This window comes from Corynebacterium meridianum, from assembly GCF_016342265.1.
Classification (GTDB): domain Bacteria; phylum Actinomycetota; class Actinomycetes; order Mycobacteriales; family Mycobacteriaceae; genus Corynebacterium; species Corynebacterium meridianum.
Genome location: NZ_JAEIOS010000011.1, coordinates 461371 through 519041, shown reverse-complemented (window position 1 = coordinate 519041; position 57671 = coordinate 461371). Strand labels below are relative to the sequence as shown.

The window sequence follows — 57671 nt, the reverse complement described above, 5'->3', positions numbered from 1 at the left end:
TGACGTGGCCCTGCCCTGCGCCACCCAGAACGAGCTGGACGGCGAGCACGCCGCGAAGCTCGCCGACAACGGCTGCAAGTTCGTCGCCGAGGGTGCCAACATGCCCTCCACCGCGGACGCCGTCGAGGTCTACCGCGAGCGCGGTGTCCACTTCGGTCCCGGCAAGGCCGCCAACGCCGGTGGCGTCGCCACCTCCGCGCTGGAGATGCAGCAGAACGCGTGCCGCGACTCCTGGACCTTCGAGTACACCGACAAGCGTCTGCACGAGATCATGAGCAACATCTTCCGTCTCTGCGACGAGACCGCCCGCGAGTACGGCCACGAGGGCGACTACGTCATCGGCGCCAACATCGCCGGCTTCAAGAAGGTCGCTGACGCGATGATCGCCCAGGGCGTCATCTAGTCCGGACCCCGTCGGGATCACGCCCGTGATCACCGCGACGACCCCGTTCACCGGCCCGCCAGTCATGGCGGGGATCCGGGGACGGGGTCGTTTCACGTCCGTGGGTGGACGGGCTGCAGGACCCGTACTGTGTCCTCACGCCGCAGAACCGATTGTTGGGTACCGTATGTGGCATGTACCGCGTATTTGAATCCCTTGACGAGCTCAACGCCACCGTCGAGCAGGCCTACGGCGTGCCGATGTCCTCGAACTGCCTCGTGCCCCGGACGGAGATGCTCCGGCTCCTCGATGATCTCCGCGAGGCCCTGCCGCAGGAGGTCGACGACGCCCAGGACGTCCTGGACAAGCGGGATGACCTCATCCGCGGTGCGGAGGAGCAGGCGGAGTACCTGGTCACCGAGGCGGAGAACGAGGCCTCAGCACTCGTCTCCACGGCCCGTACCGACGCCGACGCCATGGTGGCCGACGCGGAGAACCACGCCAACCTTCTCGTCGCCCGCGCCGAGGAGGAGGCCGAGCGCCTCGTCCATGACGCACGACGCGAGGCGGAGGCGACGGTAGACCGCGCCAACGCCGAGGCGGAGAGGCTCGTGGCCAAGGGCAACGAGACCTACCAGCGCAGCGTGGACGAGGGCCTCGCGGAACAGCACCGCCTCGTCAGCGACTCCGAGGTCGTCCGCCGGGCGAACGAGGAGGCCCACCGGATCGTCGACTCCGCCCACGCCGACTCCAACCGGCTGCGCAGCGAATGCGACGCCTTCGTCGACACGAAGCTCGCCGAGTTCGAGGAATCGCTCTCCGCTACGCTGCGGAGCGTATCCAAGGACCGCGCCGCGCTGCGCCGCGGTGCCGGCGCGGCAGGACGAGGCGACCGCGCCGAGCGTCCCGAACGCGGAACCCGCTACTCCGCACGCGGCTACGAGGAGTAGTTCCGGGAGGTGACCTCCCGATTCCGGTGATCTGGGCGGTTGTCCGCCCAGAGGGTAGGCTGTGGGACGTCATGAACTCACCATTTGTATTTGATGTCGCAGCCCTGCTGCGCTCCTCGGCCACGCCGACCCAGCGCACCCAAACCGGCCCGAGTCCGTTACGGATCGGTCTACCCCTGGTCGCCATCGAGGAGGGGAGCGACGTCACCGTCGACGCCTTCCTCTCACCCCTCGGTGACGCCGTTCTCGTCGACGCCACTGTCACCGCACCGCTCTCCGGCGAATGCGCCCGGTGCCTCCGCCCCCTGGAGGTGGAGCACTCCTTCCACGTGAATGAGGTGTTCGCTGCCTCCGACGACTTCGTCAGCGGTGATTCCGTGGATGATGACGCGGAGGAGAATCCGCCGCGCATCGAGGGAACGGAACTCGACATCCAGCAGGCACTGACCGATGTCGTCGGTCTGAACCTGCCGTTCTCACCCACCTGCGACTACTTCGGGATCGGCGAGTGTGACTCCGAGCGCACCCCGGAACCGGACGGTGTCTCGGGGGAGGACGAGAAGAACCTTCCGGATCCCCGCTGGGCGGGGCTGGAGAAGTTCCTGTGAGCGCCAGGAAACGCTCCACCGGCACGGAGGCGCTCCAGAAGTCCTTCGACGCCGTCGACCACGCGCCCCTGCTGGCCAGCTTCGGGGTCGAGCTTCCGGAGGAGCTGCTGCGGCTCGCGTTGACGCACAGGTCCTTCGCCAACGAGAACGGGCACCTGCCCAACAACGAGCGGCTTGAGTTCCTCGGCGACTCCGTGCTGGGGCTCTCAGTCGCGGCCAGGCTCTACCAGCTGCACCCGACGAGGTCGGAGAGCGACATCTCCAAGATGCGTGCCTCCGTCGTGAGCCGGTACGGGCTCGCCGAGGTCGCCCGCGACATCGGCCTTGGCCGATTCATCCTCCTGGGCAAGGGCGAACGCGCCAGTGGAGGAGACGACAAGGACTCGATCCTCGCCGACACGACCGAGGCACTGCTGGGCGCGATCTATCTCGAGCACGGCTTCGAGGTCGCCCGCTCTGTGGTCCTCCGGCTGTTCTCCCACCTCATCGAGACGGCAGCTGCCACCGGTGTGCACAACGACTGGAAGACGTCCCTGCAGGAACGCCTCGCGGAGCGGAAGCTGCCGATGGCGGAGTACTCGGTCACCTCCGAAGGTCCGGATCACGACCGCCAGTTCACCGCCCGGATCACGGTCGCGGGCCGGGACCTCGGTGCCGGGCACGGGACGAGCAAGAAGACCGCCGAGCAGGACGCAGCGGCGATCGCGTACGCGCGACTGCGCGACGAGCTCGACTTCGGTCCCGATTCCCCTGAGACGATCGCCCGGGAGGCCGCCTCCGGCCGGAAGCGGCCCTGAGAACCGTTCATGCCTGAACTACCCGAGGTGGAGACCGTCCGATCGGGTCTCGCGAACCTGGTCACCGACTGCCGGGTCAGTCGGACCGAGGTGTGCCACCCGCGCGCGGCGCGGAACAATCCCGGCGGCGCGGCGGAGGTGTCCGCGGCGCTCACCGGACGCACCGTCTCCTCCGTCGAGCGGCGGGGCAAGTTCCTCTGGCTGGTCCTCGAACCTGGAGAGACCGCGCTTCTGGTGCACCTCGGAATGAGCGGTCAGATGCTGGTCAAGGATCCCGGCGCAGGTGCGGAGGACCCGAACCGGAGGCACCTGCGGGCCCACGTCGTCCTCGATGACGGGCGGGAGGTCTGGTTCGTGGACCAGCGGACCTTCGGCTACTGGTGCACCGGACCCCTGGTGTGCGGTCGACCGACCACGCCCGGTACGACACCGCGGAAGGTGCCGCTCCGGGTCGCCCACATCGCCCCCGACCTGCTCGAACCTGATCTCGACCTCGGTACCGTCGCACGTACCCTGAAAACACGCGGAACCGAGATCAAACGACTGCTGCTCGCGCAGGATGTCGTCTCCGGAATCGGCAACATCTACGCCGACGAGATGTTGTGGCGGGCCCGGGTCCATCCCCGGCAGCGTGCCTCACGCATGGCGGTGGCGCGGATCGGGGACCTGTTGTGTGCCGGAATCGACGTGATGCGAGACGCGCTGGCACAGGGAGGCACCTCCTTCGACGCGTTGTACGTGAACGTGAACGGTGATTCAGGTTATTTTGACCGTTCCCTCAACGTCTACGGGCAAGCGGGAAGGGCGTGTGTGCGCTGCGGTTTCACGATCCAGCGTGAGCATTTCATGAACCGCTCCAGCCACTTCTGTGGAAACTGCCAACGCAGATACTGACTTTTTCCCCAGTTTTGGGTTAACGTTTCTCCGCATGGAACAACTTCAGAACTTCGTCGGTGAGTTCAACGACTTCTACTGGCAATTCGTGCTCGTCCTGCTCATCGGAGCGGGGCTCTACTTCTGTTGGACCACCCTCGTGGTCCAGCTCCGGTTCATCCCGGACATGTTCCGCTCGATCGTGGAGCGGACACCCTCCGAGAAGGGGGAGAAGAACATCTCCGCCTTCAAGGCGTTCACCGTCTCGGCTGCCTCCCGCGTCGGTACCGGCAACGTCGCAGGCGTCGCCATCGCCATAGCGATGGGCGGGCCCGGCGCGGTGTTCTGGATGTGGATGCTCGCCGTAGTCGGCGGCGCGACCTCCTTCGTCGAGTCGACGCTCGCCCAGGTTTACAAGGTGCGGGACAAGGACTCCTTCCGGGGTGGCCCCGCCTACTACATCACGAGGGCCCTCGGCTGGCGCTGGCTGGCGGTCATCTTCGCCGTGCTCATCACCCTGACCTACGGGTTCGTGTTCAACGCCGTGCAGTCCAACTCCATCGCCGACTCGATGACCACTTCCTTCGAGGCGTCGAACCCGGTGCTCGTCAAGATCATCGTCGGTGCCGTTCTCGCGCTGGTCACCGCGGCCGTCATCTTCGGCGGGATCCAGCGCATCGGCGCGGTCACCCAGGTCATTGTCCCCGTCATGGCGGTCGCCTACATCATCGTCGGCATCATCGTCGTAGTCATCCACATCGGGCAGGTTCCCGGAATGGTCGCCAACATCTGGGCGGAGGCCTTCGGATTCCGGTCGGTGACCGGTGCCGCGATCGGTACCGTCATCATGAACGGCGTCCGCCGGGGCCTGTTCTCCAACGAAGCCGGTATGGGTTCGGTGCCGAACGCAGCTGCCACAGCGACGGTCTCGCACCCGGCGAAGCAGGGCCTGATCCAGACCCTGGGTGTCTACTTCGACACCATCGTCGTCTGCTCCGTCACCGCGTTCATCATCCTGCTGTCCAAGCCCGACTACGACGACACCCGCGGTGGCATGGAGCTCACGCAGAACGCTCTCGCCGACAGCGTCGGCACCTGGGGCATCCACTTCCTCACCGTGATCATCATCTTCCTGGCGTTCTCCTCCGTGATCGGCAACTACTACTACGGGGAGACGAACATCGAGTTCCTGACCGGGTCGAAGACCGTGCTCAACGGCTTCCGCGCCCTCGTGGTCCTCTGCGTGTTCGGCGGCGCACTCGGCTCCGTCCCGCTCGTCTGGTCGCTCGCGGACACCTTCTCCGGGCTGATGGCCACCGCCAACCTCATCGCCATCATCCCGCTCGGTGGCGTCGCCGTCGCGCTGCTCAGGCACTTCTCCGAGCAGCGTGCCAAGGGCCTCAACCCCGTGTTCCACCGCGACGATCTTCCCCGTCTCCGTGGCTGGGAGAACATGGAGTGCTGGGACGGAACCGACGCGGTTCTCGAGCGCGACGAGCGCTACGACGAGGTTTCCCGCCGCGTGAAGTAGGCGCAGCGATCTCCGTCAGAGGGGCACCGTCCGGCACAGCGGGCGGTGCCCCTCTCCGTGTGTCCGCGCCCCGGTACAGTGACTCGCAGGACAGATATTCACCACGATGATGACCACGGAGGGCGGAAACGATGGGTGCAGGGAATCGGACGAGGCTGACGGCGTGGGTGCACGGGCATGTCCAGGGGGTGGGCTTCCGCTGGTGGACCCGCTGTCAGGCGAAGGAACTGGGGTTGGCCGGATCCGCGAGCAACTATCCGGACGGGCGCGTCCTCGTCGTCGCGGAGGGGGAGGAGCAGGCGTGTGTCGCTCTCCTCGGGCGGCTCGCCGAACAGCCCAGCACCACCCGTCGTCCCGGGCGGGTGGAGAAGGTGATCGACCAGTGGTCCGAACCCCGAGGGGACTCGGGATTCACCGAAAGATGAGGGGGCCGACCAGCGCACTGATTCTTGTCGCGGTAGCGGCATCCGCAGCCGCGCTCTGCGGATGCTCACCGCGCGCCGAGGACACCGCTCCTTCCGGCCCCGCACCCGCGACCGGTCCGGTGACGGAGATCCCGGCCGAAAGCGATGACGCGGGAACCGGTGTGGTGCCCCTCGCAGAGTATCCGGTGGACAGGGCGTCCGACAGGATGCGCGACGAACACATCGCCCGCATCGAGGACCATGCGGTCATCGATCAGCGGACCATCCGGATCGCCGGGATGACGGGCACCGCGCGGTGTTTCGGAGTCCGACCCGTCGTGGACGAGACCGACAACGAGGTTCGGCTCGCGCTCGTCGCCGGAACCCTTCCGGGCACGGACGGCCCCTGTACCGAGGAGGCGCGCTTCGCCGCCGTCGACGTCCCGCTCTCCCGTGATCTGGGGGACCGGAAGATCGTGCTCCTCGACGAACTGGAACCGGGGGAACTCACCCGAAACCGCTGACCGGGGCCGGTGTTACTATTTTCCGGTGCATCTGAAATCGCTGACGCTCAAGGGATTCAAGTCCTTCGCGTCTGCGACGACCCTGAAATTCGGACCCGGCATCTGTGCCGTCGTCGGTCCGAACGGCTCCGGTAAATCCAACGTCGTCGACGCGCTGGCCTGGGTGATGGGGGAACAGGGGGCGAAGACCCTGCGCGGCGGGAAGATGGAGGACGTCATCTTCGCCGGTGCGGGCGACCGCAAACCGCTGGGCCGCGCCGAGGTGACCCTCACCATCGACAATGCCGACGGTGCCCTCGACATCGATTACTCCGAGGTATCCGTCACCCGCCGGATGTTCCGCGACGGTGCGAGCGAGTACGAGATCAACGGGACGAGAGCCCGCCTGATGGACATCCAGGAGCTGCTGTCCGACTCCGGAATCGGCCGCGAGATGCACGTCATCGTCGGGCAGGGGCGCCTCGCCCAGATCCTCGAGGCGAAGCCCGAGGACCGGCGCGCCTTCATCGAGGAGGCGGCCGGCGTGCTCAAGCACCGGCGACGCAAGGAGAAGGCCCACCGCAAGCTCGTCGGCATGCAGGCCAACCTCGACCGACTCACCGACCTCACCGGCGAACTCAAACGTCAGCTGAAGCCACTTGCCAGACAGGCCGAGGCCGCGAAGCGCGCTGCTACGGTGCAGGCCGAACTACGTGACGCCCGGCTCCGGCTCGCCGGTGATCAGCTGGTGCGGCTGCGCGCCGACGCCGAGGACGCCGAGGCGAAGGCGGAGCTGCTCGCCGCCCGGGTCCGCGAAGTCACCGAACAACTGGAGGAGGCCACCGGCGGGCAACTCGAACTCGAGGAGGAACTCGCCCGGATCACTCCCGAGGTCGAGGCCGCCCAGAATCTCTGGTTCACCCTGTCGGCGCTGGCCGAACGTGTCTCCGCGACGGTGCGCATCGCCGCCGATCGCGCCGCGAACCAGGTCTCCGACATCAGCTACTCCGGCCCCGACCCCGATGACCTCGCCCGCCGCGCGGAGCGCGCCGACGAGGAACTCGCCGGCCTCGAGGAGGCCGTGGAGATGGCCGCCGAGCGCCTCGAGTCCATCCGCGGTGAGGTCGAGGACCGCGAACAGACCGCCCGCGAACTCGAACGCGAACACCTCGCCCAGATGCGGGCCATCGCCGACCGGCGGGAGGGGGTGGTCAGGCTCCTCGCCGCCGAGGAATCCCAGCGCAGCCAGATCGAGGCCGCCGACGCCGACATCGAACGGCTCACCGAACAACTCGAGGAGACCCTCGGACGTGCGGACGCAGCCCGTGCGGAGGCCGAGGCCATCGCCTCCCGGATCGAGAGTTCCTCCACCAACCGCCAACCACTGGAACAGGCACACACCCGGGCGTCAGCGGAGGCGCAGGCCGCCGAGGCGCGACTCGACCAGCTGCGCGACGCCGAACGCGCCCTGGAACGCCGGGTGTCGTCCCTGACCTCGCGGATCGACACCCTCGAGTCCACCGTGCCCACCGTCGACGCAGCCGAGGTCCTCGGGGAGGGCTTCGCACCCCTCGCCACCCTCATCCGCCCGGAACCGGGAACGGAGAAGGCCGTCGCCGCGGCCCTCGGCCCCGTGGCGGAAGCCGTCGCCGGCGACATCGACGACACCGTTCTCGGGGAACTCGACGGCGCGGACATCCCCCGCACCACACTCATCGACACGACCGGCACCGGAAGCGGGGACTGGCGCCTCGACAGCGATCTGCCGACCGGATGCACCTGGCTTCTCGACCACCTGGACCTCGACCCGGGCGTGCGTACCGCCGTCGTGAGGCTCCTGGTCGACGTCGTCCTCGCCGACGACGACACCGCCGCGCTGCAGGCCATCGACGACGACCCCAGGCTGAAGGCCGTCACCCGCGACGGCACGCTGCGCGGCCACGGTTGGCTGACCCTCGGGCAGGGTGCCGGAACCGCCGTGGAGATCACCGCGCAGATCGACTCCGCCCGCGGGGAACTCACCACCGTGGAGGCGGAACTCTCCGAACTCGCAGGCACCCTCTCCGGTGCAACGACCGCAGCGGAGGAGGCGCGGGTCGATGCCGCGGCGGCGAAGGCCGCACTCCGCGAGCACGACCGCGATCTCGAGACCCTCAACCGGGACGCGAAGCGCTTGGTAAAGAGCCACGATGCGGCCCGTGCCGAACACCAGCGCATGGCCTCGCGCGTCACCGCCGCCGAACTCCGCCGCAATGAACTCGCCGGACAGCTCGAGGAGACCCTCGACCGACTGACCCGCGTCGAGGACACCGATGAACCCGACGAGCCCTCCACCGCCGCCCGGGACGAGGCCACCTCCGCGCTCGCGCAGGTCAAGGCCATGGAAGTCGAGGCCCGCCTCGCGCTGCGGACCGCCGAGGAACGCGCCGGGCAGCTGCGCGGAAAAGGCGATGCGCTGCGCCGCCAGGCCGAGCACGAACGGCAGGCCAAGGCCCGGCACGAGAGGGCGATGGCCGCCCGCCGGGCGGCGGCCGAACTCGCCGCAGCCGTGGCACGCGGTGCCCGCGAGGTCGCGGACCGCACCGCGGACGCCACCGCACGGGCCGCGGCCCGGCGGGACGAACTCAACACGGCCCGGGCCGACGTCACGACACGGCTCGCCCGTGCCAAGGATGCGGTGAACGCCGCCCGGATGGAACTCAACCGACTCACCGACACGGCACACGCCTCCGACATCGCCCGCAGCCAGGCACAGGTGCGCATCGAACAGGCCGAGGAACAGATCACCGGGCAGCTGGGTCTGACGGTGGAGGTCATCCTCGCGGACTACACCCCGGGCGAGGACTTCGACCGCGCCGCGGAGAAGAAACGCCTCAAGCGCGCGGAGAAGGACCTCGCCTCCCTGGGCAAGGTCAACCCGCTCGCCCTCGAGGAATTCAAGGCACTGGAGGAACGTTACGAGTACCTCGCCACCCAGCTCTCCGATGTCGAGCAGGCCCGCCGTGACCTCACCAGTGTCATCGAGGAGGTCGACGCGAAGATCCTCCAGTTGTTCACCGACGCCTGGCGCGACGTCGAGGACGAGTTCCCCCGCGTGTTCTCAACCCTGTTCCCGGGCGGGGAAGGGCGGCTCGTGCTCACCGACCCGGACGAAATGCTCACCACCGGCATCGAGGTCGAGGCCCGGCCGCCCGGAAAGCGCGTCAAGCGACTGTCGCTGCTCTCCGGCGGGGAGAAGTCGCTCACCGCACTCGCCATGCTCGTGGCGATCTTCCGCGCGCGGCCCAGTCCGTTCTACGTCATGGACGAGGTCGAGGCCGCCCTCGACGACGTGAATCTGCGTCGCCTGATCAACCTTTTCGAGGAACTCCGCGAGTCCAGCCAGCTCATCGTGATCACCCACCAGAAACCGACGATGGACGTCGCCAACGTGCTCTACGGCGTGACCATGCGCGGCGACGGCGTCACCCGTGTCATCAGCCAACGGATGTCCCCCGCCACGCGCGCGCAGGCTGACACCGGCGAACCCGGATCAACCGCCAGCTAGGCAACAAACCTGCTGTTCAGGACCGTGGACCATGGGTTTCAATGGTGCCCGCACGCGTCCAGCACGGGGGCGCTAGAATCGAACAGTCTGCTCGGCAGGCCAACCATCCACCGGCACACTCCAAGGGGCACACACGACGTCATGAGCGGCAGCGCCAATCCGATCGCGGACCTGAACGACTCCCTCCTCGGCTGGGCCTCCCAGACCGAGCTGAAACTTGCACAGGTCCTCGCCGACCGGGACCGGGTCACAGGAACGGGGCTCAAGTCCGATGACATCGAGTGCATCGAACGCTTCTACGGGACCTTCCTCTCCCGCCAGATGTCCGCAGGCGCGACCATCGCCGGTCTCGTCGACGTCACCCCGACCGTCGCCGTGGTCACCCTCGTCGCACGCGCCGCGAGGATGACCGACCGCTCCAGCTTCTTCGACGAGTACCTGCACGGCCTCGGGCTCGCGCCCTCGGACGGTCTCACCGGAGACCTCGCAGACGTCACCGTCAATCTCGTTCGCCGGGTCGGGCTGCAGGTCCCGGACGCCCTCGAAGACCCGGTGCTGTTGCTCGCGACCCACGCCGGCGTCACCGGCAACGAGGTACCCGGGCTGCTGGAACTCCTCGACATCCTCGATGGTGCCGACCGGGAACTCACCGGCCCCGGCATCGTCGACATGCTCGCGGACGGAAGCTACGCGGAGCATCTCCCCACCGACGACGATGATGAGGATCGACCGGTCACGCTCCTGCCGGTCACCGCCGATGTCGCGGCCGCCGCCCCGGAGATCCTCGGCGATGTTCTCGCCGGCGTCATCGAGCTCCGCGAACTCACCCGTACCGATCCACGCGGTTGGCGCGCACTCCTCGCCGGACAGGACGACCGGGGCAGAGGGATCCTGCCCGTGCTGCTGCGCGGTGCGGTCGCCGCTGAACTGAGGGAACGGCCCGTCGGAACCCCTGACCGTGGCTCCGCCGTCGGCGTCGCGACCCGGGAACACACACCACGCGTCATCTTCGACGCACACCGCGGCAAGGTGTGCCTCAGGTTGTCCGAACAGGTGCTGCCCGAGGGGCAGGACGCCGAGGTCCAGTGGCGTGTGTCCGTCGAAGGCACCACCCGGATCTACCGGACAGGACGCAGCTGGGGCGAGACCGGTGGATTCTCGGAGCTGCTCGACCTGCACGTCGAACGCCAGCTCCGTGAGATCACCGTCGCCGACATCACGAATGACACCACCTGGGTCGTCCCGGTCGTCGACTCCGACGACCCGGTGCTGGTGTTCTCCATCAAGGGACAGAACCTCACCGACCTCGCCTCCCTGCACCATCCCGAGCTGATCGTCGTCACCCCGGACGATTCCCGCCTCGTCGACGTGGTCACCGGCGCGGACATCCCCGTCATCTCCTCCGGTGCCGTCGACGGCTGGGCCGGGTGGACCGCCCGCCGGGTCGACACCTCGCAGGTCGCGTCCCTCCAGGTCCTGCGCCCCGGGCAGACCCCCTCACCGATGCACAACGTGCGCTGCGTCGACCCCCGGCAGCGCGTCATGTTCCGCGACCCGGGCGCCCCCGTCGCGGACCTCCGCAGCCTCGGCGGACTGCCCATCCACTCCGCCTCGCTTCTGGCCGAATTCCCGCCGACGGTATCCGGCGCCGAGGAGACCTGGTGGCTGTCCATCTCCGCGTACGCGGGGACGGGACACGCCGGCGATGAGGTCGCCCCCGCCGAACCGCTCATCATCCCCGCCGAGGGCGGCGTCTTCGACATCTTCGACCCCGAGCTCTACGACGCACCGTGGGTGGGGGAGTACCTCGTGCGGCTGCGCGGGCCCCGCAACGAATCCTTCCGCCACGAGTTCGCCATCGTCGAGGGGATCGACGCCACCACCGACATCCACGGTGCCTGCCGGTCCGTCCGCATCCCGGCCACCGGCGGACTCAGCGAGGCCAGCTGCACCATCCGTCCCGGTGACAAGCCCTTCACCGCGAAACCGCGCACCATCCACGTCGCCCCGGACGAGGCCGGCGGCGACGCCGTCATCACCACCGACGAGGGTGACGCGATGCCGTTGCGGTTCACCCCGCCCCGGCTCACCTTCGAGGTACCCCTGACCACCCAGCCCCCGATGTGGCGGACCACCCGGTTCGTCTGCGGTGCCCGCCAGTTCGACGCCGGCGGCGTACTCCGGATCCGCGCCACCGGAGAGCTCGGCGACCCGAAGGTCACCGTCCGCAACCATCACGGCGCACCACTGCGTACCGTGCGGCTCACCGCCGAGGACGGTCGCACCTACACCGCACCCATGGCTCAGCTCGCCGCGTCCACCGCCGTCCTGCCCGGCGGACGGATGGAATTCGAGTGGACCGACCCCCGCAGTGACCGCCGGGTGTCGGTGAACCTCGCGCTCATCGACCCCGCACCCCACGCCACCGGCGTCACCGTCGGGGACGGGCACCTCGTGTTCGAGGGGGTCTCCCGCGACCGCGCTCTGGGGGCGTGGGTGTGGCCCGCCACCGCCCCCTGGGTGTTCGCCCGCACGATTCCCGTCACCGACGGGCGCACCGAACTCCCCACCGATTTCATCGACGCCGGAGAACTCACCGTCCAGCTCCACTCCGCGGACCCGTTCTCCGTACTACGCGCACCGATCGTGCCCGGTACCACCGCACTCACCGCGTCCCAACCGGGGCACTACACCGGCAGCAGCGAACCACTGAACGAACTCTCCGCGTTCCTCTCCGGTGATTCGGAGACCGCGCCCACCGACGCCTCCGTCATGCCGGTGCTCTGGGACTTCCTCGCCGGATTCAGCCCGGATACGGGCGTGACCAGCGATCCGGACAGTGAAGCCGCGGTCGGCGCGGGCCAGCTCCGCAGGGCGGTCAGCACCGCACTCGCCGCGAACCCCGCGGCCGCACTCGCCGGGCTCTCCGCATCCCTCGTCCCCAGCGAAGCACAGCCCGGGAAGGTCGTCGTCTCCGGACTCGTCCACGGGCCGTTCGCCGCACCCGCCGCTGAGCCCGACGCAGACGACGACGGTGACCCGGTGGAGGGTGAGGTCGCGCCCGCGCCCGAAACGCGGGACGCAGCCGTCGCGATCCACCGCACCGCGTGGATCGGCACCCTGGAACTCCTGGCGCAGCTCCCCGCCGTCCATGCCGCGGTCGAAGATGGCGAACCCCGCGCGAGGCTCCGTACACTGCTCGACCGGCTGGCGGAGGTCGCCGGAAAGCGGCTCGTGGAGACCCTGTCCACGGGACGCGACGCCACCCTCGACACCGCGTGCATCGACCAGTCCACCGTCCAGATCGCCCAGATGGACGAGGCCCAGCAGGAATCACTGCTCAAGATGTTCTTCGCCCAGGCCGAGATCGTCCCCGGCCCCATCATGGACGACAGCGCCCGGCTCCTCGCCGTGTTCGAGACATTCAACAAACGCCACGAACTCAACGCCCTGCTCGCCGACCGCGAGATGGTGACCTCCGCCGCAGCCCTGATGAAGGCGATGCGCGGCGCGAACCGGCGCCTGTACTCCTCGGCCCGGGTCCGCTTCGACAAACTCGAGGGCGTGGACACCGACTCCGGCGCGAACACCTGGGCACTCGCCCCCGTCGTCTCCCTCGTGTTCGCGCTCGCCGCCCGGATGCACGCCCACGGGCTGATGGGCAAATCCAAGCTGCTCACCGCGGCGACCCCCGGATGGAGCCGTCTCGCCGACCTCACCCCGGACCTCGTCACCGGCGACCTCATCGCCGCCGAGGCGATGGTCCTCGCCGTCACGAACCCCGGGATCGGGGACTAGGGAGTGGAGGTGATTCCTTTGGATCCGGTCGAACGGCCCGGAGGAATCACATCGACATCGGACATCGGTTGCAGCCTGGGTGGTCAAGCTCCCGGATGGTGTGGGTGAATGGTCCACTACCGCCATCACGATGATCCCCGTGAAATGAACGAGGTCCCGAAAGCGCGGGCGTCCCGGATGTGAAACCATGTACGCATGGACAACCTGCAGAACGTGATGGATCAGTTCGCCACGAACCCGACCTACCAGATCATCGCCGGCATCGTGCTGGTGTCGCTCATCGTCATACTCATCATCGTCTGGGGGCTGAAGCGCAAGAAGGCCAAGACGATCAGCTTCGGTGAGGACACGGAGGCGGAGGAACCGAAGGAGCTCACCCAGGCTGAGAAATCGGGTAACTACACCGCGCAGGGAGGCTTCAATTTCGCCCCCGCGGTCAAGGACAAGGTGGCTGAGCCGGCACCGGTTCAGCGTGGTGGCGCTGTGGCACCGGAGAAGCCCGCCGAGGAGCAGGCGGCGGCTGACCCGACACATCGGGAACCCGCCACTGGTGACCCGGTGAATCAGACGTCTCAGGCCGGGGAACCCGAAAACCGGGTCACCCCAGTTCCGGCTCCGGCGCCCGAAAAGAAGCCCGAACCGGATTCGGAGCCTGCGCCCGAACCCGAGGTCGCGCCGGAACAGAACGTCGACGAACCGCAGCGCACCCCGGCTCCGCCGACCGGTACCGAGTCCGTCCCCGACGCCCGGGCCGTGGAGGAGCACGCCGTTGCGCCGGAGACCCCGGCACAGGCCCCTCAGCACGGTGAGTCCGTGACCCCGATCCCGGTACCGGTTGAGCAGGAACCCGTCGTGGAGAAGGCCGACGTCGAGGAGGCTGTCTCCCACGACGAGCCGGAGCAGGTCAGCCCGGAGGAGACGACCCCGCAACCCGACCACCGGACAGGTACCGCCGCGTCCGTACCCGCAGGCACCGCGGACGTCGGCGAGGACACGCCTGCCTCCGAACCCGCGGCCCCGATCTTCCGGGATCTCGCCGACGACACCGATGCGGTCGACGCCGACACCTACGCCGCCGAGGACGAGAAAGCCGATGCCACGGAGGAACCGGAGAGCGTCGAGGAAGCCACCGACGACGATCCGCGCGTGATCGAGGCCGCTGCAGCGGCAGAGTCCGCACAGGCCGCCGCCGAGGCCGCGGAGGCCGCGCGCACCGAGACGCCCGCTCCCGCGGAACCTGCGCAGTCGGAGTCCGTGGACGCCGCCACGCAGCGCAACATCGACGAGATCGCCCCTGCGGAGGGCAGGCTCGGCAAGTTGCGGGGAAAGCTGGCCCGGTCGCAGAACGTCATCGGTCAGGGCGTGCTCGGCATCCTCACGGCCGGGGACCTGGACGAGGATGCGTGGGAGGAGATCGAGGACACGCTGCTCATGGCGGACCTCGGCACGCCGACGACGATGCGGGTCGTGGATCAGCTCCGCGAGAAGATCGCCGCGCGCGGTGTGTCCAGCGAGGCGGAGGCCCGCGCCATGCTGCGCGAGACCCTCATCGAGGCCTGTAAGCCAGAACTGGACCGCTCGATCCGCGCGATGCCGGCGGACGGCAAGCCCGCTGTCGTTCTCGTCGTAGGGGTCAACGGTACGGGCAAGACCACCACGACCGGCAAGCTCGCCCGGGTGCTCGTGTCGATGGGGCACAACGTGCTGCTCGGAGCCGCGGACACCTTCCGTGCCGCAGCAGCGGACCAGCTCGAGACCTGGGGGCGCCGGGTCGGCGCGCAGACGGTGCGCGGTAAGGAAGGCGCGGACCCGGCGTCCGTCGCCTTCGACGCCGTCGCCCGCGGCGTCGACGAGGGCGTCGATGTTGTGCTCATCGATACCGCCGGCCGTCTGCACACCTCCACCGGCCTGATGGACCAGCTCGGCAAGGTCAAGCGCGTCGTCGAGAAGAAGACCCACGTCGATGAGGTCCTGCTCGTGCTGGACGCCACCGTCGGACAGAACGGCCTGACCCAGGCCCGTATCTTCCGCGACGTCGTCGACATCACCGGGGTGGTTCTGACGAAGCTGGACGGTACCGCCAAGGGCGGCATCGTGTTCCAGGTTCAGGAGGAGCTCGGCGTTCCGGTCAAACTGGTCGGACTCGGTGAGGGCGCGGACCATCTGGCGCCGTTCGAGCCGGAGAGCTTCGTCGACGCCCTGCTCGGCTGACCACCGTTGCCTCAGACGAACGAGAACCGCCCCGGGACAGTCCCGGGGCGGTTTTTGGTGTTCAAGGTGGCCGCCGGTGGTGGCGGAGGTGCCTGCGCCATACTGACCTGGCTACGCCGAACAGGAGACACGCCCTAGCCGAGGAGCTTGAGGAAGGCGCCCATCCACGGGCCGTTGTCGTTCCAGGCCCGCGCGGTGACGAGGTTCCCGGAGGTGACGTCGGCGGCGTCGACGTAGGTGGCGCCGGCGTCGGTGACATCGGGTTCACACATTCCGAATGCCGCGCACTCGCGGCCGTCGAGGACGCCGGCACGCGCGAGTATGAGGGGGCCGTGGCAGGTTGCTGCGACCGGCTTGTCGGCGTCGAAGAACGCGCGGACGATGTTCAGGACGTTTTCGTTGAGCCGGAGGTACTCGGGCGCGCGACCGCCGGGGATGATGAGCCCGGCGTACTCGGCGGGGTCGACGTCGTCGATGGCGACGTCGGCGGGCCACATGTGGGCGAGCTTCTCGGTGTAGGTGTCAAAATCGTCGGCGAAGTCGTGGACGACGAGCTGGATCTTGCGGTCCGTGCTCTGGGCCGCGACGACCGGGGTGTATCCGGCCTCGCGGAGCCGTTCGTAGGGGTAGAGGACCTCGAGGGTCTCTCCGCCGTCGCCGGTGATGATCAGGATCTTCTTGCTCATGGGGTAACCCTACCGGGGCTGGTTCTGCGGGTCGGCCGATTTCCCGGTCCGATGCGCCTCAACGTAGCAGGGGAGGCAGTGACCCGTGGCTGTTTCCGCGGGCTGGGGGTGTGACGGTAAACACCCGTCCGGGGCCACTCGTCGGCGGCCCCGGACGGGTGTACGGGTGTGTTGCGGGCTAGCGCTTCAGCCAGGGGATGAGGTTGGATAGGCCGGCGGGGAGCGTGCCGGAGGTCACCAGGTGGAACAGGCCGCCGAGAACGGCGCCGATCGCTCCGAGGATCGCGATGATCCCGACCGTGGAACCCGCCACGGATCCGGCTGCGGAGGCCCCCGGTGTGGAGCTGCCGGTGGTGTCGGTGCTGCCGGGTCCCGGATCTTCGGTGATCGGTTCGATCCTGAAGACCGAGTCGGCCGTGCCGTAGCTGCCGCTGGTCGGCTTGTTCACCCCGTAGATGTGACCCTTGCCGTCGGTGGTCATGTCGTTGGGGTAGAAACCGACGTCGAGGTTTCCGACGATGTCGAGGGTCTCCGGATCGATGACCGTGGCGGTGCCGCTGACCCGGTTGATCACGAATACACGGTCGTGGACCGCGTCGTAGATGGCGTCGAGCGGAGTGTCACCGGTGACGATGGTGGAGATCACGGAGCCGTCGGCGAGGTCGATGACATCGACGGTGGACGGTCGCTGGTTGGCCACGAAGAGGTGGTTCCGCTTGGTGTCGAGAGCGACGCCACCGCCCTGGGGGTCGTTGTCTCCGGGAAGATCGTAGACTGTGGTCGTGCCGGAGGGGAGGGAGATCCGGGCGGCTTTACCGTTGTTGAACCCGACGGTGTAAAGGGCCTTTTCCTCGGTGTTCAGGAGCAGTTCCATCGCCCCGGAGAACCCGGGGGTAGCGAGGGAGTCCTTCTGGGTGAGGGTGTTTCCGTCGAATACGGCGATGGACTGCTCGGGGGAGACCGGGGTGGAGACGTACGCCAGGCCGGTGGCCTCGTCGACCGCGATCGCGCGCGGGTGGGGAACCGATCCCTTGGGGAACACCTTGAGGAGCTCGCCTGTGACGGTGGAGTACGCGGAGACGGAGTCGTTGAGGCTGTGCGTCACCCAGAGGATGTCGCGGGTGTCGTCGATACCGAGGCCGAAGACCTTGTTCGCGTCCTCGTTGGTGTTTCCGGGTTCACTGACCGGGGTGTAGGTCGCCTCGATCTCGAGGGTGTCGGCGTTGACCTTGTAGATGGAGGTGGGGTCGGCGCCGACGAACTTGGAGCGGGTCACGAACAGTGCGTTCTGTTTCGCCGAGTACTTGACCTGGTAGAGACCGGAACCCAGCTCCTGGGACACGACCGAGAAGCCGTCGGTGTTCTTCAGCGGTGACCGGGGGCCGATCGTCGCGGTGCTGTCGAGGGTGGTCTCCGTGTCCGTTCCAGCGACCCTGACGGTGACCGCGATCTCCTGGCCGAGCAGTGCGGGGTCATCCGGGATGGAGAGATCCGGGATGGTGAGGTTTCCGCTGTCGTCGACGGTCGGGGTCTCTCCTGCGGGGAGGAGACTGAGGTTGTCGTTGCCGATGTGCGTCACGACGGATCCCGGCTTGAGGTTGACCAGACTCACCGCGAGATCGGTGGTCCCGATCGCGGTGTTGGTGACCTCGGGTGCTTCGACGCGGCCGAAGTTCACCAGCGGGTCGAGGTGGCTCTCGGCGCTGACACTGTTCGTTCCGTCGGAGATGGTGATGGTGTGGTCGACGCCGCCGGTCACGGCCGGAGCCATACCGACGACCCGTCCCTTGTAGCTGCCGTCCTCGTTGACGGTGTCGGTGGGGTTGATGTTCAGTCCACCGGCGTGGAATCCGGCGGCTTCACCGTCGATGAGCGCGGTGAGTGTCGCCCCCGGGGTCAGGTTCGTGGCCTCGATCTCGAACACGGCGGCGACGAGGTCGCCGGCCGGGTACGTGAAGGAGTAGTCGACCGTGACGGTGGCCGTGGAGGCCTCGGCCTCGACGGCGATGGCCTGTGGGGCGGTGACCGCGGTGATACCCGCAGAGAGGAGTGCGGCGCTCGTGATCGCTGCGATCGCACGGCGCCCGAGGTGGTGGTTACGTGTGTTGGGCAAGATAGCTCCAGGATCGGTGGGATGGTGCCGGATGGTCATCAAAGAGTGAAGTCGAGCCTCACCTAAGTAGGGCACAAGGTAGCTCTTGTGAACGCTTGCCGCAAGTCTGCGGTCTGAGGTCGGAAAACCTGCGACGGGTACCGCTCCCACGGTGGCCGCATATCGGGGGGTGGAAGGGGTCGGGGGTAAAACCTGTCCAGTTATAGAAAACTAAACCTGTCGGACTATAGTTAGAGCTGTGGTGAAGGGGACGATCATCTTCCCCGTCACACGTGGAGGGTCCCGGAAACCGATGGGGCCCGCGTACGACCAGGAGGCCCACCGTGACCCCAGACATGACCATGGCAGCATCAGGAAACGCCTCGTGGATCCTCATCTCCGCATCTCTCGTCCTACTCATGACGCCGGCACTGTCGCTGTTCTACGGCGGCATGTCGAGTCAGAAATCCGTGCTCAACATGATGATGATGTCCTTCGGCGCGCTCGCCGTGGTCACCGTCATCTACATCCTCGTCGGGTGGTCGATGTCCTACGGCACCCACTCCTTCGGTGGATTCGTGGCCGATCCGTTCGAGTTCTTCGGACTACGGGACTCGATCGTGAGCCCGGACGGCACCTATGTCGTCGGCGCGGCCGGTTACGCCAACGTGATCGACATCGGGTTTCAGCTGACCTTCGCGGTCATCTCCTGCGCCCTGATCTCCGGAGCCCTCGCGGACCGGGTGAAGTTCAACTCCTGGCTGATCTTCATCGGGGTGTGGGTCACCCTCGCCTACTTCCCACTGGCGCACATGGTGTGGGGCGGGGGACTGCTCAGCCACCATGACGGCAGCATTTCCGCCCGGATCTTCGGCACCGTCGTCGAGGAGGGGGAGCGGATCGCACGGATCGCCCCGATCGACTTCGCCGGCGGCACCGTCGTGCACATCTCCGCAGGCACCGCGGCACTGGTCCTCGCAATCATCGTCGGACACCGGCGCACCTTCCTCAAGAGTGTCCAGCGTCCGCACAATCTGCCGATGGTCATGCTCGGCGCCGGGCTGCTCTGGTTCGGCTGGTGCGGATTCAACGGCGGCTCCGCCTTCGCCGCCAACGGAATCGCCGGTCTGGCATGGCTCAACACCACGGCCGCAGCGGCAGCCGGCATCGGTGGCTGGCTCATCGTCGAGCGCATCCGGGATGGCCGCGCCACATCCCTCGGTGCCGCCTCCGGCGTCGTCGCGGGTCTGGTCGCCATCACCCCGGCAGCCGGTGCCCTGACCCCGGTCACCTCCCTGATCCTGGGGGCGGTCGGCGGTGGACTCGCCGCACTGGGCGTTGGACTCAAGTACCGCTTCCGGTTCGACGACTCACTCGACGTCGTCGGTGTCCACCTCGTCGCCGGGCTCTGGGGCACCGTGGGCGTCGGACTGCTCGCCACGGACACCGGATGGTTCACCGGCGGCGGCTGGGCCGGATTCCAGCTCTTCGTCATCCAGATCCTCGTCGCCGTTGCCGCGATGCTGCTCTCCGGGGTGGTCACCGCGGTGATCGCCCTCGCGATCAGGGCCACCATCGGGTGGCGGATCGACCCGGAGGCCGAGCACAACGGCATCGACTTCGCTCTGCACGGGGAATCGGCCTATGAGCAGGCCGGTGGCGCGATCCGCTGATCCGCCGAACCCGAATGTCCCGGGCGGTAGAGTGGCCGGGAGAACCCGCTCCCGGTCCCTCCACATGCTCCCCAGCGATCCCCAGGAGAAACAGATGAAACTCGTCACCGCCATCGTCAAACCCTTCACACTCAACGACATCAAGCAGGCCCTCGAGCAGATCGGTGTGCACGGCATGACCGTCACCGAGACCCAGGGATTCGGACAGCAGAAGGGACACACGGAGGTCTACCGCGGAGCGGAGTACGCCGTCGACTTCGTCCCGAAGATCCGCATCGAGATCGTCACCACCGACGACCGTGCCGAGGAGGCCGTCACCGCGATCGTCGACGCAGCCCGGACGGGCAAGATCGGCGACGGGAAGGTCTGGGTCACCACCGTCGACGAGATCATCCGCGTCCGCACCGGCGAACGCGGCACCGACGCGGTCTGATCCCGTGCAGGACGCTCCCGCGGACACCTCCACCCAGCCCAGTGCCCCCGAACTCCGGGAAGCCGCGTTCACACGGGCGCTGGGCATCATCGCGGACATAGACATCCCCGCGGGATGCGCCCTCGCCGCCACGGGGTCGCTGGCCCGTGGCGAACTCACCCCCCAGTCGGACATCGACCTGATGCTCCTGCACACCGGTCCGGCGCCGGCGGAGGCCGTCGACATCTGGTACCCGGTCTGGGACGCCCACATCCGCCTCGACCACTCCGTCCGCACCCCGGGCGACTGCGTGAACATCGTCGCGGAGGACACCACCGCGGCTCTCGGGCTGCTGGACCTGTGCCACCTCGCGGGCGACGAGGACCTCGTTGCCGCCGCCCGCCGCCGGGTCCTGCAGCAGTGGCGCCGGACCCTGCCGAAACGTTTCAACCACATCACCGACACCGCCATCGACAGGTGGCGCAGGTCCGGATCCGTGGTCGCCATGACCCACCCGGACCTCAAACACGGGCGGGGTGGGCTGCGGGACGGGGAACTCATCGCGGCCCTGGCCCTGGGCAACCTGTGCGACGCCCCGCCGTTGGCTAAACAGCGTGGCCTGCTGCTCGACATCCGCACCCTGCTCCACGACGAGGCCCGCCGCCCGCGGGACGTCCTCGATCCCGAGTTCGCCCACGACATCGCGCTCCGGCTCGGCTATCCCGACCGCTACGAACTTGCCCGTGCCATCGCCCGCGCGGCCCGCGCCACCGATGATGCCCTGACCGATGCCCTGTCCACCGCCCGTTCGATCCTCCCGACACCCGGCGGCATACGCCGTACCCCGCGCCGCCCACTGGACGTCGACGTCGTCGACGGTGGTGGCTACATCACCCTCTCCCGGGACCCGGACATGGAGGATGCCTGCCTTGTTCTGCGCGTCGCGGCCGCCGCCGCCCGAACGGGACTGCCGGTCCCCGACGCGGTCTGGGAACGACTGAAACGGGTTCCCGCGCTCCCGGACCCGTGGCCGGCCCACGCCGCTGACGACTTCGTGGCGCTGCTCGCATCCCCGGAGCACACCGAGACCATTATCGATGGCATGGACAGGCACGGCCTGTGGACCCCGCTCGTCCCTGAATGGTCCCGGATCAGGGGGCTCATGCCGCGCGAACGCAGCCACGTGCACACCATCGACCGGCACCTGATCGCCACGGTGCGCAGATGCGCCGAATCCACCGTCAACGTGCCGCGACCGGATCTGCTTTTGCTCACCGCCCTCATCCACGACATCGGCAAGGGCGCCTCCAGACCCCACTCCCAGGTCGGCGCCGAGATCATCGCCCGGATGACCGCGCGGATGGGCCTCGGCTTCCGGGACCGTTGCTGCGCCCAGACCATCGTCGCCCAACACACCACACTGATGAAGTTCGCTCTGCGCCACGACCCCACCGACCCGGAGACAGTCCGCGCGCTGCTCGACGCCGTCGGTTACGACCTTCTGACCCTCGATCTGCTGCAGCAGCTCACCCGCGCCGATGCGCTGTCGACCGGTCCCGGGGTGTGGACCGCACGCGCGGAGCAGTCCGTAAACCGCCTCGCCGCCGGTGCCCGCCGCGCACTCACAGCGGTCGTCGCGACACGCCCCTTCGTCACCGCACCCACGCCGCTCGGACTGGTGGTACGGGACAATGGGGAGCTCCGGGTGCACTGGCGTGGGGCCTATCAGCGGGAGATCGTCCGGGTACTCGCCCTCATTGCGGCGAAGGGCTGGAATATCCAGGGTTCGCGCATGGTGACCGACGCCTCCGACGGCAGCTGCCGGGCGGAGTTCGACGTCCGGCCCCGTGCGGCGAAACGACCCGGAGATGTCGACGAACACGCCTTCATCCAGGCCTACGCGTCAGGTGTGTTCTCCACGCTCCCGGAGGTCCGTCCGGCGGCCACCGCGACGGCCTGGACCGGTCGGACCCTCGAGGTCCGCACCGTCGACCGCCCTGGGGTTATCGGCGCGGTGATGAGCGTCCTGCCCGAGATCGACTGGATGGAGGCCGCCACACCCGGGGCCACGATGGTCGCCCGCTTTCGACTCCGCGGCGGTACCGCAGACCGCGCCAAGATCGAACGGGACGTCAATCGGGTGCTCAACGCGGCGTAGTCCGGCGCGGCGCGACCGTCACCTGCAGGTAGGGTGCCGTGGTCCGGTGGGCTACCATGGTGAAACTACCAGTGTTGTCGAGCCGCCCAATAAGGGAGTGGAACGTGTTTGAGTCTCTGTCTGACCGGTTGACCGGAGCCCTCAAGGGGCTACGGGGCAAGGGCAAGCTGAGTGAAGCCGACATCGCCGCCACCGCGCGCGAGATCCGGCTCGCCCTCCTCGAGGCCGACGTCTCCCTGCCCGTCGTCCGCGGCTTCGTCAAGCGTATCAAGGAACGCGCCGCCGGTGCGGAGGTCTCCGAGGCCCTCAACCCGGCGCAGCAGGTCATCAAGATCGTCAACGAGGAACTCGTCGGCATCCTCGGCGGGGAGACCCGTCGGCTCCAGCTGGCGAAGACCCCGCCGACCGTGATCATGCTCGCCGGTCTGCAGGGCGCCGGTAAGACCACCCTCGCCGGTAAGCTCGCGCATCATCTCGGCAAGCAGGGGCACACGCCGATGCTCGTCGCCTGCGACCTCCAGCGCCCGGGCGCCGTCCAGCAGCTGCAGATCGTCGCCGAGCGCGCCGGCGTGCCCTGTTTCGCCCCTGACCCCGGTACTACCGTAGATTCCTCCGATCACGAGATGGGCACCTCCCACGGTGATCCCGTTGACGTCGCCCGCCGCGGTATCGAGGAAGCCCGCGCGAAGCAGCACGACGTCGTCATCGTCGATACCGCCGGTCGCCTCGGCATCGACGAGACCCTGATGACGCAGGCCCGCAACATTCGTGATGCCGTCGATCCGGACGAGGTTCTTTTCGTCATCGACGCCATGATCGGTCAGGACGCCGTTCAGACCGCCGAAGCATTCCGCGATGGTGTCGACTTCACCGGTGTCGTGCTCACCAAGCTCGACGGCGACGCCCGCGGTGGTGCCGCACTGTCGATTCGTGAGGTCACCGGCAAGCCCATCATGTTCGCCTCCACGGGCGAGAAGCTCGAGGACTTCGACGTCTTCCACCCCGAGCGTATGGCCAGCCGGATCCTCGGTATGGGCGACATGCTCACCCTCATCGAGCAAGCCGAGTCGATGCTCGACCACTCCAAGGCGGAGGCCACGGCCGCGAAGCTTGGCTCCGGGGAACTCACCCTGGAGGACTTCCTCGACCAGATGCTGATGATCCGCCGGATGGGCCCCATCGGCAACCTGCTGAAGATGCTGCCCGGCGGCAAGCAGATGAACGAGATGGCCGACATGGTCGACGAGAAGCAGCTCGACCGTATTCAGGCCATCATCCGGGGCATGACGCCCGCGGAGCGGGCCAACCCGAAGATCCTCAACGCCTCCCGACGTAAGCGCATTGCCGCTGGTTCCGGTGTCACCGTGTCCGACGTGAATCAGCTCGTCGAGCGCTTTTTCGAAGCGAAGAAGATGATGGGGCAGATGGCCGGCCAGTTCGGTATGCCCGGCATGAGCCGGAAAGCGACGAAGAAGAAGCCCAAGGGCCGCAGGAAGAAGAACGGCAAGCGCAAGCCCCCGAAGAAGGGACCCTCGCAGCCGCAGATGCCGGGCGGTATGCCCGGTGGCATGCCGGGCATGCCCGGGATGGGTGGCGCAGGCATGCCGAGTATGGAGGAGCTGCAGGCGCTGCAGGAGCAGATGGGCGGCGGTGGGAAGCTACCCGGGCTCGGCGGGCTGGGTAAACTCCCTGGAATGCCGAAGATGCCCAAGGGGATGGAGAACATCGACCTCGACAACCTGGACTTCGGGCAGGGCGGGAAGAAGTAGCGCACCGGCCCACCGGGAATCAGAACAGGGTGGTCTGGTCCTCCGGTGCGGGTGGGGAACCGAAGCGGCGTCTCGCGGCGCGTTCGGTCACCCCGAGATGCGTGGCGATCTGTGCCCAGGATGCGCCGGATCTCACCGCACGGCTGACGGACTGCCGCAGTCGCTCGACGGCCTCGACCTCCTCGATACTCGCCCGCTGGACCCGGAGGAGTGCCCGGGCCGTACGTTCACTGGTGTTCATGCCACCCAACCCTGCCAGATATTCGGGTGGACACCGGGGAGACGCGCTCGGCCCGGGCCGGGATCGTTGGATCCTTCCCCGGACAGCTGGTACAATTTTCCAGGTTGTCGAAGCGGCGGAATCCCGTCACTGAGCCATCGGTGAACCGCATCCCGGTTTTCCCGGAGCGACTCGGCGAACTTCCCAGTCTACCTGGTATTTCACCGGCCGTCCACGGCAACGAGCACGAGACTTTCCTGCGTAACACCGTCCCCGACCCCGGTCGGCCGGTGGTCACGCGCAGGTTAAATCCAAGGGTTGAACCGGCCCGCCGATCCGGCGGGTGTCTGTACTGCCCGGTGACCGAACAACAAGAAGGAGCCTCACATGGCCGTCAAGATCAAGCTGCAGCGTCTCGGTAAGATCCGTACCCCGCACTACCGCATCGTCGTCGCCGACGCCCGCACCCGCCGTTCCGGCAAGGTCATCGAGAACATCGGCATCTACGAGCCGAAGTCCGATCCCTCCGTCATCAAGATCGACTCCGAGCGGGCACAGCACTGGCTCTCCGTCGGCGCTCAGCCGACCGAGCCGGTTCTCGCACTGCTCAAGGTGACCGGCGACTGGCAGAAGTTCAAGGGCCTGCCGGGTGCCGAGGGCACTCTGCGCGTCGCCGAGCCGAAGCCCAGCAAGCTGGACCTGTTCAACGCCGCGCTCGCCGAGGCCAACGAGGGCCCCTCCGCCGAGGCCATCACGGAGAAGAAGCGTAAGTCCCGCGCCGAGAAGGAGGAGGCTGCCAAGAAGGCCGCCGCCGACGAGGTCAAGGCCGAGGACGAGGCCGAGGAGAAGGCCGAGGAAGCTGCAGCGGAGTAATTCCGCTCAGGCTCTCCCCGTTCCGCCGTTCCGGCGGAGTCCCGGTAAAAGCCCGCCGCCACCGATTTTCGGTCGCGGCGGGCTTTTTCGTGTCCCGGGCATGCCCGCCGGGGAGATACGCGGCCCGGCGCCGCACATTCGGCGTGGGGAATCCTGAGGTGCAGCGACCAGATACCACCCGATTCACTGTGCAGGGGACTGTCCGGTCTTGCCCTGCCGGGTGACGATACGTGCGGAGCCTTGACCCGCTCAGGCCTTCGGAGCCGTCCACAGGTGCAGAAATAGTTCCGGCGGAGTCGTAGCCTCCGGCCGTTCGAGCTGGCTCTCGAAGCTTCTCCGGGCCTAGAGAAGTACCAGGAGAACCACGGTGATTAGTGCTCCGAGCACCAGTCCGCTCGCAGCACCCTGGATGCGCCCCTTCTTGAGGCCCTTACGATTTCCGTGACCCCATGCCTTGTTTCCCATGATCATCCTCTCACCGTGGTCTCACTGCCCAGTATCTTGCACTAGAGAGCTTCTGCGTGGAAGAGACGTCGTGTCCGGCCCCCGACTCCGTGGGTGCCCGGAGTGCATGGGGTGCAGCAGGCGGCATGACTGTGCCCCGGTACCTTCTCACCGAGGTACCGGGGCACAGTCCATCAGGACCGCCGCAGCGGCGTGGGCTCTAGCGGACGTCGACGAACTTCGCCATGATCCACTTCTTCGCCGCGATCAGCAGGACACCGAGGATGACCGAGCCGACACCGATGACGAGGAAGAAGGTGCGCTCGGAGGAGGGGTCCTCCGGGTGGTAGTGGCCGGCGAGGCTGCCCGCCAGTGCGGTACCGGTCGCGATGGCCATCATCCAGACGGCGAACATCCGTGACGGGTAGGCCTCGGGCGCGAGCTTGGTGGCGAGCGAGTTGCCGATGGGCGACAGGAGGAGCTCCGCCATGGTGAACAGGAACAGGATCCAGACGATGGCATAGACCGGCGTGGAGTTCTCCTCACCCCCGACGAACGGCAGGAAGAAGAACAGTGAGACGCCGATGATGACGTTCGCGACGCCGAACTTCACGGGGCTCGACCACTGGCGGTCACCCAGCTTCGTCCACAGTGTGGCGAAGACGACGGAGAACAGGATGATGAAGGTCGGGTTGATCGACTGCACGAACTCGGGGGCGAGTTCGACACCGAGGACGTTCCGGTCGAGGCGGGTCTCAGCGAAGATCGCGATGACGGTGAACTGCTGCTGGAAGACGCCGAAGAACAGCGATCCTGAGATGAAGATCGGGATGAAACCGATGAGGCGGGACTTCTCGGTGGCGGTGGTCAGCGGAGAGAAGTACATCTGGCACCAGAGCACGACCGCCGAGATGAGCGCCACGACCGTGACGATGTCGGACAGCCACTGGACCTTGACCGTGCCGGTGCCGATGAGCAGTACGCAGACCACGACGATCGCGATGACGCTGCCGAACCACAGCGGGTACTGGCGTTTGGGCAGCGGGTTCGGGACCTCGTGCCCGGCTGCGCCGATGGTTGTCTTCCGCATCAGGATGTATTGGGTGAGCCCGATGGCCATGCCCACCGCGGCGAGGCCGAAGCCCCAGTGGAACCCGTTGGACACCCGCAGCCAGCCGGTGAGGATCGGGCCGGCGAGAGCGCCGATATTGATGCCGAGGTAGAAGATCGAGAAACCGGCGTCACGCCGCGAGTCGGTACGCGAGTAGAGCTGTCCGAGCACCACGGACGCGTTGGTCTTGATGCCACCGGATCCGAGTGCGATGGCTATGAGGCCGATGGCGAGACCGGCGACGCCGGGGAGCACGGAGAGCGAGATGTGTCCCAGCATGACCAGCACAGCTGACCAGAAGAGCGTGCGCTCGGAGCCGAGGAAGCGGTCGGCGACCAGGGCCGCGGCGAGGGAGGCCATGTACACGAGCCCGCCGTACGCACCGATGATGGACGTGGCCTGGGCCTTGTCCATTCCGAGTCCACCCTCGGAAGCGGAGAAGTACATGTAGTACACGAGGATGGCCTGCATGCCGTAGAAGCTGAAGCGCTCCCACATCTCCACCCCGAAGAGGTTGGCCAGCCCCCAGGGCTGACCGAAGAAGGTCTTCTCTCTGGCCGGTTCGCCGACCTGCTGTGAGCTAGTCATGTTCCCCATTATGTGCCTTACGTTGTTCCCCTCACGAGGTGCCCCCTGCTGTGTCACCGCTTACTTCCCCGACATGTGGAGCTGCCGGGAAGATCCCCGCCCGGATCCGCGATCCTCTACGGTGCTGGACGGTGGGCCCGGACACCTGACAGCGGCCGGAGCACAGCCGGGGTCCCCGCCGATGCCGCCGCCGGGAGGATCGGCCGCCGCTTTCAGTGGTCCGGTGGGGTCGGCTGTACGCTGGCCGCATGAACCACCCTCACCCTCAGCGATCTCTGCGCGGCCCACGGCGCGCGTCCCCTCTTCGAGCATCTCGACCTGGTGGTCGCGGACGGACAGCGGTGGGAGCTGACGGGCCCGAACGGCGCCGGGAAATCAATGCTCCTCGCGATCTGTGCCGGAAGGGCTGCCGGAGCGGAGATCACCGGTGAGCGCCTGCTCTCACCGCCCGACGCGACCGTCGGCCTGCTCGAACAGGAGGTGGAGCGCGGGGAGGAGAGCGTCCGCGCCTTCATCGCCCGGCACACCGGTGTAACCGGCGGCCTGGAACGGATGGACGCCCTCGCCTAGGTGCTGTCCACGGGGGACGACGCCACCGGGGACGCCTACAGCGCTGCGCTCCAGGAATGGCTCGATCTCGGGGGAGCTGACTTCGACGAACGCTACGAGCGCGTCGCCGCGCGCCTCGGGCTCGACGTCGCCCCGGATCTTCCCGTGACGGCGCTTTCCGGAGGTCAGGCGGCACGCGCCAATCTGGCCGTGATCCTGCTCGCCGGACACGACATCCTGCTGCTCGATGAGCCGACGAATGATCTTGACCTTGAAGGGCTGGAGATCCTAGAAGCGTTTGTTCTGGCCGATCATCGGCCCATGATGATCGTCAGCCACGACCGCGAGTTCCTCGCCCGCACCGTGACCGGCGTGGTGGAACTGGACTCGGCGCAGCGTCAGATCACCGTCTACAACGGTGGTTGGGAGGCCTTTCTCGTGGAACGTGAGCGGGCGCGGGAGCGGGCCCGCGAGGAATACGAGGAGTACGCCGACAAGGTCGGAGCACTGAAGGACCGGGTCCAGGCCCAGAAGACCTGGTTGGACAAGGGGACGAAGAACGCGATCCGGAAATCCACCGACAACGACAAGCACATCAGGCACCGGGCCGGGCAACGCAGTGAGAAGCAGGCGGGGAAGATCGCCCAGTCCGAACGTGCCCTCGACCGGCTCGAGGAGGTGGAGGAGCCGCGGAAGGAGTGGGTGCTGCAGATGGACATCGCGGCGGCACCCCGCTCCGGGAACGTCGTGTCGACGTTGAACGGTGCCGTGGTCGATCTCGGTGATTTCCGGCTCGGCCCCGTCGATCTCCAGGTCACCTACGGGGACAGGATCCTGATCACCGGTGCCAACGGTTCGGGTAAATCCACGCTGCTCGGGCTGCTCACCGATCCGTCCGCACTCGGGTCCGGTGTCCGCCTCGGGCGCATCGACCAGGCACGCGAGGTGTTCCGCGGTACCGAACCACTCGTCGACGTGTTCGGTGCGGAGGAACCTGATCTCGGGACCGCGGAGCTGCGGACCCTGCTCGCGAAGTTCGGTCTCACCGGTGACCATGTCCACCGTGCCTGCGACTCGCTTTCGCCGGGGGAGCGGACCCGCGCCGCCCTCGCACTGCTGCAGGTGCGCGGAACCAACCTGACCGGCGACTGGCAGAAGTTCAAGGGCCTGCAGGGGCCCAGGGGCATCCTGCGCGTCGCCGAGCCGAAGCCCAGCAAGCTGGACCTGTTCAACGCCGCGCTCGCCGAGGCCAACGAGGGCCCCTCCGTCGAGGCCGTCACGGAGAAGAAGCGCAAATCCCGCGCCGAGAAGGAGGAGGCCGCCAAGAAGGCCGCCGCTGACGAGATCAAGGCCGAGAACGCTGCTGAAGAGGCTGCCGCTGCTGAGGAAACCGCTGCTGAATAGTCAGTCAGTGATGCCGGTTATCCGGTGCACACAATAAACCCCAGGTACGCATGAGCGTCCTGGGGTTTATTGTTGCTTACGTCTTTTGTGCTTCAAGGTTCAAGCAGCGCCGCGTTGGACGACCCGTCAGGGCCCAGCGTGGCGCTGCTATAACTCGGACCCGAGGATTAGAAACGGGGGAGCTGGGGGAGCTGCGGAAGGTGGATAGCACCCAGCAACTGCTGTGCGGGGTAATGGAAGATCCACGCCAGGCTGCCCAAGAGAGCTGCGATAGCGGCAAAGACACCAAGGAGTCCGGCGCTGCTCGATGTCGAGCCGGGGGTGCTGCCGTTATCCTGAGTCTTCTTCGGGCTGACACGCAGCAGCGTGTCGCCGCCCTGGAGTTCGGCACGGCTGGGGGCGGTGGTGACAAAGAAGTGCCCTGCACCATCGGTGGAGACATCGTTAGCCAAAGCACCTACGGCCTGGTTTGATCCGATGGCGAAGGTGTCGGGGTTGATGGTGGTGAACGTACCCGATGTCCGGCTGACCACACCGATCGTGTCGATAGACGGGTCATATGCGACACCGAGGGTTTGCCCACCGACCTCGACGCTATTGACAACGGCCCCGGTGTTCAGATCGATCGCGTACACAGCGGACGGGAACTGGCTGGCAACGTAGAGACGGTTGCGCTTCAGGTCAAGAGCTGAATAACCCCGTCGTGATTCACCATCACCCGGCAGCGTGAAGATGTCCATCTTTCCGGTTTCCGTGTTGATCCGTGCGGCGCTCGTCCCCTTCCAGTTGTTGGTGTAGAGGCTATGCGTCGCCGGATCCAAGACGAACTGCATCGTGCCGGCGTAACCCGGTGTCGGCAGGGACTCGAGCTTGGCGAAGGTCGTTGCATCGAAAACGGAGATGCTCTCCTGGTCGTGCTGGAGCGGCTCGGACACGTACACGCGGTTGGCGGCGGTGTCGATGGCGAAGCTACGCGGGTGATTGACCTCCCCCGGAGCGCTGATGTGCTTGAGTGCACCCGTGGTGGCATCGTAGATACTCACGGAGTCGCCGTGGCTGTTGCTCACCCAGATATTGTTGTGCACCTCATCGATAGCAATGCCGTGCGGCTGTGATTCGGTGGTGTTCTTCTTTCCGTTGCGGTCGATAGTATCGAAGCTCTTTTCCACCGCAAGCGTGTCGGGGTTAATGACGTAGATGGTGCCCGCATTGTCGCTATCGCGGGATGCGCGGGTGACAAAAAGCTTGTTCATCGTCGGTGCGTAGGCGCTCTGATAGAGACCACGACCCAATACGGTGGACACGATCTCGTTGGTGTCGGGGTTGAGTACCGGTGACGGCGGTTGGATCTCCTCGTCAGTGTCGTACTCACGGGGCGTGGTTTCGCCGGGGGCGAGATAAGACACCTTGACGGTCTTATTGATCAGCGATGGATCGTTGGGGATGTGTACGTCGGGGATGGTGAGATTACCCGCCGAATCGGTGACGTATGTGGCGTTGGGGGTAAGCCAGTTGGCGCCATCGACACCGACTGCGGTGATCTTGCTGCCCGCGGCGAGGTTCTGCACCTTGACTTGTAAGTTCGTGGTGCCGATAGCGGTGTTTGCCAAAGTAGGGGCATCGGGGCTGCCGAGATTAAACAGCGGGTCGAGCATTGCGGTGGTCGTAGCCGTGTGTGTGCCGTCGGTGATTGCGATGGCGTGCTCGATACCACCGAAGATCTCGCCGGCCTTGCCGGTGATTTCCACAGAAGCGCTCTCGGCGGAGTCGATGGTCCTGGTCGGCTTCAGTTCGTCCCCTTCAAACCAAAAACTAACGGGCTTGCCGTCAACGGTTGCGGTGAGAGGCACTCCGGGGGTAAGTCCGGTGACCGTGACGAAGTAACCGGCATCAATCCGGCCGAAGCTCGTCACGTAGGTGTACGAACTCGTGACCGCTGCGGTCGGTGCCGCGGCGGTGTCGCTTGCTGCGTCGTTGTTCGTGGTTTGGGCGTAGGCGGTGGGTGCTACCGCAGGGACGATCGCGAAGATAAGGGTCGTCGATGCAAGCGCTGCGAGAGCGTGCCGACCGGTGCGGGTGGAACGAGAAGGCAAAGCCATGGAAGTCTCCATATGGGTTTATTGAATGGGGGAACCATAAGCGCGTAAGGAAATAACAGATACATGCCACGCCTAAGGTGAGGCTATCCTATAATCACATGGCCGGTGGGGGAAAGGTTTTATTCCGAAAAAGCTATGTAATGTGTCAGGCATTACAAAGCAACTGTGCTAATTCTGCATTATGGGGCATTGAAAATACCGAGGGTGCTGCGGGTACTATCGCGGCATGAGTACGATCACGATCACCTCGTTGAGTGCCCGCTATGGGGCGCGCACCTTATTTGATGGTCTAAATCTGGTGATAGATTCGGGGCATCGTTGGGGTTTGACTGGACCGAATGGCGCGGGAAAATCCACTGTTCTCTCGGCGTTGGCGGGGGTACCCGGTGCCGCGGAGATACGCGGTACGATACGGCGCTCACCGCACGATATGACAGTGGGGTTCCTCCATCAGGAGATTCAACGCCGTGTGGAAAGCGTCAGCGAGTTCATCGCGCGTCAGACTGGGGTGGCTGCCGCACAACATGACATGGAACGATATGCGGGCGCGATGGCGGCGGGGGACGACACCGTGTGTGACGCTTATGGCGATGCGCTGAACACCTGGTTGGCGCTCGGCGGCGCGGACTTTGAAGAGCGCTATGCTCACGTTGCCGCGCGACTGGGGCTGACGGTGGATGAGGCACTGCCGATGAGTGCGTTGTCCGGTGGACAGGCCGCTCGTGTCAATCTTGCTGTCATTTTGCTGTCGAGTCATGACGTATTGCTTTTGGATGAGCCAACTAATGATCTTGACCTTGAAGGGCTGGAGATCCTAGAAGCGTTTGTTCTGGCCGATCATCGGCCCATGATGATCGTCAGCCACGACCGCGAGTTCCTCGCCCGCACCGTGACCGGCGTGGTGGAACTGGACTCGGCGCAGCGTCAGATCACCGTCTACAACGGTGGTTGGGAGGCCTTTCTCGTGGAACGTGAGCGGGCGCGGGAGCGGGCCCGCGAGGAATACGAGGAGTACGCCGACAAGGTCGGAGCACTGAAGGACCGGGTCCAGGCCCAGAAGACCTGGTTGGACAAGGGGACGAAGAACGCGATCCGGAAATCCACCGACAACGACAAGCACATCAGGCACCGGGCCGGGCAACGCAGTGAGAAGCAGGCGGGGAAGATCGCCCAGTCCGAACGTGCCCTCGACCGGCTCGAGGAGGTGGAGGAGCCGCGGAAGGAGTGGGTGCTGCAGATGGACATCGCGGCGGCACCCCGCTCCGGGAACGTCGTGTCGACGTTGAACGGTGCCGTGGTCGATCTCGGTGATTTCCGGCTCGGCCCCGTCGATCTCCAGGTCACCTACGGGGACAGGATCCTGATCACCGGTGCCAACGGTTCGGGTAAATCCACGCTGCTCGGGCTGCTCACCGATCCGTCCGCACTCGGGTCCGGTGTCCGCCTCGGGCGCATCGACCAGGCACGCGAGGTGTTCCGCGGTACCGAACCACTCGTCGACGTGTTCGGTGCGGAGGAACCTGATCTCGGGACCGCGGAGCTGCGGACCCTGCTCGCGAAGTTCGGTCTCACCGGTGACCATGTCCACCGTGCCTGCGACTCGCTTTCGCCGGGGGAGCGGACCCGCGCCGCCCTCGCACTGCTGCAGGTGCGCGGAACCAACCTCCTCGTGCTCGACGAGCCGAGCAACCACCTCGACCTCCCGGCCATCGAACAGTTGGAGCAGGCGGTCGAGAGTTTCCCCGGTACCGTCCTGCTCGTGACCCACGACCGCAGGATGCGGGACACGTTCCGGGCGACCCGGGTACTCGAGGTGACCGGCGGACAGGTCCGGGAACAGCACTGAGCCCCGGCGCGGACACCGGGGCTCAGGTGGGGACGCTCCCGTCGTGGTGGTGGATCAGTGCCGTTCGCCGGTGAGCATGTGGAGCAGGAGGATGCTGCGTTCCTCGGTGGCGTCGGCGGGGCAGTCGACGCGGTGCACGACGTGGTCATCAAGGTGCAGGACGGTCCCGGGTGTCATCCGTACCGTCTCCTCGCCGCAGGTGAAGTCGAGTGTCCCCGTGAGGCACTGCACGGTGATGGGGTGGGCGGCCTTGTGGTCGTTGAGCCGCTGACCTGGGGCGAAGCTGAAGGTGATGATGTTCGCCCCGTTGCCCTCCAGGACCCGTTTCACGGCCGGGACACTGCGGTCCGGATTGGCGTCCGCGGCCTCTTCGACGAGGTCCAGCACCGTCATGGTTCCGGTTGACTCACGCTCCGGTTCACCGAAGGTGTCCGGCTGGTTGACCGGGATCTCCATGTTCCTGTCACTTCCTCTCGAGCACCATACCGATGGCGTTCAGGTTGTCGGCGTAGGTGGTGAACGTGCGGCGCATCGTCATCACCCGCTTACGGATCTCGGGCTGCCGGAGCACGTTGAAGATGATCTTCAGGGTCCGGGGGAGGCCCTCGTCAGCGACCATACGCTTCGGCTCGAGCAGTGCCATCGGTGCGTGGTAGACGTCCACGACGCGGAAGCCGGCCTCCTCCGCCAGCTCGGTCCACTCCGCCGTTGTCAGGGGACGGGCGTTGACCTTGATGGCGCGGGCCAGATCCTTCTGGATGCGGTTCTTGATCACCGGATCCAGGTTGTCCGGGTGCAGACCGAGCTCGTGGATGCCGTACCGGCCGCCGGGGCGCAGGATCCGGTGCGCCTCCCGCATGATCTCCAGCTTGTGCTTGTCGGTCTGCATCGTCAGCATCGCCTCCCCGATGACGACATCGGCAGAACCGGCCTCGAGGTTTGTCTCCTTCGCGGAACCGAGCTGCATCCGGAAGTTGGGGTTATTCTGCGGGAGCTTGGAACCGGTGATCGCGCAGGCGTCCGCGTCCGCGTCGACGCCGACGTAGCTGGACGGTTTCCGGGCGAGCAGCTCCGCGGCCGTCACCCCGAGGCCCGGGGCGAACTCCACGACAGCGTGGCCCTCGACGGGCAGGTGGTTGATCACCCACTCCGTCGTCTCCCGTCCACCGGGGCGCAGGACCTTCTTCCCGACCCTGGCCAGCAGCCAGTGCCCGGGGGCCTTGCCTGCCTCCCGGTCGCTCGCGGGAAGGGGGGTGCTGGTGTTCTGCGGCTTCTCGGCCGGCTTCTGGGACATGGTGTTCTCCTGACAACGAAGGAAAGTTCGTACACAAGCAAGCCTAATCAAACTTCGTCCGTCTTCCCGAATGTTCGGGTGCCTGTTCCGGGTCGGTTAGGATAATCGGCCATGGAGAATGTGGAGCTGTTGGTCGGACGTGTGGTGAAGTCCCACGGAATCAGGGGCGAGGTCTCGGTGGAGGTGACCACCGATGAACCGGAGGCACGCTTCGTAGTCGGCGAGGTGCTCACCGGTCGCCAGGGTGGACGTGAGCACCGCCTGACCATTGATTCGGTGCGCGGTCACCAGAACCGGCTGCTGATCAAGTTCGCGGAGATCGCCGACCGGAACGCCGCCGACTCGCTGCGCGGCACCCGGTTCTTCGGGGCTCCCCGCGAATCGGAGCCCGGTGAGGAGGGCTTCTACGACCACGAGCTCGAGGGCCTGCGCATCGTGCAGGACGGTGAGGAGATCGGCGAGGTCACCGGCGTCCTGCACGGCCCCGCCGGGGAGACGCTCGAGGTCCGCCTGGACACGGGCAAGGACGTGCTCATCCCCTTCGTCCACGCCATCGTCCCCGACGTCGACCTCGGGGCGGGGACCGCCACGATCACTCCGCCGGAAGGGCTGCTGGACCTGTGAGCGGGCTGCGCATCGACGTCGCGACGATCTTCCCCGCGTATCTCGATTCCCTGCGGCACGCCCTGCTGGGCAAGGCCATCGAGCAGGGCATCCTCTCCGTCGGCGTCCACGATCTGCGCGACTGGGCCACGGACGTGCACCGCTCCGTCGACGGCCCGCCCTACGGCGGCGGCCCCGGAATGGTGATGAAACCCACTGTGTGGGGTCCGGCACTCGACGACATCGCGGCCGGAACCGGCCCCGCCGCGGTCGCCGACAGACTCGACTCCGCCCAGCCCCACGTCGACCGCCCCCGGCACGACGACCTGTCGGGCGCGGACTTCACCGGCTACGACACCCGGCGTGACGTCCGCGACGGGGAGGACGGCACCGCCCCGCTGCTCATCGTCCCGACCCCGGCCGGTGTGCCCTTCACCCAGGAGATGGCTCGCGCCTGGTCCCACGAGGACCACATCGTCTTCGCCTGCGGCAGGTACGAGGGCATAGACCAACGGGTGGTCGATGACGCCGCCCACCGCTACCGGGTGCGCGAGGTATCCATCGGTGACTACGTGCTCATCGGTGGCGAGGTGGCGGTCCTCGTCATGGCGGAGGCCATCGTCCGGCTGATCCCCGGGGTCCTCGGCAACGCCGAGAGCCATGTGGACGACAGCTTCTCCGACGGGCTGCTCGAGGGCCCGAGTTACACGAAACCCCGCGAGTGGCGCGGACTCGAGGTTCCCGAGGTGCTGATCGGCGGCAACCACGCCCACATCGACGCCTGGCGACGAGAGCGGTCGCTGCTCCGTACCGCTGCACGACGGCCCGAACTCATCGAGAAACTACGACTGGAGAACGCCCTGAACATCGACGACGAGAAGATCCTCGCGGACGCCGCACCGCGACCTGTGTCCACCGACCTGAATCTGCTGATCACACCGGGGGAGTGGCGGAAGATCTCGCGGAAGCTGGGCCGGGGTCTCGAGCGCGCCGGCTACCTGGAGGCCACCGTGCACGCCGAGGAGATCTCGCTGTCCTGCGAGCCGGAGAACATGCTCGTCGCCCAGTTCATGCAGGCCGAGGGTCACGCACCGACCTCCGAGGTGCTGCACCGCGTGATCGTCAACGGGGTCTCGGCCCTCGATCTCCGGGCCGTCACGAAGGCCGTCGTCGCCCAACTACCGGAGGACACCTACTGGTACGGCACCTCCGAGGAGGGATACACCGAACCCGGCTCGGGCGCCGCCTGCGCCTGGAGACCCTAACTCTCCTTCTCATCCCGGAGAGCGTCGAGATATCCCTGGATGAGCCCCGCTCCGGTGTCGGCGTCATCGACGGTGACGGCGAAATCGGTAGCGTTCCGGCGGGAGAGCACGATCGCCGGCCCACCGCGCAGGACGAGGGCGGTACCGCGTACGCTCAGGCGCCAGCCCCAGCCGCCCCATTCGCGGGGGTCGAGGTCAATCGCACGGACCCCGGTGATCTTCTCGTGGGGGATCGTGGAACGAATGAGTCCCGGCCACAGCGACCAGGTCAGACCACGGTTGTCGACGCGCACCCGGACCCGGGTGAACATCAGTCCGACGACGACGAGAACGACGCCCGAGCCGATCATCACCCGGTCCGCGCCACCGGTGTCGTCCGGGATCAGCAGGCCGATGACGGTGAACACGGTGCCGATGCCCACCGTCAGGGCGATCAGCCACGGGCGGGCGGTCGCGTGGCCGAACCACACGGCGCGCCGGGACCCGGAGACCGGCACCACCGCGGCGACCCGCTCCCCGTCGGATTCCTTCGGCACGGGCGTCGCCGCCCGAGCCAGCAGCGCCCCGACCGCCACAGACAGCACCAGGAACAGCAGGACCTCGATCGCGGGCAGCCGGACATCCTGCGGTGAGGGGGCCGCGAGATTGACGTGGACGGTCCGGATCTCCAGTGCGCCCAGGAAGGTCGCGGCGAATCCCGCGCAGCCGGCGAGAAACCGCTGGCGGGTTCCGGCCAGCACACCCATCAGTGCCGCGGTTCCGATGGTCGTAACGCCTACCACCAGGAGGAACGCGGTGGGGGACATGAAGCCGTCGGGGGTTCCGTCGAGGGCGAAGTGCGTCGCCAGTTCGCCCCGGTGTCCCTGCAACATGACGGCGGCGATCACGGTGAGGGTGGCGGCGATGAGCAGCGGTACCCCGAGGGCGAGGATCCGGAAGCGGGTCGCGGGATTCATGGCTGGGCTCCGTTCTGGGTCATCCGGTGACGCCGCGCGCGGCGAGGGACGCGGTGAGCTGGTCGAGGGAGACACCCGACTCCCGGGCGAGGCGGGCGAGGGCGTCCAGGGCGTTCTCCACGGCGGTGGTTCGCTCGGGCGGTCGGAGCACCGTGGCGCCCTTTCCCCGGCGTAGCTCCACCAGGCCCCGGTCGCGGAGCTGGCGGTAGGCGCGCAGCACCGTGTTCCGGTTGAGATCGAGTGCCTCGGCGAGCTCCCCCGCCGACGGCAGCCTCGCGCCCGCGGGTGTCTCCCCGTCGGTGATCGACCGGGTCAGTGCCGCGACGAGCTGAGTGTAGACGGGTGCCGGTGATGAGGTGTCGAGGGTGATCAGCACGGGGACCTCCCGAAAGGTAAAGAACTGATAGTGCTAATCAAACTAGCACTATACGACGGGGTGTCAAGGGGCCCGGCACCGGCCACTAGACTGAGGCGAATGATCATCTCCACCATCGCCCGTGAACTCGGAGTCCCGGAGGCCCACGTCCGGGCCACCGTCGCCCTACTCGACGAAGGCAACACCGTCCCCTTCATCGCCCGCTACCGGAAGGAGGCCACCGGCGGCCTGGACGACACCCAGCTCCGGCAACTGGAGGAGCGACTCGGCTACCTGCGCGAGCTCGAGGATCGCAAAGCCACCATCCTCGCAGCCATCGAGGAACAGGGGAAACTCACTGACGACCTCCGGGCGCTCATCGCCGCCTGCGAATCAAAGGCCCGCCTTGAGGACCTCTACCTGCCGTTCAAGAAGCGCCGGAAGACCAAGGCGGACACCGCCCGGGAAGCCGGCCTCGAACCCCTCGTCGACACGCTCACCACCGAACAGGACACCGACGCCGAGAAAGCCGCCGCCGGATACATCTGCGAGGGCTTCGAGGACACGAAGAAGGTGCTCGACGGGGCGCGCGCCATCCTCATCGACCAGTTCGCCACCGACGCCGACCTCGTCGGCGAAGTCCGCGAGGAGATGTACCGCCGCGGGCGCATGTCCGCCACCGTCGTCGAGGGCAGGGAACAGGAGGGCGCGAAGTTCAAGGACTACTTCGAGTTCTCCGAGCCCTTCACCCGGCTGCCCAGCCACCGGATCCTCGCCCTGCTGCGCGGGGAGAAGGAGGGCGTGCTTCACCTCGACCTCGACGCCGGCGACGACGAGTTCTACCAGGGGCTCATCGCCGACCGATTCGACCTCGACGTCACCGCCTCCACCTGGCTCGCCGACGCCGTCCGCTGGGGCTGGCGCACCAAGCTCTACGTCTCCTCCGGACTCGACGTCCGCATGCGCCTCAAGGAACACGCCGAAGCCGGCGCCCTCGACGTCTTCGCCACCAACCTCCGCGACGTCCTGCTCGCCGCGCCCGCCGGCCAACGCGCCACCCTCGGCCTCGACCCCGGCTACCGCAACGGCGTGAAGACCGCCGTCGTGGACCCCACCGGAAAGGTACTGGCCACCACCATCATCCACCCGCACCAGCCGCAGAACCGGTGGGACAGTGCCGTCCGCGAACTCGCCGACCTGTGCGCCACCCACGGCGTCGAACTCATCGCCGTCGGCAACGGGACCGCCAGCCGGGAGACCGAGAAACTCTCCCACCAGGTCGCGGACCTCCTGGCCAAAGCCGGTGGCCGCAAGCCCACCACCGTCGTCGTCAGTGAATCAGGCGCCTCCGTCTACTCCGCGAGTAGCCTCGCCGCCGCCGAGTTCCCCGACATGGACGTCTCACTGCGTGGCGCGGTGTCCATCGCCCGCAGGCTCCAGGACCCGCTCGCCGAGCTCGTCAAGATCGACCCCAAATCGATCGGTGTCGGCCAGTACCAGCACGACGTCAACCAGACGCAGCTCGCCCGCACCCTCGACGGAGTCGTCGAGGACGCCGTCAACGCCGTCGGCGTGGACCTCAACACCGCCTCCGCGCCGCTGCTCACCCGCGTCGCCGGAATCAGCTCCACGCTGGCCGACAACATCGTCGGCTGGCGCGACGAGCACGGACGATTCCCCTCCCGCCGCACACTCAAGGACGTTCCCAGGCTCGGCCCCAAGGCCTTCCAGCAGTGCGCCGGCTTCCTCCGTATCACCGGCGGCGAGGACCCCCTCGACGCCTCCGCCGTCCACCCCGAGGCCTACCCCGTCGTCCGCCGCATCGCGAAAGCGACCGGCCTCGGCGTCGCCGACCTCATCGGCAACTCCCGGGTCCTCGGGTCCCTGAACCCGGCCGACTTCACCGACGACAAGTTCGGACTGCCCACCGTCACCGACATCATCGCCGAACTCGACAAACCGGGCCGCGACCCCCGGCCCGAGTTCACCACCGCGACATTCAAGGAGGGCGTGGAGAAGATCTCCGACCTGACCCCGGGCATGATCCTCGAGGGCACCGTCACCAACGTCGCCGCCTTCGGCGCATTCGTCGACGTCGGCGTCCACCAGGACGGACTAGTTCACGTCTCCGCCATGTCCACGAAGTTCGTCGAGGACCCGCACACAGTCGTCCGCTCCGGACAGGTCGTGAAGGTCAAGGTCATGGAGGTCGACGTGGACCGCAAACGCATCGGGCTCTCCCTGCGGCTCGACGACGAGCCAGGTGCCCCCGCACCGAAACCGCAGCGCGGCAGCGCGGGCGGCGGCAACCGGAATAGTGGCAACCGTGGCGGCCGGAAGGGACGCGGCGGGGGACAGGGCGCCCGCGGCAACGCCGGCGGCAGGCCCGCCCCCGGTGGATCACTCGCGGACGCCCTGAAGAAGGCCGGCTTCGGGAACTGAGACGCCCCGGGTCGGTTCGCCGGCTAGCTCGGCTCGCCCGGGATCACGTCACCCGGCCACGCCTTCACCCCGCCCTCCAGCCCGACGGTCCGCCGGACCCCGGCATCCCGCAGGCGCTCGATCGCCTCGCGGGACCGGGATCCGCTGCGGCAGTAGACGGCGTAGTCGGTGTCCTCGTTCAGATGCCCGGCCAGCGCATCGAAATCGTCGGCGTTGACGTCGAGAAGCAGGGCCCCCGGGATGTGTCCCTCGCGGTACTCCTCCGGGGTCCGCACATCGAGGACCGTCGCACCGGAATCAACTGCCGCCGCGAACTCGGCGGGGGAGACGTGCCCGCCGTCGAACTCCGGGACCCGGGTGGCCGACGTCGATGCGCCCGCCGATCCGGTCGACGTCACCGTAGTGGCGGCGTCGTTCTCCGGGGCATCGCTCCCTCCGGCGCACGACGCCAGCAGTGTCGAGCCGAGGACGAGAACGCACATCATCTTCTTCATGCATCCGATCATGCCCCATGTGCTCGGGAAACGGGGTCGGGACTGCTGCACGGGTAGGTGGCAGGTTGTAGTCACATCGCCAGTATGACGATCGTGCTCATGACCGTCTCAAACCCGATAGGCGACAATCGGCCCAGGCGGGCCTGACGGCGTTGGCGGTGGTGAGCACACTCGATCCAGGTCACCACCCGCGGTCCGCAACTGCTCGTAGGTGATTCAGGCGCAGCGGTTGAAGGGCGTTGTATTGCAGTAGCACGAAGAACGATTTCATAGCGGTGTTGTTCCCGCTCGACCTTTCTCAGCCCACACCTATATCACACGATGGCGTTCTCGAGCCTCTGGACAGCCAGCCGCGGCTTCATCCTCGAGTCAATTTGAGTGCACCACGATTCGACCCGGGTAGACCTCCCTTGATCGTGCAGAAGTAGAGCTCGCTCCGGTGGTCTTGTGCTCGGTGATGTCGTTCAACCACAGCTCGTTCGGTGTGTCCGCGGCGAACACACACCTGGTCCGGACGATACTCACTGCCTACGGCACAGAGGTCGTCGTGCACTGGTGGACCGGGCCTGCAGGCCTAGTGCTCCGCCTGGGCTCCTCCAACGGGCTGAACCAGCCACTGCTGGACACGACAGGCCACGCGGCATGGTCCGACATCGCCTCACCGTTGTCGCGGGCCTCGTCGGCGACGAGCCGATACCCCACCGTCGCAGGGATCCCTGCAGTGGCGAGCACAGTCACGAGCCGGGAATCTTTTCCAAGCAGGTTCGCCTGTAACAAATACGCCGCCGCCCGACATTAAACTTCGTTGTCCTGATCGAGCAGTCGGATCCGCTTGCGGGCTTCGCGGAGTCCGGTTGCTTCGGTCCGAGCCTGTCGGGGCTTGGTGCCCTCGTCGATGTCGGCACGGCGCATCTACTTCCGCAGCGTCATCGGGTGAACACCGAAGTCTTTCGTGATCTGCTCGATCGTCACTCCGGGCTCGCGGTTCCTCGCCACGCGCACGACGTCGTCACAGAGACTCGCTCGAGTAGGGGTTAGACACAGCAGCATCCTCCTTGGCCCGCCCGACGGGCAGTCCAGATCAGATGTAACCCCACCCGTACAGCACACCCGGGAGCGTGGGCTGGGTGGTTTCCGGTGCCGATGTGTGGCAAGTTCGGGGTTTGTTGCATGAGGTACCCAAGGGTGGGTTGAGAGCGGTTCGGTAGTATTCACACCATCGAGCATGTACGACTCTTGACTCCCCATTATTTGAATCTCTCATGCATGGCGGACGGAAGCTAAGAGTTAGAAGAATACGAGCAGTTAGATGGTTAGGAGGTAGAGATGACCCCTGTGCGTGTGCCCATCAGTCAAGAAGTGCTGCAGTGGGCCATTACTCGAACCGGAAAAACGACCACCGAACTCGCTACTCAGGCAGATTTCAAACATGTTCACGACTGGATGGAACGCAAGAAACAACCGACGCTCAAACAGGCTAGAAGCCTCGCTAAGAAGGCTGGGATCCCCTTTGGCTATTTGCTTCTTCCGGTGCCTGTAGAGGTGACTCCTGATCTGCCTGATTTTCGTACAGAGAAGAATACGCGCCTGGGGGAAACAAGTAAGGAACTCGAAGAGCAGATCTTCCAGAGCCAGAGGAACTTGACGTGGTACGCAGAAAATGCTGCTGTCTACGGAGGGCGATGCCCAGAGCTTCTCAATACCGCGAACCTTAATCAATCCCCTGAAACCGTTGCTCACCGTACACGAGAAATTGTCGGATGGAGTCCCGGCACCTCCACTAATGGTAAAACGTTTGTAAATCTCTTGGCGGAGCAAATTGAAGATTGCGGAATTGTGGTAATGAAGAGCTCTACCGTTGGGAGTAATACTCACTCTCGTCTAGATCGTGATGAATTTCGAGGCTTTACGCTTATCGAAGATGGATACGCGCTTATCTTTGTAAACACGGCTGATGCTGCCACCGCAAATCTTTTTAGTCTCGCCCATGAACTAGGCCATGTATTGCTTGGGAAGCAGGGGGTCAGTTCCGATGAAGAGCACAACAGAATTGAACAGTGGTGCAACAAATTCGCTGCAGCATTTCTGTTGCCTAAAGAATCTCTGGCAGATAGTAAGTTCGTGAACCCCATTGACATAGAGTATCTAGGGGCCAAATCCCGCCAACTTGGCCCGAGTGTCGAGGCAATTGCATGGAGGATGGTGACACTCAATCTTTTAGCACCTAAGGCTGCAGGGGCTCTGATTTACCAGTGGAAGAATTTGGTGCAACCGAGAATTGGCGAAAAGCCTAAGGGGGGTCCTCGTCCCGATGTGATGGCTCGTGCTCGTTTGGGCAGTAATTTTATCGCTGCGCTTTCGGAGGCCTATGGTCGAGGCGCTCTGACATATCGCGATGCTGCGCGCCTTACGGGATATAGGAAAGTTAGCACTATCGAGACAGTGCTGGACTTTAGGCCGGTGATGGGTTAGTGAGTTCGCGCTACTTACTGGACACCAACGTCATCATTACAGGGTCTCACACCTATCCTCCAGATGTCTTTCCCGGGTATTGGGGACTGCTCGAGTCACTGCAATCGTCTGGTAGATTGTTGCTGTGTCAATCAGTTTTCGATGAGATTAGGCCCGCTGGGGATTTGGCCAGTCAATGGGTCATCGATCACTTCCCTCAAGATGACATTCTCAAAATCACCGATGTGACACTTTCAGGGTATGGCAGTGTGGTGGAATGGGCTCGCGCTAAGAATAACCCGCGCTATCTAGACGAGGCACTTCGAGAATTTGCAGATTACTCCAAAGCCGACGCTTGGCTAGTTGCCCACGCCAAAGAACACTTCCTGACAATCTTGACCAACGAGACTTCATCCCCTCACAAACAAAAGAGAGTGAAGATTCCTGACGCTGCTCAATCACAGGGCATTAATTGCGTTTCTATGCTCGAGCTTATGCGAAGAGAGAACATAAGATTCTAGTCTGAAATGGGGAATAATCCCATCATTACAAGGTGGGGTTCGGGGACCATACCTTGCTCGCCCCTACTTCAGTTCGCGATATTCGGCCATCGCCTTCGGCGGGTCGAAGGGGATGAGTGCGGATTTTGGGTAGTTCACCCTCCGATGTCAGATCGTCCCAATTTCATACGACTCCCATAAACGGTCGGTAGGATTAGATCTCAGGAAGCCTCCGGCAGGCCGCATGTACTGGCGGAGGAGGCCCTTGTCTAGCCGACTTGACGATCTTTCAGTGAACGGCATAGAGGCGAAAGTGATGTTTAGCAAACCCTTGCCAGATTCATTTTTGAGTGTCACTTCGTACGAGTCACTGATTGAGGCCTTGATGGCTGTAACTCGCCGTTCGAGTATCGCATATGCCGGGCGCCGCACACATAAGATAATCGGGGTTGCTGCTCGGGTAGGTGGCAGGTTGTAGTCGCATCGCCAGTGCTACGATCGTGCTCATGATCGTCTCAAATCCGATAGGTGACAATCGGCTCAGGTGGGCCTGACGGCGTTGGTGGTGGTGGGTCCACTCGATCCAGGTCACCATCCGTGGTCCGCAACTGCTCGCAGGTGATCGGGGTGCAGCGGTCGAGGGGCGCGTTCGAGGAGTTCGCCGTGGATGGGGCCCAGCCTGGTTTGTGAACCCGCGCCGATGGTGGCATACTTGGGCAGTTGTCATACCGGGTACGCCCCGGTGGCGACGCACATGTACCGGGCACGAACCGGCCGAGCGCCCGACTTGAGTGGGAAGAGCCGCCAGGGTCCTCTGTCCAGCACCAGAAGCTAAGGAATCAACACATGAATATTCTCGACAAGGTCGATGCCGCACAGCTGCGCGACGACATCCCGGCCTTCCGTGCCGGCGACACGGTCAACGTGCACGTGAAGGTCATCGAGGGCGAAAAGTCCCGTATCCAGGTCTTCAAGGGTGTCGTCATCCGTCGCCAGAACGGTGGCATCCGCGAGACCTTCACCGTCCGCAAGGTCTCCTTCGGCATCGGTGTGGAGCGTACCTTCCCGGTCCACTCCCCGAACATCGACCACATCGAGGTACTGACCCGCGGTGACGTGCGTCGTGCCAAGCTGTACTACCTGCGCAACCTACGCGGCAAGGCAGCCAAGATCAAGGAGAAGCGCTGACCCACACCCGACAGGCGCTGACGCGCCGTCGGATGCAGCACCAGACCACCCCACCTCCCGCCCCGGCGGGATGCCCGGGGTGGTTTTTCTTTTCCCGGCCCACGATTCCCCGGATACGCTGCTCCGATGAATGCGGCGGTGGTGCTGGTAACGTGGTCCGACGTGAACGAACCGACGAACCCCACCCCCGCCTCCGACCGGACCCCGCACGAGATCGAGGAGACGGAAGCACGCGACCACACGGAGGCCGCCGCGGATCCCGCAGACGAGCCCCGCGGACAGAAGAAGAGCGCCTATCCGTGGTACGTCGAGATCCCCGTGGTCGTCGTCCTCACTCTCGTCGTGGTGGCGATCATGCAGCTGTTCGTCGGCCGGATCTACCTGATCCCCTCACAGTCCATGGAACCCACCCTGCACGGCTGTGAGGGGTGCACCGGCGACCGGATCGCCGTGGACAAACTGACCTACCGCTTCAGCGACCCCAAACCCGGCGACGTCGTCGTGTTCAAGGGGACGGAATCCTGGAACGCGCAGTTCACCACGCACCGCTCCGGGAACGCCGCCATCCGTGGCCTGCAGAACCTCGGCTCCTACGTCGGACTCGTCGCCCCCGACGAGAACACGCTGGTCAAGCGGATCATCGCCACCGGTGGACAGACCATCGAATGCCAGGCGGGCGACCCCGGAGTCATGGTCGACGGCAAGAAGGTCGACGACTCCTTCATCCAGCAGCCCCCGACCTACCCCATCGACGAACGAACCGGCTCCGTCGAGTGCGGCGGCGCGTTCTTCGGCCCGATCACCGTCCCCGCGGGCAACATCTTCGTGATGGGTGACAACCGCACCAACTCCGCGGACTCCCGCTACCACCTGGGTGACCAGTTCCAGGGCACCATCCCCGAGGAGAACATCCGCGGCAAGGTGCAGGCCATCATCCTGCCGATCAGCCGCATCGGCCTCGTCGACGATCCCGACATCCAGAACTGATCGTCGTGGCGGCGAACACCGTGCGCCGGATCCGGATCCGGCGGATGCCCTACGCCCGGACCCTCGAGCACGCACTCGACAAACACGGTCTCGGACCCGTCGCCGGTGTCGATGAGGCCGGACGGGGTGCCTGCGCCGGACCGATCTCCATAGCGGCGTGTGTGCTCCCGGACCGGCCCATCCCCGAACTGGAACGCCTCACCGACTCGAAGAAGCTCAGCCCCGCGCTCCGCGCCCGCCTCGCACCGCTGATCAAGGACACCGCACTGGCGTGGTCGGTCGTGCTCATCGACGCCGCCGACATCGACCGCTGGGGCATCCAGCACGCCAACATCTCCGGAATGCGCCGCGCGGTCGCCCAGCTCGCCACCCCGCCCGGATACGTCCTGACCGACGCCATGCGGGTCCCCGGCTTCGGGGCACCCAGCCTGCCGATCATCGGTGGCGACGCCGCAGCCCGGTGCATCGCCGCAGCCAGCGTCCTGGCGAAACAGACCCGCGACGAGATCATGGTCGAACTCGACCGCACACACCCCGGCTACGGCTTCGCCGCACACAAGGGATACGGAACTTCCGCGCACATGGACGCGGTGCGCCGCCACGGCGCAAGCTCCGTGCACCGCTACACTTACGCCAATGTGGCCACGGCACACCGACAGTGGTGCGCCGGGTCAGCGTCAGCTGTCACACGCGGCCCCGAGGAGGTCTGGCACGAATGAGCGCCGAGGAACTGGAGAACTACGAGGCAGAGGTTGAACTGTCGCTGTACCGCGAGTACCGGGACGTCGTCAGCCAGTTCTCCTACGTCGTCGAGACCGAGCGCCGCTTCTACCTCGCCAACGCCGTGGAACTCATCCCGCGCAACGCCAACGGCGAGGTGTACTACGAGGTACGCATGTCCGACGCGTGGGTCTGGGATATGTACCGCTCCGCGCGTTTCGTGCGCTTCGTCCGCGTGATCACCTTCAAGGACGTCAACATCGAGGAACTCGACAAACCGGAGATGATCATCCCGGAGTGATTCCGGGGCGCAGAGATTTGGGGCGGTGGTGATGTCGCGGGTGTAGAGCACCCAAGGGTCGTAGACGAAGTTGTCATCCGAGTACTGCTCCTGTCCGACGAACACCCGATCCGAGCCGGACCACTTTCAGCCATGAACGGATACGTCCCGGCCAGCGTGGCTTCCGCTCTGTGCGCTTTGGGGGCGGGCGCCCTTATTCTAGGGCGCTCGATCCTTGTTGATGCAGCGGTTTTCTTCATGTCACTGTCAATGTCGATGCGCACCCGGCTCTTCGCTGGCCAGGAGCACAGTCGCGCCGTCTCGGCGTGGATTGCGGCGGTCGCCCTTGATATTCCTGTAGGACCGGTCCTGGTCAGCTTCCTCCTCGATCACTTCTGGTGGTGTTCCGTCTTCCTCCTCAATATCCCGCTCTGCCTGATCGCCTTCATCTGATTGACCATGACTCTGCCCACTAAGGCGGGACAGCCACATCTCACCGGTGATGTCATCGGGGTGCTGCTGGCCGTAGGTTCATTAGTTGGGCTTGCTTACGGTCTGCCTTAGAGTGGGGAGAACGGGTGGATCTCCGCTGCTACGGTGGTTCCGCTGGTCGGAGGTGTGGTACTCGGTGCCCGGGTCATCATCTAGCTTCGGACGGTTTCCTTGCCGCTCATTGACGGCCTTGTGATCACCGTTCCCCTTGGTGAGGTGGCTCTCAAGGCCAGGGACTATCGGCCTGTGGTTGCGGTCAGCTTCATCGTCCTGGCCGTTGCGTGCGGCTTGGCTGCTACCACGACCACATCCTTGACGGCGGCAAACTTCATAATGTGGAATGTGATCATAGGCATCGGGATCGACTGTTCTCTGCCGAATTGCATGGACCTCTCCATGAGATCTCTCGATGTCGAACGCTGCGGGGTCGGCTCGACCCCCGTGCAGAGTATGCGGCAACTCGGCGGTTCCTTTGGAGTTGCCGTATTCGGTACCGTCCTCACTTCGGCTTATCGTGGTCATCTACGCCTCGACGGCGGCCTACCCAGCGAACTCATCGAAGGAGCCTCAGATTCGCCCTCATGTGGTGGCGTCGTGGCCCGCGAGGTCGGGCCAATCGTTCCTGGTCTTTTCAGGACGGATTTGTCGCGGGGATCAAGCAGTTTTCTGGGGGAATGTGTGTTAGTAGAGTAGGGTTGGCTGCGGTCGTCGCTGTTCTCAGGGTTTCCCGTGGCCCCGGTTCCGGATCGGAGGAGTTCGCTGATGAATGATGAGAACAATGGCATCGCTATCTCGGAGGTGACGACTCGGCTACGAGGCCAGACAATCCTCGACGCAGTTACACTCCACATTAAACCTGGTAGCGTCCACGCGCTCGTCGGCATGAATGGGGCAGGAAAGACGACCTTAATGCGCAATTTACTTGGTATGCTGCGCATCGACTCGGGACAGATTCGCCTTCTGGGATCCCCCCTTAACCGGCTCTCAGCTGAGGCTTGGAGCCGGATCGGGCATATGATCGAAGGTCCCGCGCTCTACCCCGAGTTCACGGTGCGCGAGCATCTGAGCAATATGTTCGCTCTGCGTGGTCTGTCGGACACCTGCACGCTCGAGGTGCTCAACCACACCGTCGAGCGCCTAGGGCTCACACCCTGGATCGATGTCCGGACGAACCGGCTTTCTCTCGGCACTCGGCAGAAGGTCGCCCTTGCTGCGGCGCTTGGACCTTGCCCCGAGATTCTCATCTTAGACGAGCCCGCGAATGCCCTTGACCCCATCGCCATTCGTGCGCTGCGTGATCTCATCCGGGAGGTCGCCGACTTCGGCGGGGCGGTACTGATCTCCAGTCACCACCTCGACGAACTCGCTCGGCTTGCAGATCATGTCACCCTGCTGCACCGTGGTTCGATCGTCGGTGACCTTGACACGAGCGGCCACGATCTCGAGAAGGTCTTCTTCGAGACGATTCTACGCGCCGACAAAGCGCGTCAGAGCAAGGAGTCGTAGCCATGAGTTCACTCTTCCTGGTGACCCTGCGGTTCGAGGCCGAGAAGCTGCGCCGATCGAACGTCGTTAGAATAGCGACGCTGATCCTCGTGTTTTTCCCGGTCGCGCTTGCAGCGGGCGGTGTCACCGCGTTGCGTACCGATCTTCAGGGTGCCTTCGCTGCCAAGGCCTCCCTGCTTGTGCAAGGCGAGGGTTGGAACGCTTATCTCGGCATGTGTGCACAGGTGCTTTCCGTCGGGGTATTCCTCGGAGCTGGGTTTGTCTGCGCTTGGACCTTTGGTCGGGAGTTTGAGCAGAACACGATTGTCAATCTCTTCGGTTTGTCTGTAGGCCGCCGCGACTTTGCCTTGGCCAAGTGTCTCACGTTCATCGCATGGGTCCTCATCATTTCGGTCTTCGTCACGATCGTTACCCTTGTCGTGGGCGTGGCGCTCGGCCCCATGAGCGGTTCCCCGGGTGGTGTTTGGCTGCCCTTTTTAGTTTCTGTGCTCTCGGGACTAAATGCTCTTCCCTTAGCTTGGGTCGCGACTGTCCGGCGCAGCTATCTGCCTGCCATCGCGGTGCTTCTCGGCATCGTCGTCATGGTGCAGCTACTCATGATTATCGGGGTCGGTGCGTGGTTTCCATGGTCAGTCCCCGGCCTGCTGGCGGGTTTTTCGCCCACGTTGCGCCCTACCTTCATACAGTGTCTCCTTCCGTTGGTTGTCGCAGTCATTTCGATCTGGGCTACCTCACTTACTTGGGCTCGTTTGGAACTCGGACGGAGCTGATCTGGACCAGCAACCGACGTATCCCATCAGACCGCCCATCACCGTGGGGTACGACCCCTGTGGTCTTCGTCTTCGGTGGGCAGGGTACCGAGTACTACGGGATGGTGCGCTACCACTTCGACCACGGCGAGGTCTTCAGGGCATCCGCGCCAGCCATGGGCCAGATCCTCGGTGATCATGGTCATGGGGGGTGTCCTCGACGAGATTATGGCCCGCCTACCTGACGTGCGGTTTGCCATGTAGGACTGACGTCCATAGTCAACTCGCCCCTCGCCGATAGTCTGATGGCGCCTGGAACGATCCCCGATGTCGTGGCAGGATCCAGTCGGGGTAACTCATCGCCTCTCAGTGTCGCCGTTGTCTTTGACAGAGAGTGGCTACTCAAGATGCTCGTCGAGCAGGTCTGTTCGCTTGAGCGGCACCGGCCCGTTGGCGGCTTGCTCGTCATCCTCGTGGATGTCGTGGGCCAGCCGGAGGCCCGGCTGGCGGCGGAGATCGCCGCGGCCGGTGGCCATCACATGTTGATGATCGGTCCGCCCGGGTCTGGGAAGTCCATGATCGCGGCACGCCTCCCGGGGATTCTCCCGCCGTTGACGGAGCGGGAGTGCCTGGCGGCGACCGCCGTGCACTCCGTGGCCGGGCGGACGTTCACCGGTGTCGTGTCCAGGGCTCCGTTCATCGCTCCCCACCACAGTGTCACGCGCGCGGCGCTGCTTGGCGGTGGTGGGAGCCCGCTGCCGGGGGCGGTGAGTCTCGCGCATCACGGTGTCCTCTTCCTTGACGAGTTGGGTGAAACTAAGCACACCTCCTGATCACAGGAGGCACCGCGACCATCACCGATCGACCCGCGAACCCGCGTCGAGGACGTGCGGGCCGAACCGTCGTGTATCCGGCGTTTGCCCGTACAGGCCCAGATGAGCCTATGGGGGGACTCGCGACATCTACCTCTACCTGCGCTTGTCGAAGTACTACCGCGACGGGGCCGATGCTATCGAACGACAGCGATTCGATCTGCTACGCAAGCTGAACTCTGAGGGCGGATAGACGGTGCTGGGGGAGTACATCGACAACGATTCAGCCAGCGCCTCGGCGCTGCGTAACCGCAAGGGGTGGCGGCAACTCAACCAAGACATCCAGGCAGGCAAGGGTACCTGCCGTGGCCCTCTGGAAGCCGGACCGCACCAACCGAATCGCTTCGCAGCGCATCGAATGGATCCGACAGTGCCAAAGGGCTGGCGTGTACTTTGTCTCGCACCGTCCAGAGGATGATGCGAGACCCGACATTCTGCCAATCCGGCTACAGAGACAGCTTCGGCGGACCAGACGCCGGTTTCACGGACAACGTCGTCATGGAGCTCCCTGGGATACGGAGCGGCGGGCATGGTGCAGATCCGTCCTTGTGGCCTCAAGCAATACAGATCATGTGACACCTACATGCGCATCACCTCCGTGTGGTCACCGGTGATCTCAGATCTATGGGATACTTGGAGGCGACGGCTGTTGGGGATGATAGTGACCGTGCGTCGCGGAGTTCGCTTCGTGCTCACGGATAGCAAGGATCACTCGACCTGGCTGTATGGTCCCGCTTGTAAGCGTCGTATGACTGTATGTCGATATTGGCTCCCATGTCTCGTGTGCACATACTGTGGAGGGAAATTTATGCCGATCCGTTGGGATGAGATCAACCCGAACAAGGGCGCACAGCTCATTCGCCCCCGCGAGATCTATGCCTCCCTACAAGGACGGAAATGGCTACGGCTTCGTACGGAGCAGAACGAAGTGCTGGAAGCCTGGTACGACCGTCGTTCCGAGCCCGATCTCGTTCTCAAGCAGAACACTGGTGGCGGAAAGACCCTGACTGGTCTGCTGATCGCCCAATCCAGCCTGCATGAGGGGATCGGGCCAGCCGTGTTCCTCGTGCCTGATAGGTTTCTGATTCAGCAAGTCGTGGCTGAAGCAAAGGACGCTATGATCCCAGTCACCATCGACGAGACAGACGAGTCGTTCCGCTCGTCGCGGGCAATCCTCGTCACGACATTCCACAAGCTCATCAACGGACACAGCGTCTTCGGTGTGCGCGGCGAAAAGAAGACCATCCCGCTTGGTGTCGTCGTCATCGACGATGCACACTCCGTCCTCAACTCCACGGGAGGGCTGTTCTCAGCGTCGATCCCGTCTTCACGCCGCCGCGCGTTCGATGATCTCCTCGCCCTGTTCGCCACTGACCTAATAAAACAGAGTCCCAAGGCGTTCGCAGAAATCCGCGAAGGTGGCTTTGGTGCGCCGATCCGCGTCCCGCCGAAGGCCGTTGCGGACCGAGCCTCGGACGTTCTCAAAGTGATCCAGCCCTACGCGAAAGATCCTGAAATCCGCACCCTCTTCTACTCGTGGACATTTGTTGCGGACTCGTTAAAGCTGGCGACGGTCACGTTCACGTCGCGGGACGTAGAAATCAAGACTCCATGTCCAGATGTCTCATGGATTCCGGCATTCCGACAGGCGAAGCGTCGGGTGTATCTGAGCGCGACACTCGAAGAAGAAGGCATCCTCGTCACTGAACTCGACGCTGACGTCGAGGCAGTGCAGAAGCCAATCACCCCAAAGCAGGCATCCGATCTGGGGGATCGAATCATCCTTGCCCCACTATCTATCAATCCTCAGCTCGTGGACTCTGCTATCCACGAGCTGGCCCGTGACATCGCCGACGGCAATCGTGGTGAACAGGCCAATGCTGAGCCAGTCAATGTGGTGGTCCTTGTTCCCAGCGATCACGCGGCGAAGCGATGGGATCACGTGGCCGACGAGACATTGCACGTGAGCGATATGCGCCCCGTCATCGAGCGTATGAAGAACGGTGAGCACGTGGGCATCGTGGTGCTGGTTAACAAGTACGACGGAGTAGACCTACCCGGAGACGCGTGCCGGCTGCTTATCCTCGATGGCATCCCAACTCCCCTCACCCCGCACGAACAGCGAGCTTCTGCGGCGCTGAGCGGGTCGAGGGCCTTTAAGGCACGTGAGGTCCAGAAGATTGAACAAGGTATGGGCCGCGGCATCCGAGATGTAGATGACTACTGTGCCGTACTTATACTCACCAGCGACGCGGCGCTGACACTTCGTGACCAGGAGCTTCGAGGCTTCTACTCGCCAGCGACACGAGCTCAGATCGAGCTCAGTCTACAACTCGCAGATCAGATCCAGGGTGAGGGCATCGGGGCGATCACCAACCTCCTCGATACCTTCCTGCAGCGCAAGATAGAGTGGGTCAGCAGGAGTCTGGAGGCCACCGCCGACGTTACCTATGACGCCACAGGAAACGTCACGAAGATCGCCGCCGGACGACGGAAAGCCTTCAACCTCGCTGTGGCGGGCGACATGGACGGCGCGGTATCGGTTCTACGATCGGCCATCGACACGGTGACCGATCCCCTAGAGAAGGCCTGGTATCTGGAGGAACTGGCCGCTTACCAGCACCACGTTGATCCTGTCGCATCCCAGAAGACGCTGGCTGGTGCGCGCATGAAGAACCCCGTGGTGCTCAAGCCAGCAATCTCACCGCGCGGTAAGCGCGGTAAGAAGGTTGTCGGACCCAAAGGCCAGAGCCGAGCAGCAGCGAAATACCTCGGTGAGCACTACACCGATGCACACGAGTTGGAACTAAATGTGGCCTCACTATTTGAGAAAATAGTCTGGGGCGCCGAACAAGCCGCGGATACCTCCGAAGAGCAGTTCCGATTGCTGGGACTTCATCTCGGCTTCGGATCGAGTCGACCCGAGAAGGAAGATCGAGATGGTGGCCCTGACAACCTATGGGCGCTCTCTGATAAGCAGTACGCAGTTATTGAGTTGAAGACGGGCATTTCGCGCGACAACCCTGTAATCATCAAGAGCGAGGCGGAGCAGCTCACTCACTCGATGACCTGGTTCAGCGAGAGATACTCTGAGGTCTCAACGCCGATATCCGTACTTGTCCACCCATCGGAAGAACTTGATGCTCAAGCTCACGTACCGTTCGGAACGCGAGTCATCACGGAGACCAGCCTGCGCAGTTTCCGGCAAGATGTAGAAGCCTTTGTCAAGTATCTAGTCTCCGCTGGAACATGGTCTGACCCGGAGGTCGTGGCTTCAGCACTTGCTCAACACAGTCTGACCGCGGACCTCGTCTTACAGCAGCATAGCAAGAGCATCCGTCGGTGATGGATCCTTCCTAAGACCCTTTCAGCGTGGGGCCTACATGGATCAGTAGCCAACTTCGGACAGAGGACAGTAGAATTTGCGGCCCGCAAGTACGCGCCGTTGTCAGACCGCCAGGTGAAGGTTCTGGCGCGGGTAGCTGATGGGTGTCCCAAAGGGGGGACGGACTTCACTCACAAGCGCACGACGTATGCGTTGGCGGATCGCGGTCTGACTGGTACCGACACTCTTGATCTGCCGCATTGACCGAGTCTGGAAGCTACTACCTCGAACACCGTAACTATTGTCCTGAGGCAATCGACCGCGAACCTGACTGGCGTCCGCTAGGAGCGGAACGAGGCGGCGGGCGGGATCGCCCTGCTGTCCGAGGCAGGTGGGGGAGGGCACCTTCTCGGTGTCCCCGGCGGATCTGGTCGCCGAGTTGCAGAGCAGTGATGGAGTCCCGACCCTGAGTTGGAGGTGCGTGCCGGGTATCGCTGCGCGATCAGCAAAGCGATCTCCTACGGACTGGCACCTGAGGGGTACGTGTTGCACCACAAGGGACGCGACCGCGGTGATCTGGTCGTCGGTTTGCTATCCCGTGATGAGGCTGTGCCTGCACGCGAGCAGATCCCTCCGATTCCGGATACTGAGACTTTGGACGCGGCGCATGAGGCGGTGCTGGAGCTGCGCGATCAGTGGCCTGAGCTGCTAGATGGTGAGGTATACTCGCGCCAGTGGCGCTGTTGATCCGGCAAGCCATTGCTGAGGAGTGTGACCGGCGAGGCTACTGGTTCAGCCTGGGTAGCGAGGGCAACTCGATTTTCCAGATCAGCGGGGGCGCTCTACCATGTGGCAGGTCTGGTCGGGCAGGTCGGTGATCAGGTTGCGGAAACGGTACTCCTCGGTCTCATGGACGGACCGGAAACGCTGGGCGCTCACCGACAAGCTGCCCCAGCTTTTCGCACATGTAGAACAGGCTGCCAGCGACATTGCTGAGCGCTGCGCCCGGGGCGAACGCGAATGCCAAGAGCGCCACCGAGTCTGAAAAGGCCGCGCTGGTTCAGGCAGAGCAGGACTACGTAGATGACTTCAACCGACACGTCTGGATCGCCAGCTTGCTGATGCCGTGCGTGCCGGGGTGCTAAGTCGCTACACGGCAGAGGATCGACCAGCACGTGGTGAGCCAGCACGACGTTGAGGCGGCAGGTCACGCGCATGAATGGTCGGTGTGGATACGTACCGAGGCCGACAGGATCGACCCGCTCCAGCGACCAGAAGATGGAGCATGAGCAAATCGATCCCCGCGACCTGGACCCGTTCATGCCCGCGGTATGAACGCCTAGCATCCGCCGACTTGAGTGCGCTGAGGCGTTTTCAGTTGTCGGTCTGGTCGGCGCGGAGCATCTGGGAGTGTCCAACTCCCGCTCCAGTCGCGAGGCTTGACCCGCAGCGCGCAACGCCGTGATCACGCTCTGGGCGACATCTCCGACGCGCTTGATCTCCTTGCACAGCTCGACCAGCTCATCGAATCTTATTCTAAGGCCTCGACGCCGCACCAGGACCGCAGCACCTCACGTCGTGGTCTGAGGTAGTCGTTGTCGAACTCGATTCTGTACTCGGGCGAGATATATATGTCCTCGCTCCTGGACGTGGACATATAGTGGCCGTGGATTGCTTCTCACCGTGCCTTCTGTTCACCTTTCCAAACACGCTGCATGGTCAGCTCCGGATTGCTCTCAGTAGCAGTCCGGACGACCAACTCCGTAGTCCCCTATGGGGCGATCATGACCCCGTCGCCGACGAACGAGTCTCGGTGACCGGTCAGCTGTTCGATCTGAATACCGAGTTGGTCTGCCAGCACTTGAGGCTGCGAGATCGAGGTCGCTCCACCGTGGCGGTAGCCGATTGAGGTCACGTCGTCATCGGTCAGGAGTCCAAGTACTTCTTCAACAGCGTCCTCACGGGGATCATCGCGGTCCAGACCCGTGGCATAGAGCCGGTTCCATCGCTCTTCGCGCGCCTGGTACCCCGCCACCTTACTCCAGGGGGAACTTCAACCTGGCTGGTGGTACCCAGTCTTGACGCCCCTCCAACTCATCGTCAACCAACCGAACGAGAACTCACGCGGGCTTCTGCGCCCCAGACGCACTACGCAGACCTCCACCAACGGATCGACCTGACGGGCCCGATATGCCCACGATTCACCTGGTCCCATGATCCAAGGAGCGCCTATCGTTGTTTGTCGCAGGTGCGGTGAGGCTTCTAGGCCATGGGCTTCGTAGAGTTTATTGCTGAAGTTAAGGGCAGTGACATCCGCGGCCACGTTCTGGAATGGTTGGATCTTGGCGAGCATTTGGCGTGCCGCTGATGTTTTCCGAGGTGCTTGTTCCTGCAACGGGAATCGTCTATTGCTTTGACGCAGAGGCCTTGTTGTCTCGCCTGGCATCGACGAGGACGAGTTTGATCTTGATCCCTTTCTCCTTCGCGAGAGTGGCGATCGTGTCTTCGACGCGCTTGATGCGCGCGGGCGCGAAGTCCTCGCCGTAATGTCCAACGCATAGGTACACGCCGTAGCTGATCTGCTCGGTTCTCATGTATTGGGGCAATTGGGTCGCTGCGCCCCTGAAGAATCCGCTGCTGCGGATCACTTTGACTTCGAGGAGGGCGCGATCTTCCCACCCCTTGGAGAATTTGAAGTCGACCGGACCGCGGCCGCGGTTGACCTCCTGGCTGATGTCAACCTGTGCGGCACGGCAGACCTCGGTCCACATCGCGCCGGCGATAGCCTGGATGACCACTTCTTTCTGTGGGCTATCGCCGGCCCACAGTGCGCGCCATAGATCAGTGTTCTCGACTGCGTGCTGGAAGCGTGTCGCAAGGAGCTCGACGAACGCCGGGAACTGCTGCCGCTGGGTGGGAACCTCGGCCGAGGTGACGGGCGAGGCTTTACCCATGGCCTCGCCGGTCTCCCGCCAGAAGACCAGGCCTTTCGGATCCATTTCGACGTCGTAGGGCAGGTGAGGCATCTGTGCTACCAGGCGCAGGTATTCGGCTGCCTTGTCTGGGTACTTGCGGGCGAAGCGCCGTGCCAGGAGGCGGCGGTCTGCTTGGTTGAGGCCCTGTGCGATCTCGTAGCTGAAGTCCTGTCGCAGAAGATGAGCTTCATGGAGCTCGGCCCACTTCCAGAACTCGTCCGGGGTCACTGTCGGGATTTCCTTCAAGAACCGCTCGGGTGCGAGCAGAATTCCACCATCACCGAATGGAGACTTCGGCAGTTCGATCTTGGCGTCGGGAAGCCACCTGGATCGCTGTCGGTCCCAGCCGGGGTGCTTGACAGTCACTGGCTCCACCGTGATGCCTAGCTTCTTTGACACCTTCTGGGTGTATCGGATGAACCGATGCTTGAGAATGTTGCAGAGGATGTCGCTGATTCGATCCAGCCCGATCCCGTTGGAAAAGAGGTTGAAGCCTGCGATAGACGCGAGGTCTTCGATGTGCCCGTACCGGCGTCCGAGGTCGAGGATTTCTGCCATCTCGCGGGCGGCCTTGGGCCCTGTTCCAGAACCGTGCGGGGCGCCCATGCTCAGACCAAGGCAGAACTCATTTGGTTCGGGAAACCTTAGCAGTTCGAGCGCCTTCTGGTACGCGAGTGAGTTCTGGTTTC

Annotated in this window: 45 protein-coding genes and 2 pseudogenes (2 of these 47 only partly in view); 33 read left to right on the top strand and 14 right to left on the bottom strand. The window is 65.0% G+C overall.

Annotated elements, in window-relative coordinates:
- The 11 genes from gdhA to ftsY all read left to right on the top strand — a co-directional run.
- Positions 1–403 carry the final stretch of an NADP-specific glutamate dehydrogenase gene (gene gdhA / locus JDV75_RS05520; RefSeq protein WP_198738219.1) on the top strand. 941 nt of this gene lie to the left of the window's left edge, so 403 of the gene's 1344 nt are visible here — the last part of the coding sequence; the start codon falls outside the window, past its left edge; it ends in the stop codon at positions 401–403.
- Between the two features lie 173 nt (positions 404–576).
- On the top strand, positions 577–1332 hold the full coding sequence (locus JDV75_RS05515; RefSeq protein ID WP_198738218.1) for an SPFH domain-containing protein: 756 nt from the start codon (positions 577–579) through the stop codon (positions 1330–1332).
- Between the two features lie 71 nt (positions 1333–1403).
- On the top strand, positions 1404–1940 hold the full coding sequence (locus JDV75_RS05510; protein WP_198738217.1) for a YceD family protein: 537 nt from the start codon (positions 1404–1406) through the stop codon (positions 1938–1940).
- On the top strand, positions 1937–2737 hold the full coding sequence (gene rnc / locus JDV75_RS05505; RefSeq protein ID WP_198738216.1) for a ribonuclease III: 801 nt from the start codon (positions 1937–1939) through the stop codon (positions 2735–2737). Before JDV75_RS05510 ends, rnc begins: the two co-directional genes overlap by 4 nt.
- A gap of 9 nt (positions 2738–2746) precedes the next feature.
- A complete protein-coding gene (gene mutM / locus JDV75_RS05500; RefSeq protein ID WP_198738215.1) occupies positions 2747–3631 on the top strand; it encodes a bifunctional DNA-formamidopyrimidine glycosylase/DNA-(apurinic or apyrimidinic site) lyase in 885 nt (294 codons plus the stop codon).
- Between the two features lie 34 nt (positions 3632–3665).
- Positions 3666–5141, top strand: a complete 1476-nt coding sequence (locus JDV75_RS05495; protein WP_198738214.1) for an alanine/glycine:cation symporter family protein — start codon at positions 3666–3668, stop codon at positions 5139–5141.
- Between the two features lie 131 nt (positions 5142–5272).
- Positions 5273–5566, top strand: coding sequence for an acylphosphatase (locus JDV75_RS05490; protein ID WP_198738213.1), 294 nt, complete (start codon positions 5273–5275; stop codon positions 5564–5566).
- On the top strand, positions 5563–6069 hold the full coding sequence (locus JDV75_RS05485; RefSeq protein WP_198738212.1) for a hypothetical protein: 507 nt from the start codon (positions 5563–5565) through the stop codon (positions 6067–6069). The genes JDV75_RS05490 and JDV75_RS05485 overlap by 4 nt, the downstream gene beginning before the upstream one ends.
- A gap of 25 nt (positions 6070–6094) precedes the next feature.
- Entirely contained in the window at positions 6095–9595 is a 3501-nt protein-coding gene (smc, locus tag JDV75_RS05480; protein ID WP_198738211.1) for a chromosome segregation protein SMC, read from the top strand.
- Between the two features lie 141 nt (positions 9596–9736).
- Positions 9737–13393 carry a hypothetical protein gene (locus JDV75_RS05475; protein ID WP_198738210.1) on the top strand — a complete coding sequence of 1219 codons (3657 nt, stop codon included), beginning with the start codon at positions 9737–9739 and terminating at the stop codon, positions 13391–13393.
- 195 nt (positions 13394–13588) lie between these two features.
- The gene (gene ftsY / locus JDV75_RS05470) at positions 13589–15604 is read left to right on the top strand and encodes a signal recognition particle-docking protein FtsY (protein WP_232958178.1); all 2016 of its coding nucleotides are present in this window, start codon (positions 13589–13591) and stop codon (positions 15602–15604) included.
- 134 nt (positions 15605–15738) lie between these two features.
- On the opposite strand, the gene JDV75_RS05465 is transcribed toward ftsY, so the two are convergent.
- Together JDV75_RS05465 and JDV75_RS05460 are read right to left on the bottom strand one after the other, a co-directional pair.
- Positions 15739–16290, bottom strand: a complete 552-nt coding sequence (locus tag JDV75_RS05465; RefSeq protein ID WP_198738209.1) for a DJ-1/PfpI family protein — start codon at positions 16288–16290, stop codon at positions 15739–15741.
- A 178-nt stretch (positions 16291–16468) separates the two neighbouring features.
- The gene (locus tag JDV75_RS05460) at positions 16469–18403 is read right to left on the bottom strand and encodes a YncE family protein (RefSeq protein WP_198738208.1); all 1935 of its coding nucleotides are present in this window, start codon (positions 18401–18403) and stop codon (positions 16469–16471) included.
- Between the two features lie 323 nt (positions 18404–18726).
- Between JDV75_RS05460 and JDV75_RS05455 the strand changes: the two genes are divergently transcribed.
- The 4 genes from JDV75_RS05455 (at position 18727) to ffh (ending at position 24394) form a co-directional block, all read left to right on the top strand.
- Positions 18727–20055, top strand: coding sequence for an ammonium transporter (locus JDV75_RS05455; RefSeq protein WP_418884380.1), 1329 nt, complete (start codon positions 18727–18729; stop codon positions 20053–20055).
- 94 nt (positions 20056–20149) lie between these two features.
- Positions 20150–20488: a P-II family nitrogen regulator gene (locus JDV75_RS05450; protein WP_198738207.1), complete on the top strand. Its 339-nt coding sequence runs from the start codon at positions 20150–20152 to the stop codon at positions 20486–20488.
- A 4-nt stretch (positions 20489–20492) separates the two neighbouring features.
- Positions 20493–22625 carry a [protein-PII] uridylyltransferase gene (locus tag JDV75_RS05445; RefSeq protein WP_198738206.1) on the top strand — a complete coding sequence of 711 codons (2133 nt, stop codon included), beginning with the start codon at positions 20493–20495 and terminating at the stop codon, positions 22623–22625.
- A gap of 104 nt (positions 22626–22729) precedes the next feature.
- Positions 22730–24394 carry a signal recognition particle protein gene (gene ffh, locus JDV75_RS05440; protein ID WP_198738205.1) on the top strand — a complete coding sequence of 555 codons (1665 nt, stop codon included), beginning with the start codon at positions 22730–22732 and terminating at the stop codon, positions 24392–24394.
- 19 nt (positions 24395–24413) lie between these two features.
- Here ffh and JDV75_RS05435 read toward each other — a convergent pair whose 3' ends face one another.
- Positions 24414–24635: a helix-turn-helix domain-containing protein gene (locus tag JDV75_RS05435; RefSeq protein ID WP_198738204.1), complete on the bottom strand. Its 222-nt coding sequence runs from the start codon at positions 24633–24635 to the stop codon at positions 24414–24416.
- A 366-nt stretch (positions 24636–25001) separates the two neighbouring features.
- Between JDV75_RS05435 and rpsP the strand changes: the two genes are divergently transcribed.
- Positions 25002–25487: a 30S ribosomal protein S16 gene (rpsP, locus tag JDV75_RS05430; protein ID WP_198736192.1), complete on the top strand. Its 486-nt coding sequence runs from the start codon at positions 25002–25004 to the stop codon at positions 25485–25487.
- Positions 25488–25829: 342 nt separating this feature from the next.
- On the opposite strand, the gene JDV75_RS12100 is transcribed toward rpsP, so the two are convergent.
- A complete protein-coding gene (locus JDV75_RS12100) occupies positions 25830–25952 on the bottom strand; it encodes a hypothetical protein (protein ID WP_255520502.1) in 123 nt (40 codons plus the stop codon).
- 199 nt (positions 25953–26151) lie between these two features.
- Complete coding sequence (locus JDV75_RS05425; RefSeq protein WP_232958177.1) at positions 26152–27630, bottom strand: peptide MFS transporter; 1479 nt, start codon at positions 27628–27630, stop codon at positions 26152–26154.
- Positions 27631–27885: 255 nt separating this feature from the next.
- On the opposite strand from JDV75_RS05425, the pseudogene JDV75_RS05420 reads away from it, so the two are divergent.
- A pseudogene (locus tag JDV75_RS05420) lies at positions 27886–29583 on the top strand (ATP-binding cassette domain-containing protein); the annotation flags it as partial.
- 167 nt (positions 29584–29750) lie between these two features.
- On the opposite strand, the gene JDV75_RS05415 reads toward JDV75_RS05420, so the two are convergent.
- Positions 29751–31682, bottom strand: a complete 1932-nt coding sequence (locus JDV75_RS05415; RefSeq protein WP_198738202.1) for an NHL repeat-containing protein — start codon at positions 31680–31682, stop codon at positions 29751–29753.
- Between the two features lie 226 nt (positions 31683–31908).
- Between JDV75_RS05415 and JDV75_RS05410 the strand changes: the two genes are divergently transcribed.
- Positions 31909–33528, top strand: coding sequence for an ABC-F family ATP-binding cassette domain-containing protein (locus tag JDV75_RS05410; RefSeq protein ID WP_198738201.1), 1620 nt, complete (start codon positions 31909–31911; stop codon positions 33526–33528).
- A gap of 54 nt (positions 33529–33582) precedes the next feature.
- On the opposite strand, the gene JDV75_RS05405 is transcribed toward JDV75_RS05410, so the two are convergent.
- Complete coding sequence (locus JDV75_RS05405) at positions 33583–33984, bottom strand: cupin domain-containing protein (RefSeq protein WP_198738200.1); 402 nt, start codon at positions 33982–33984, stop codon at positions 33583–33585.
- A 7-nt stretch (positions 33985–33991) separates the two neighbouring features.
- Positions 33992–34822 (bottom strand): class I SAM-dependent methyltransferase, encoded by an 831-nt coding sequence (locus tag JDV75_RS05400; RefSeq protein WP_198738199.1) that lies wholly within the window; start codon positions 34820–34822, stop codon positions 33992–33994.
- A gap of 111 nt (positions 34823–34933) precedes the next feature.
- On the opposite strand from JDV75_RS05400, the gene rimM reads away from it, so the two are divergent.
- Positions 34934–35446, top strand: coding sequence for a ribosome maturation factor RimM (gene rimM, locus JDV75_RS05395; RefSeq protein ID WP_198738198.1), 513 nt, complete (start codon positions 34934–34936; stop codon positions 35444–35446).
- Positions 35447–35451: 5 nt separating this feature from the next.
- Positions 35452–36690: a tRNA (guanosine(37)-N1)-methyltransferase TrmD gene (gene trmD / locus JDV75_RS05390; RefSeq protein WP_198738467.1), complete on the top strand. Its 1239-nt coding sequence runs from the start codon at positions 35452–35454 to the stop codon at positions 36688–36690.
- On the opposite strand, the gene JDV75_RS05385 is transcribed toward trmD, so the two are convergent.
- Both JDV75_RS05385 and JDV75_RS05380 read right to left on the bottom strand, forming a co-directional pair.
- Positions 36687–37646, bottom strand: coding sequence for an SdpI family protein (locus JDV75_RS05385; RefSeq protein ID WP_198738197.1), 960 nt, complete (start codon positions 37644–37646; stop codon positions 36687–36689). The genes trmD and JDV75_RS05385 overlap by 4 nt on opposite strands.
- Positions 37647–37665: 19 nt before the next feature.
- Positions 37666–38022, bottom strand: a complete 357-nt coding sequence (locus JDV75_RS05380; protein WP_198738196.1) for a GntR family transcriptional regulator — start codon at positions 38020–38022, stop codon at positions 37666–37668.
- Positions 38023–38121: 99 nt separating this feature from the next.
- Here JDV75_RS05380 and JDV75_RS05375 point away from each other — a divergent pair, with 99 nt between their 5' ends.
- Positions 38122–40443 (top strand): Tex family protein, encoded by a 2322-nt coding sequence (locus JDV75_RS05375; protein ID WP_198738195.1) that lies wholly within the window; start codon positions 38122–38124, stop codon positions 40441–40443.
- A gap of 23 nt (positions 40444–40466) precedes the next feature.
- Here the strand turns inward: JDV75_RS05375 and JDV75_RS05370 are convergent, their stop codons facing one another.
- Complete coding sequence (locus JDV75_RS05370) at positions 40467–40937, bottom strand: rhodanese-like domain-containing protein (RefSeq protein WP_198738194.1); 471 nt, start codon at positions 40935–40937, stop codon at positions 40467–40469.
- Between the two features lie 528 nt (positions 40938–41465).
- Positions 41466–41675: a hypothetical protein gene (locus JDV75_RS05365; RefSeq protein ID WP_198738193.1), complete on the bottom strand. Its 210-nt coding sequence runs from the start codon at positions 41673–41675 to the stop codon at positions 41466–41468.
- Positions 41676–42263: 588 nt separating this feature from the next.
- Here JDV75_RS05365 and JDV75_RS05360 point away from each other — a divergent pair.
- The 12 genes and pseudogenes from JDV75_RS05360 (at position 42264) to JDV75_RS05305 (ending at position 54028) form a co-directional block, all read left to right on the top strand.
- Positions 42264–43409 (top strand): ImmA/IrrE family metallo-endopeptidase, encoded by a 1146-nt coding sequence (locus JDV75_RS05360; RefSeq protein ID WP_198738192.1) that lies wholly within the window; start codon positions 42264–42266, stop codon positions 43407–43409.
- Positions 43409–43909 carry a DUF4411 family protein gene (locus JDV75_RS05355; RefSeq protein ID WP_198738191.1) on the top strand — a complete coding sequence of 167 codons (501 nt, stop codon included), beginning with the start codon at positions 43409–43411 and terminating at the stop codon, positions 43907–43909. Before JDV75_RS05360 ends, JDV75_RS05355 begins: the two co-directional genes overlap by 1 nt.
- A gap of 825 nt (positions 43910–44734) precedes the next feature.
- Complete coding sequence (gene rplS / locus JDV75_RS05350; RefSeq protein ID WP_198738190.1) at positions 44735–45076, top strand: 50S ribosomal protein L19; 342 nt, start codon at positions 44735–44737, stop codon at positions 45074–45076.
- 162 nt (positions 45077–45238) lie between these two features.
- Complete coding sequence (lepB, locus tag JDV75_RS05345) at positions 45239–46063, top strand: signal peptidase I (RefSeq protein WP_418884379.1); 825 nt, start codon at positions 45239–45241, stop codon at positions 46061–46063.
- A gap of 44 nt (positions 46064–46107) precedes the next feature.
- A complete protein-coding gene (locus tag JDV75_RS05340) occupies positions 46108–46782 on the top strand; it encodes a ribonuclease HII (RefSeq protein WP_198738466.1) in 675 nt (224 codons plus the stop codon).
- Complete coding sequence (locus tag JDV75_RS05335; protein WP_198736179.1) at positions 46779–47084, top strand: DUF2469 domain-containing protein; 306 nt, start codon at positions 46779–46781, stop codon at positions 47082–47084. Before JDV75_RS05340 ends, JDV75_RS05335 begins: the two co-directional genes overlap by 4 nt.
- Positions 47085–47216: 132 nt before the next feature.
- Complete coding sequence (locus tag JDV75_RS05330; protein WP_198738188.1) at positions 47217–47516, top strand: MFS transporter; 300 nt, start codon at positions 47217–47219, stop codon at positions 47514–47516.
- 210 nt (positions 47517–47726) lie between these two features.
- On the top strand, positions 47727–48248 hold the full coding sequence (locus JDV75_RS05325; protein ID WP_198738187.1) for an MFS transporter: 522 nt from the start codon (positions 47727–47729) through the stop codon (positions 48246–48248).
- Positions 48249–48317: 69 nt separating this feature from the next.
- On the top strand, positions 48318–49061 hold the full coding sequence (locus JDV75_RS05320; protein ID WP_198738186.1) for an ABC transporter ATP-binding protein: 744 nt from the start codon (positions 48318–48320) through the stop codon (positions 49059–49061).
- Between the two features lie 2 nt (positions 49062–49063).
- On the top strand, positions 49064–49831 hold the full coding sequence (locus JDV75_RS05315; protein WP_198738185.1) for an ABC transporter permease: 768 nt from the start codon (positions 49064–49066) through the stop codon (positions 49829–49831).
- A 449-nt stretch (positions 49832–50280) separates the two neighbouring features.
- Positions 50281–50625, top strand: a pseudogene (locus tag JDV75_RS05310) (ATP-binding protein); the annotation flags it as partial.
- 865 nt (positions 50626–51490) lie between these two features.
- Positions 51491–54028, top strand: a complete 2538-nt coding sequence (locus JDV75_RS05305) for a DEAD/DEAH box helicase (protein WP_198738184.1) — start codon at positions 51491–51493, stop codon at positions 54026–54028.
- A gap of 1750 nt (positions 54029–55778) precedes the next feature.
- Here JDV75_RS05305 and JDV75_RS05300 read toward each other — a convergent pair.
- Both JDV75_RS05300 and JDV75_RS05295 read right to left on the bottom strand, forming a co-directional pair.
- Positions 55779–56042, bottom strand: coding sequence for a hypothetical protein (locus JDV75_RS05300; RefSeq protein ID WP_198738183.1), 264 nt, complete (start codon positions 56040–56042; stop codon positions 55779–55781).
- Between the two features lie 370 nt (positions 56043–56412).
- Positions 56413–57671: the 3' portion of a hypothetical protein gene (locus tag JDV75_RS05295; RefSeq protein ID WP_232958176.1), read on the bottom strand. 196 nt of this gene lie beyond the right edge of the window; the window shows 1259 of its 1455 coding nt (coding positions 197–1455); its start codon lies off the right edge, out of view; its stop codon occupies positions 56413–56415.

Coding starts and splice junctions, on each gene's coding strand:
- JDV75_RS05490 (WP_198738213.1), top strand. CDS start 5,273: ATGGGTGCAGGGAATCGGACGAGGCTGACGGCGTGGGTGCACGGGCAT.
- JDV75_RS05360 (WP_198738192.1), top strand. CDS start 42,264: ATGACCCCTGTGCGTGTGCCCATCAGTCAAGAAGTGCTGCAGTGGGCC.
- JDV75_RS05450 (WP_198738207.1), top strand. CDS start 20,150: ATGAAACTCGTCACCGCCATCGTCAAACCCTTCACACTCAACGACATC.
- JDV75_RS05315 (WP_198738185.1), top strand. CDS start 49,064: ATGAGTTCACTCTTCCTGGTGACCCTGCGGTTCGAGGCCGAGAAGCTG.
- JDV75_RS05425 (WP_232958177.1), bottom strand. CDS start 27,630: ATGACTAGCTCACAGCAGGTCGGCGAACCGGCCAGAGAGAAGACCTTC.
- JDV75_RS05465 (WP_198738209.1), bottom strand. CDS start 16,290: ATGAGCAAGAAGATCCTGATCATCACCGGCGACGGCGGAGAGACCCTC.
- JDV75_RS05405 (WP_198738200.1), bottom strand. CDS start 33,984: ATGGAGATCCCGGTCAACCAGCCGGACACCTTCGGTGAACCGGAGCGT.
- JDV75_RS05400 (WP_198738199.1), bottom strand. CDS start 34,822: ATGTCCCAGAAGCCGGCCGAGAAGCCGCAGAACACCAGCACCCCCCTT.
- JDV75_RS05330 (WP_198738188.1), top strand. CDS start 47,217: ATGAACGGATACGTCCCGGCCAGCGTGGCTTCCGCTCTGTGCGCTTTG.
- rplS (WP_198738190.1), top strand. CDS start 44,735: ATGAATATTCTCGACAAGGTCGATGCCGCACAGCTGCGCGACGACATC.
- JDV75_RS05510 (WP_198738217.1), top strand. CDS start 1,404: ATGAACTCACCATTTGTATTTGATGTCGCAGCCCTGCTGCGCTCCTCG.
- JDV75_RS05435 (WP_198738204.1), bottom strand. CDS start 24,635: ATGAACACCAGTGAACGTACGGCCCGGGCACTCCTCCGGGTCCAGCGG.
- JDV75_RS12100 (WP_255520502.1), bottom strand. CDS start 25,952: ATGGGAAACAAGGCATGGGGTCACGGAAATCGTAAGGGCCTCAAGAAG.
- JDV75_RS05320 (WP_198738186.1), top strand. CDS start 48,318: ATGAATGATGAGAACAATGGCATCGCTATCTCGGAGGTGACGACTCGG.
- JDV75_RS05385 (WP_198738197.1), bottom strand. CDS start 37,646: ATGAATCCCGCGACCCGCTTCCGGATCCTCGCCCTCGGGGTACCGCTG.
- JDV75_RS05305 (WP_198738184.1), top strand. CDS start 51,491: ATGCCGATCCGTTGGGATGAGATCAACCCGAACAAGGGCGCACAGCTC.
- JDV75_RS05475 (WP_198738210.1), top strand. CDS start 9,737: ATGAGCGGCAGCGCCAATCCGATCGCGGACCTGAACGACTCCCTCCTC.
- rimM (WP_198738198.1), top strand. CDS start 34,934: ATGGAGAATGTGGAGCTGTTGGTCGGACGTGTGGTGAAGTCCCACGGA.
- JDV75_RS05335 (WP_198736179.1), top strand. CDS start 46,779: ATGAGCGCCGAGGAACTGGAGAACTACGAGGCAGAGGTTGAACTGTCG.
- JDV75_RS05370 (WP_198738194.1), bottom strand. CDS start 40,937: ATGAAGAAGATGATGTGCGTTCTCGTCCTCGGCTCGACACTGCTGGCG.
- JDV75_RS05495 (WP_198738214.1), top strand. CDS start 3,666: ATGGAACAACTTCAGAACTTCGTCGGTGAGTTCAACGACTTCTACTGG.
- JDV75_RS05410 (WP_198738201.1), top strand. CDS start 31,909: ATGAGTACGATCACGATCACCTCGTTGAGTGCCCGCTATGGGGCGCGC.
- JDV75_RS05375 (WP_198738195.1), top strand. CDS start 38,122: ATGATCATCTCCACCATCGCCCGTGAACTCGGAGTCCCGGAGGCCCAC.
- JDV75_RS05515 (WP_198738218.1), top strand. CDS start 577: ATGTACCGCGTATTTGAATCCCTTGACGAGCTCAACGCCACCGTCGAG.
- JDV75_RS05415 (WP_198738202.1), bottom strand. CDS start 31,682: ATGGCTTTGCCTTCTCGTTCCACCCGCACCGGTCGGCACGCTCTCGCA.
- rpsP (WP_198736192.1), top strand. CDS start 25,002: ATGGCCGTCAAGATCAAGCTGCAGCGTCTCGGTAAGATCCGTACCCCG.
- ftsY (WP_232958178.1), top strand. CDS start 13,589: ATGGACAACCTGCAGAACGTGATGGATCAGTTCGCCACGAACCCGACC.
- mutM (WP_198738215.1), top strand. CDS start 2,747: ATGCCTGAACTACCCGAGGTGGAGACCGTCCGATCGGGTCTCGCGAAC.
- JDV75_RS05340 (WP_198738466.1), top strand. CDS start 46,108: ATGCCCTACGCCCGGACCCTCGAGCACGCACTCGACAAACACGGTCTC.
- JDV75_RS05485 (WP_198738212.1), top strand. CDS start 5,563: ATGAGGGGGCCGACCAGCGCACTGATTCTTGTCGCGGTAGCGGCATCC.